We start from the raw sequence: 57,671 nt of genomic DNA, 5'->3' as shown, positions 1-57,671 counted from the left end.
TGCTCGACCACCAGGATGGTGGTGCCGGCTTCGATCAGCGCCTGCAGCGAGTCGTAGACGCGCGCCACCGCCGCCGGAGACAGGCCGAGCGAAACCTCGTCGAGCAGCAGCACGTCCGGGTTGGTCATCAGCGCGCGGCCGATGGCCGTCGCCTGCTGTTCGCCGCCGGACAGATTGCCCGCCTTGCTCTTGAGGCGGTTCTTGAGGTTGGGGAACGTGTCCAGCACGGCGTCGAGGTCCCAGCGCCCGGAGCGGCCGGCCTCGCGGGCGAGGATGAGGTTTTCGTACACGGTCATCCGGCTGAACAGCCGGCGGCCTTCCGGCACCAGCGCCAGACCCTGCCTCACGCGTACGTGGTCCGGCAGCGCCGTCACGTCCGCGCCGTCCAGGCGGATCCGACCGGCAGTGGCCGGGTGGGCGCCGGCAATGGTGCGAAACAGCGTGGTCTTGCCGGCACCGTTGGCGCCGACGAATGCGACGATCTCGCCCTTCTCGACGCCGAAACTGACCTCGCGGACCGCTTGCAGCAGCCCGTGGCGCGCGTCGATGCGCTCGATTTCCAAGTAGCTCATCAAGCGCTGCCTCCCAGATACGCCTCGATGACCGCTTCGTCCGCCATGACCGTTTCCGGCGCTCCGTCGGCGATAACGGTACCCGCATCCATGCAGATCAGGCGGTCGGTGACCTGCAGCAGCAGGTGCACGATGTGCTCGATCCAGGCGATGGCGATGCCCCGGCGGCGAAGCTCCAGAATGATGTCCACCAACTCGGCCGCTTCCCCGTCGCTGAGGCCGCCGCCGATCTCGTCGAGCAGCAGCACCTTGGGCGATGTGGCCAGCGCGCGCGACAGCTCCAGGCGCTTGCGGTCGAGCAGGCCCAGGGCTTCGGCCCGGCGGTTGGCCGTCGCCATCATGCCGGTGAGCTGCAGCGCGTCCAGCGAGCGTTCGTAGGCCTCCTCGCGATTCGCGCTGCCGCTGTTGGCGGCGGCCACGTACACGTTCTCGAACACCGTCATGTTGGAGAACGGCCGGGGGATCTGGTGCGTTCGCACCAGCCCCCCACGGCAGCGCTCGGCTGCCGGTGCCGTGGTGACGTCCTTGCCCATGAACGTCACCGTGCCCGCGCTCGGGCGGTGTGCGCCCACCAGGATGCTCAGAAATGTGGTCTTGCCGGCGCCGTTGGGGCCGACGATGCCGACCGCCTCGTTTTCGCGTATGCCGAAGTTCACATCCTCGAGTACGCTGAGCGCACCGAAACGCTTCTGGATGCCGCTGGCAGCCTCGAACTGGAACTTGGAACCCGCGGGAGCCTTGATCCACTGCGCTCCGACCAGCGGAGTGATCGACACGTTCGGGAACGGCCCGGTGTTGAAATTGATCCTGCCGACCATGGTCGTGGTATCGAGTTTCGCCAGCGCTTCGCGCACGGTGCTCTTGCTCTTGGGATCACGAGAAGCCTTGAGCGCGGCAAATCCCGCGTCCAGCAACGCCATCGACGCGCCGAGCTGCTGTTCCCACTGCCGGCCGGTGGAGGCCTCGTAGCCGTCGGCCAGCTGCATGCCCGAAACCCCGGTCAGGGTCGATTTGTACGGGAAGACCTTGTGCCAATAGGCTGCGCCGCTCAGGTTGTAGGCCAGCGGTCCGAGCGGATTGACCTGTGCCGGGAAAATTCCGGTCTTTGCCGGTTCGACGATTTTCACCTGCCGCGCGAATCCCTGCTGCGCCGCCTGCCGCCAGAAGGAGGCGAAGTCCGGCGGGATCGGGGCCGTGTTGAATATCTCGCAACGCTCGCGCTTGAACAGTGCGATCTGGGTCGAATAGTCGGTGGTGCCGTCCTGATACGGGCCGGGGTCGACGATGGTGTAGCCGCCCTTTTCCAGCAACGGCACCAGGTGTTCACGAATCGCCGTGCCGTCGGCGTCGTTGGGGTACATGACCGCCACGCGCTTGTTGGTCTCCAGTTTCCCCCATGTGGAGAGATAGGTGGTAGCGAACATATTCGTGCCGAAGCAGAAGACGTAGCTCCACTTGAACGGCGAGGGCTTGCCGGGCTTGCCGCCGCGGCCGAAATAGAACGACTCCCAGGGCACCGTGGTCGACAGGCTCGGTACGCCCGCCGCCTCGCAGGCGTCGGCCACCGGATTGGTGACCTCGGGCGTCGAGGTGGAAAGCATCAGGTCGACGTTGTGATTGTTGATCAGGTCGTTGGCCAACTGGCTGGCCCGCGAGGGATCGGATTGCGTGTCACGGTCGAGAATCTCCACCTTGTATGTGGTACCGCCCAGGGACAAACCGTTGGCCAGCGCCTTGCGTGCCAGGCCGAGCACGTAGGGATCGCCCTGGCCGAAACCGGCCAGGGGGCCCGAACGGGGGCTGATGAAGCCGATTCTGAGAACCTTTTCGGGGTCTGCGGCAAATGCGCGCGGACCTCCGAAAGCCAGGGCGACTGCGCCGGCCGCGGCGCCGACGATGACTTTGCGCCTCGAACCCGAGATGGGGTTTCCGGCGAGGTCCTTGATTTCGCGGTGCTTTGCCATGATCCACTCTCTCCTGCTGCGTCGGTCGGGGCGTTATCGCCTCTTTAATTGGTAGTTCTGGCTTTATAGATGAGGAGGCGCTTCAGTTAACTACTTGCGTCGGTTTTTGAATGATGTGACGTTGATTATTTATAAGCGGCATGTTGTCGGAGAAGAAGCGATTTGGAGGTGTTTTGTGTTTTTTTAGTCCTTTTAAAATAGATTGTTGATTGAATTTTTGCGTTGGGTTCCAGGAGCTTTGGGGTTTCGTTGTCTGGTCGCGGGTACGTCGGGAAAGGTCGCATCTTCCTATAAGAACTTATGCATTTTCGGAGCGCTTTTGAAAATGGACTGCCAAATACGAGGTCGATGTTCCCTGCGACGCAGGCCTGCTTGCCGTCTCAGAGCGGCGTACACCGTGGGCTTGGTTTAAGATCTTAAGTCTTTCCGTCCTAAGGACTATTACCCATGTTCCCGAATCCCCTGACCTCCTTGCTCGGCGTTGATCTCCCCGTCATTCAGGCACCCATGGCAGGTGGCCCGACCACGCCCGAATTGGTCGCCGCGGTGAGTGATGCCGGCGGGTTGGGGTCCTATGCCGCAGCCATGTTGTCCCCTGAGGCAATGGCGGAAGGAGTGGCCCGGGTGCGCGAACTGACGAGCCGTCCGTTCAACGTCAATCTGTTCGTGCTCGAGACGCCCCAGCCGACGGCGGTGGAACTGGAGCAGGCTCAGGCGCGGCTGGCACCTTACCGTGCTGCCCTGGGACAGGAGCCTACGGCGGCGGCACCCGAACGCTTCTGCGAGGACAATCGAGCGCAGATTGAGGCGCTGATCGCGCTGGCGCCGCCGGTGGCGAGCTTTACCTTCGGCGTGCTCGACGAGACTACGGTGAGCCATTTCCACGCTGCCGGAAGCGTCGTGTTGGGCACGGCCACGACAGTGGCCGAAGCCCTGGCCTGGGAGGCCGCGGGGGCGGATGCGGTGTGTATGCAGGGTGCGGAGGCCGGCGGACATCGTGGTACTTTTCTGGGCGACTTCGAGCAGTCGTCCATCGGGCTGATGGCCTTGCTGCCGCAGGCGGCGGCAGCGCTACGAGTGCCGGTGATCGCTGCCGGCGGGATCATGGACGGACGCGGCATCGCCGCGGCGCTGATGCTGGGGGCGCAGGCCGCGCAGCTCGGTACGGCCTTTCTCTGTTGTCCCGAGGCGGGGATTCATGCGGGATGGAAGACGGCGATTCGCACTGCACGCGACGATTCGACGCGCCTGACGCGGGTGTTTTCGGGGCGTTACGCGCGAGGTGTCGTCAATGCCTTCATGGACGATTTGCGCGGTTCGGAAGCCGATATCCCGGCTTATCCGGTGCAGAACGCGCTGACTGGTGGTATCCGCCGCGCTGCTGCGGCGCAGGGCCGTACGGAGTTCATGTCGCTGTGGGCCGGTCAGGGGGCGTCGCTGGCGCGTGAGTTGCCTGCTGGGGAGTTGGTTGGTGTGTTGGAGGGGGAGTTGCGGGCTGCGATGCGGTGAGACTTTTTCTCATTAGAGTTGGCGCTGAGGTTTGTTTCGGACGTGGATCATCGGTTGTGGTTTGGGTCTTACGTCGATTGAAGGCGACATGGTTGTTAGCCGTGGCAGCTCGTTTCGGGCGCGATTTGAGGTTTGGGGATTCGCTTTGAATCGGTGACGCGCCCGAGCCGATTTCTTTGAAATGCGCAAAGAAACCGGCGAAAGAAACGCACCCCCGGGATCGCTTGTCCCTACGGGCAACCTCGCGAACGCACGCCTGAACAGGGCCCGCAGCTATTGGCCATCCAGGCCAAGAGCTGCTTGGCTGACCTCCCTGTCAGCCATCCCCGCTCAGGCGCACGTTCGCGAGGCAAGCGATCAGGAGGGGACCGAACGTCAAAACAAGGCGAGTCTGAAGCGAAGTACTTCGGACAAGCAGATTTAGATGCTCAGATGTTTGGGGTGCGCTCGAGGTTTGCCCGTAGGGTCAAGGCACAGCACTCTGCACCTGTGCCATTGGCGGCTGCAGCGACTCCAGGCTGTTTCGCCACAAGGCGCGCCGTTGGCTTGTGTGCGCCCATGGCCGCGTTGCGGCGCTTGCCAAGGGCAATGGCCATTGCCTGCGCACCGCGCCTTGCCCTGAACGCACACCAGCCAACTGCAGCCGCCAATGGCACAGGCGCAGAGTGCTTGGGGTGCCTTTCTTTCGCCTCTTTCTTTGGGCATGCAAAGAAAGAGGCTCGGGCGCGTCACCCAAGCAGGATCAATACTGGAAACGCTGATTCGCGCCCGAAACGAGCCCCAGCGCCAACAATTGGGAATAGGTTCCACTCTATAGCCAACAGGAACCACACGCCCCGAGCCGTGCCCGAAAGAGTCTCCTCACGAATAGTTGGAAACTTCGATCAGGTTGCCGTCGGGGTCTCGGAAATAAACCGACACGATCGGCCCACGAGCGCCGGTGCGCGGCGCCGGCCCGGCTTCCGCTTCGACGCCGTGCGTGGCCAGATGTTCGGCGACTTCCCCAATCGGGGTTTGCGTGATGAAACACAGGTCGGCGGAACCCGGGGTCGGTTGTGCGGCGTGCGGCGCGATGGGCGCATCCGCGGGATGCAGGTTGATCTTCTGTTCGCCGAAGACGAGCGCCCGGCGATTGTCTCCGAAGCTCAGCGCACGCATTCCCAGGACGTCCACATAGGAGGCGATGCTGCGCTCGATGTCGCGGACGGTCAGGACGAGGTGATCGAGTTGTTCGATGTGCATGGGGTGTCTCCGGCCGCGCGCCGAACGGCCCGGCAACCCGCCTAGCCGGCTTGTACGCCGTCCAGAGGGCAGGGATGGGCGGCGTCGCCGCGTTCGAGCTGAATGGTTACGTGCTGTATGCCGAAACGGCTTTTGAGTTCGGCGGCCAGATCGCCGAGCAGCGCGTCGTCCAGAGAACCGTCGGCCTTGACGAGGTGTACGGTGAGCGCGATTTCCGTGGTGCTGGTGGCCCAGATGTGCAGGTCGTGCAGCGCGGTGATGCCCGGCGTCTTTTCCAGGTAGTCACGTACTTCGGCCGCGTCGATGCCGTCCGGCACGGCGTCCAGCATGAGGTCCAGCGATTCGCGGAACAACCCCCAGGTGCCGTAAACGATGACGGCCACGATGAGCAGGCCGATCAGCGGGTCGAGCCAGTACCAGCGGGTCAGCAGCACGGCGATGCCGCCGATCACCACGCCCAGCGAGATGCCGGCATCGGCGGCCATGTGCAGGAAGGCTCCGCGTACGTTGAGGTCGTGACGCTGGCCGGCCATGAACAGCAGGGCGGTGGCGGTGTTGATTGCCACGCCGATGGCGGCGACCCAGATAACGGTGTTCTCGGCCACGGGGCTGGGTTGCAGGAAACGATTGAACGCTTCCCAGGCGATGATGCCGCTGACCATCAGCAGTATCACGGCATTGGTCAGCGAGGCGAGCTGGCTGCTGCGGCGCAGGCCGTAGGTGCGCCGCTCCGTGGGGCGGGTCTGGGTCAGGCTCAGTGCGCCCCAGGCGAGCAACAGGGCGAACACGTCGCTGAGGTTGTGGCCGGCGTCGGCCAGCAGGGCCAGGGAGTCGGCGTACAGGCCGAAAGCCGCTTCGATGACCACGAATGCCGTGTTCAGGGCGATGCCGATGGCGAAGGCTCGCGAGTACGACTCCGGGGCGTGGTGATGGTGGTGATGCCCGTGGCCGTGATCCGAATGGTGGTGATGCGCGGCGGACATGGGGGCTCCGTATGCGGGATTCAGTTGATCAGCGAGGAAACATCGTTGTCTTTGGCAACGATGGATTTGACGTCGATGCCATAGTCGGCGGGCGACAGCACGCGGCGTATGCCCCAGCGGCGCCAGCTCTCGTTGTCGTGGCCGGACAGCTCCGCCAGATCGATGAGTTCGCCATCGGCGCAGGGGCTGCCGTCGGGCTCCCGCACCAGCCGCACCAGCGGCTTGAGACGGTGCAGCGGATCGGCCGAGAGCACGACGCCGAGCGCGCCGGTGGTCAGCTCGACCAGGCTGCCGACGGGATAGATGCCTATGCAGCGAATGAACTCCTCGATCAGTTCGCGGCCGAAGTTGTTCGGGGCGATGTCGTAGAGCAGCTGCAGGCCCTGATGGGCGGGAACGCCGTCGTGGTAGCAGCGGTCGCTGGTGATGGCGTCGTAGACGTCGACTACCGAGGTGACCAACACCGGCAAGGGGATCTGGTCGCCCTGCCAGCCGTCGGGGTAGCCGTTGCCGGCGATGCGCTCGTGATGGTGGCGGATGATCTGCAGCGACTGGGGCGGGACGCCGCCGCCGTCGCAGAGCATTTCGTAGCCGTCGACCGGGTGTTTCCTCATCACCTCGAATTCGTCGCTGGTCAGGCGGGCCGGCTTGTTGAGGATTTCCGGCGGCGTCTTGATCTTGCCGAGATCGTGCAGCAGCGCGCCCAGCCCGATGATTTTGAGTTCCTCTTCGCCGTACCCCAGATGGCGGGCAAAGGCGATGCTCAGTACGCAGACGTTGAGGCAGTGGATCGAGGTGTATTCGTCGCGCTTTTTCAGGTTGGTCAGCCATAGCGCAGCGTTCACGTTGGTGGTGATGGAGTCGATCAGGCTGGATACCGCCTGCTTGGCTTCGTCGGTATCGATGCTGGAACCCAGGCGAACATCATTGAACGCGCGGTTGAGGTAGCGATGGGCCTGGGTCTGGGTCCTCACGGCGCATGGCAGGCTCTCGCGGAAGGCCTCAGGTTCGGACAGGCCCTTGAGGTCCGGCGGCGGACCGCGGCGGATACGGTTCGTTTTCTTGGCCGGCGTCGGCGCAGAGGATCGGCGATGGGGGAGCAGGGGGCCGGCAGCGCTGTCCAGGGCCTTCATCTCGACCGAGGAACGGGTCGGGTCGACGTAGACGATGCGGCACAGCCCGCGCAGTTGGGTCAGTTCCTCTTCGGTGTTGATTAGAAAGCCTTGCAGCAGGAACGGAGTGCCTTCCCAGGGGCGATCGAGTCCGGCTACGAACATCCCTGCCCGGAGTTTGTCGGTTTCGACCTTGATGTGCAGCTTTTCATTGAGGAAAGGCATTGTTGAAAGAACCTCACGCCGTTGTGCGTAGCGCTCAGGCAGACGCGTTCCAATACTGCCTTAATCCCTTATCGTAGATAAACGTTGTCGTGAGTGTGGATTTGGGTGCTTGTGAACAGGTCCTAACCGGCATCCACCGCCAGACGCGCCACCATCGGTGCGAGTTCGCCCAACGTGGGATTGGCAGGCCATGACGCGGCGAGCTGCTGCAGCGTCGCCTGGGCGGCGATGGCGGCGGCGACCGGTGCGAGGGCGTCCGCGGCGTGCACGCCGACGACCCAGCCGCCGGTGATGCGCTGCTCGGCGTCCCAGCTCAAAGAGAAGCGACCGTCTGGCGAACGCAGGTAGGCTTTGAGCGCCGTGTCCAACGGCAGTTCCAGGCCGCGTATGCCGTCGCCCTCGACGCAGCCGACCTGGGCCACTTCCGGTTGCGAATAGACCGCCTGCACCACGGCCTCGGCGGTGTAGCCCGCACAGGGCAGATCGAGGGCATGGCGCGTGGCGATGCGCGCCTGGGCCAGCGCGCGATTGGCGAGGAAGGGGCCGCCGGCCGCATCGCCGACCAGATAGAGATTCTGTGCTGCGTAGCCGAAGGTATCGGTCGCGGGAGGCAGGTCGAGGCCGAGGGAGTCCAAACCCTGGCCGTCCAGATCGGCGCGGCGGCCGGTGGCAACGAACACGAGTTCGGCTTCGATGCGGGAGTCGGTATCGGTGACCACGCAGGCTTGATCTTCTCCGCGTTCGATGTCGACCGCATCGGCGTCGGCGAGGATTTCGACGCCGCGTTGCGCGAAGGAGGCGCACAGTATCTGCACGGCAGGGCGGGCGAAGCCGGCGAGTGCGCCGGGGCGGCCCGGAAGCCAGGTGACGGCGGCGCCCAGCGCGTTGAACAGATGTACGGCCTCGCAGCCTGTTGGGCCGCCGCCGATGACCACCACGCGAGGCGGTAGCCAGTCGAGCTTGGCCAGCAGGCGGGGGGCGATGACGCGCTTGCCGTCGGGTTTGAGAGCGGGGGGGAAGGTGGGTTCCGAACCGCTGGCGAGAATGACGGCATCGGCTTGGAGAGAGTCGGACTGGCCGTCGATTTCGACCACGCCGGCGCCGGTAATCCGTGCGCGGCCCTGCACGCACTCGACGCCGGCTCCGGTCAACAGGCGCTGTTGCGTTGCCACCCAGGCGGATTTCACCTTGCCCAGTCGCTCAAGAATCCTGGCCGGTGTGGCGCCGGGGCGGGCGGCGGCGAGCCAGACCTTGCTGGGCAGCAAGCTGCCGTGGGTCGAGCGTCCGCCCAGTGGGCCTTCGTGGATCAGCGTGACGCGCGCGCCGCAGCGGGCAGCGGTAAGCGAGGCTTCGATACCGGCCGGGCCGGCGCCGATGACGATCAGTGACTTATCCATGGAGGTCTCCATCAAACTGCTAATGAGTGTACAAGACGTCAACCGCGGCTGGCGTAGTTAAACTGTTCCAGCCTCGACGACGCCGGGATCCTCCAGGCTGAGCACTTCGGCATCGTCGTCGTACGCGAAAATCTCGGCGTAGCGTGCCCAGTTGATCACGGATTCCAGTACGCGGTCGGATTCGCTCTCGCTGAGGCTGTCCTCAAGCTCGTTGAGAAAACGTCCGGCCGGGGCGCGGTGGTTGGGCCGCTCATCCAGGACGCTGCGGATGTGTGCAGCCAGCGGGACGTGCTTGAGCAGCTGGCGGGCGAAGATCTGCTTGCGCGTCTGCGTGTCGCCGTCGGCATAGCGCAGTCCGGCGTAGCTGAGCGCGATCAGGCCCTCGCGCACCGCCGCCAGGTCCAGAATTTCCAGCGCCTCGACCAGCGGAAACAGATCGTCCACGGAAAGCTGCATGTCGTCGGCCAGTTCGGGCAGGCTGACGTAGCGGTCGCCGCCATCCTTGGTTTCCATGTCGATGGCCTCGATGAGGCCGGCCAGTCGGTTGATCGAGGCGCTGGGCATGCGGTAGGCCACGCCTTCTGCGCGGCGTCCCGTCTGCGCATCCTGGCGACGGGTCATGATTGCATAGATCTGTTCGACCAGACGGCGGAACTCGGGCGCCTGGCGGTTGCGCGGCTGGGGCAGACGCACCGGGATCTCGGCCGCCACGCGGCCCGGATTGGAGGCGAAGATGACGATGCGATCTGCCATCAGCACCGCTTCCTCGATGTTGTGTGAGACCAGTAGGATGCCGCGCAGCGAGGTCGAGCCTTCGGCCCAAAGGTCTAGTAGGTCGGTACGCAGGTTCTCCGCGGTGAGCACGTCCAGCGCGGAGAAGGCCTCGTCCATGAACAGCACGTCGGGGTCGACCACCAGCGCGCGGGCGAAGCCGACGCGCTGGCGCATGCCGCCGGAAAGCTCGCGTGGATAGGCTGACTCGAAGCCGTCCAGCCCGATCAGGTCGATCGCGGCCAGGGCGCGGCGCCGGCGCTCGGCCTTCGATACGCCGCGCGCCTCCAGGCCGAGTTCGACGTTCTCCAGGACCGTAAGCCAGGGGAACAGGGCGAAGCTCTGAAACACCATGGACAGTCCGGGTACGGGGCCCCGCACCGGTTCACCGCGATAACTCACTTCGCCCGCGCTCTGCTCGACCAGTCCGGACATGATGCGCAGCAGCGTCGACTTGCCCGAGCCCGAGCGCCCCAGCATGACCAGTATCTCGCCCTCGCGCAGGCTGAGGTCGACGCCGTCGATGATCTTGAGGTCCTCGCCGTCGGGCGTCTTGAAGGTCTTCTGCACGTTGCGCAGGCGCAGGATTTCGCTGGTTTGGGTGGGTGCGTTCATGGTTGTGCTCATTGTCGCTGTGGTTCAGTCGAGGCGCCAGTGGGTCTCGGCGAAGCGGTACAGCCGGTGCCAGACGAAGCGGTTGAGAGCGATGACGAAAAGCGCCATCACGCCGGTGCCCAGCGCGACCTTGTGCATGTCGCCGGCGGCGGTGGCCTGAGCGATGTAGGCGCCGAGGCCGGTGGCGACCAGCGTGTGGCTGCCCCAGCTCACCACCTCCGCGACGATGCTGGCGTTCCAGGCGCCGCCCGAGGCGGTGAGCGCGCCGGTCACGTAGGACTGGAAAACCCCCGGCAGCAACAGGCGGCGAAAACGCAGCCAGCCGCGCAGCCCGAGGTTGCGCGAGGCTTCCTTGAGTTCGCCAGGCAGTGCCGCGGCACCGCCGATGACGTTGAACAGGATGTACCACTGGCTGCCGAGGATCATCAGCGGGCTGGTCCACACGTTCACGTTCAGATGGAAATGAACGATAAACACCACCACCAGCGGAAACAGCAGGTTGGCCGGAAAGGCGGCGAGGAACTGCGCCAGCGGCTGCACGCGGCGGGCGAGCTTCGGCCGCAAGCCGATCCAGATGCCCACCGGCACCCATACGAGGCTCGCGAGGATGACCAGAACGAATACCCTGGCCGCGGTCGCCAGTCCGAGCAGGACTACGTGGCCGACCTCGGTCCAGCCGAAGTCGCGCGGGACGATGAACCATACCGCGCCGATCACGGCCGCGACCAGCAGCCCTAGCAGAAGGTTAAACGCAAGCTCCAGGCCACGGTTCAAGTTTCCTTCCGCTTTGCCTTGCGGCGGCGCCGGACGGGTGGAAAACCGCAGACTGAGCTGCCACAGCAGACTCGGCACCACGGCCGCTCGGCGCAGCAGGCGGGTGCGCTGCAGAAAATCGAGCACGCGGGATTCAGGGGCGGGCTCGGCCGAGGCGGTATCGAACTTGAACTTGTCGGCCCAGGCGATCACTGGACGGAACAGCAGTGCGTCGTACAGCAGAATGACCAGCAACATGGTCAGGATGGCCCAGCCGATGGCGCCCAGATTGCGTTCCTGGATCGCCAGCGCGATGTAGGAACCCACCCCCGGCACCATCACTTGATGCCCGCCCACGGTGATGGCTTCGGCCGCGACCACGAAGAACCAGCCGCCGGAGACCGACATCATGGCGTTCCAGACCAGTCCGGGCATGGCGAAGGGCAGCTCCAGGCGCCAGAAGCGCTGCCAGGCCGGAAGTTGGTAGGTGGCCGCCGCTTCCGACAGATCGCGCGGTACCGTCTTCAGCGACTGGTACAGGCTGAAGGTCATGTTCCAGGCCTGCGAAGTGAACACCGCGAAGATCACGGCCATCTGCACGCCCCACAGACTGCCGGGGAATAGCGCCACGAAACCGGCCACGGTGATCGATAGGTAGCCCAGGATCGGTACTGACTGCAGTACGTCCAGCATCGGAATGAGGATGCGCTCGGCGTAGCGGTTCTTGGCTGCGAGCGTGGCATAGAGCAGCGTGAACAGCAGCGACAGAACCAGTGCTGCGGCCATGCGCAGCAGGCGTACGGACAGCGTGGGCAGTTGTGCCATGGGCGGAGCAGCTCGTTGCTGGGAAGCAGGGCACGTTATAAGCGCGCTGTTATGACAGGGGCAAGCGTGGGAAGTTTCAGGGGGGGCATTGCGTCGGTTGAGCATTCGTTTGGACGTTGGGGGCTGTGGTGCCCTGTTTCGGGCGCGTCATCCAAGTAGGATGGAAACTGGAAACGCTGGTTCGCGCCCGAAACCAGCGTTGACGCCAACAATGGGAACAGAATCCAGCGCAGAGCCAACAGAAACCACACGCACGAATCACGAGGCCTGATCTTGCCTTTTGCCCAGGAATTGCGGATCAGGTGGCCGGAGACGGCCGAGGCTGTGTCAAAACGCGAACCAAGTAGCCCCTGGTTGATCTAATTATTAAGCCAATACGCAGCGGCATCATGAAGCGATTCATTGAGGGGCAGAGCCGTACGCAAAGCGTGTTGTTTCCAGAGACTCTGGACGATTACGTGACCGATGCCAAGCCGGTTCGCGTGGTCGATGTGTTCGTTGATGAACTGGATCTGGGTGCTCTGGGCTTTGCCGGCGTTGATCCAGCCGTGACGGGGCGCCCGGTCTATCATCTGGCCGTTCCTCTCAAGCTTTACATCTATGGGTATCTCAATCGGGTGCAATCCTCGCGTCGTCTTGAGCGTGAGGCACAGCGTAACGTCGAGCTGATGTGGCTGACGGGCTGTCTGATGCCCGATCACAAGACCATTGCCCGGTTCCGCCAGGAGCATGGGCAGGCCATCGGCAACGTCTGCCGTCAGTTCGTGTACCTGTGCCGACAGCTGGGTTTTTTCTCCGAGGCCCTGGTGGCCATTGGTGGGAGCAAGTTCAAGGCTAGTGAACAACGGGGATAAGAACTTCACCCGGGTCAAGCTCAAGCGCCGGATGGAAGCGATCGAGCGGAGCATCCAGCGCTACTGGTGGATCTGGGCACGGCCGACCGTCAGTAAGATGAGGTTGCCAAAGCGCAGTCCAGTCGCCTTCAGGACACGATCTCGGCGCTCAAGTCACAGATGAAACAGTTGCAGGCCATCGAGACCGAACTTAATGAAAGCCCCTATGGCCAGCTCTCGCAGGCCGATCCCGATGCCTGCTAGATGAAGAGTCGTGGTACAGGGATCGTCGGTTACAACGTCCAGACGGGGGGCGATACCCAACACCACCTGATCGTCGCCCATGAGGTGACCACCCAGGGCACGGTCCTAAATCTATCGTCAAGTCCCGAGCCGGATGGACGACCAAGATTCACTTGGTTGCCGCCGGAGCCGATCGAGCTGTAGCGTTTCGGCTATCGCCCGGACAGGCTGGGGATGCACCTGAAGACAGAAAGCTGCTCAAAAGCCTGGAACACTGCAGCTGGGAAGAAGCCTCGGTCATCATGGGCTGGGCCGATGAGGGCGACGAGACCTGCCAACTCGCCCTTGAGCTTGGTGTGCAACCCGTGGTGCCACCCAAACGAAATCGCCTCACGCCCTGGGAATACGATCTCGAGCTCTACAAAAAACGCAAAGAAGTCGAGCGGTTATTCCGACGACTCAAAGGCTTCCGACGCATTTTCTCGCGGTTCGACAAGCTCGACGTCGTTTTCACCTTCTTCATCCACTTCGCACGCATCGTCGATACTCTCGTGTGAACAGGCCCTAGGACGAATCCACATACCTATCGCCACGGCCTGATCATCAAGAACCCATCTTGGGTTCAGCCAAAAAATTCGAATCGCCATGTCGCCATATTTCGTCTCACAGACGAACTACTAGCGCCAGGATATCGGTAGAGTCTCACCGCAATGGCTGTAATCTCGGCGCCCGTAAAATTCCAAGTAGTTCACACAACCGTCGGTACGATTAACACCCGGAGACAGTGATGGAAGAACGTACAGCAAAGCAGCGATATCCGACAACGAGCGAATTTTTCGCGATTGGCATGATGCGGTCATTTCCCGCGATTTAGATAGGCTCATGTCGCTTTACAGCAACGACGCGGTTTTGGAAAGTCCGCTGGTCCTGTTTGCCAACGCAGGGGTCCATTCAGGAATATTGCGCGGACGCTCGGCAATACGATCATTCTTCGCCCAGGGGGGCAATTTTACCGGCGGTGACAATTACCGGGCAATCATCGCATGGCATAAGCGGCTGCCAGCGGAATTGCCGGCTTGGCGCGAAACCGAGAACTTACTAGAGGCCCGCATTTCCGAAATCGAGGCCCTCTATATCGCTTCAAACGGCAAGGTTGGAAGTTAGACGATGAAGCAAAAGACTCAAACCGGAATCCTGCTCGCAACACTACCCAGTTATGTGATCGTCATTCTCGATATCTCAATCGTTAATGTCGCGCTTGAAGCGCTTTCACGTGCATTCCCCAGCGAAATTGGCAGCCTCCAATGGATCATTAGTGCCTATACCCTGGTCTTCGGTAGTCTGCTTCTGTTTGGAGGGTATCTCGGTGACCGATACAGTCCTCGCCGCAGTTATTCCATTGGTTTAACGCTCTTCGGTCTGGGTTCTCTGCTGTGCGGCCTGGCGCCCTCCATCAGTGCTCTCATCGCGTTTCGTGCGATACAAGGCGTTGGTGCCGCACTTCTTGTACCCAATTCACTCGCACTGATTTCGCTTGGTTTCCCTGAACCCGCAGAGCGATCCCGGGCGATCGGTCTATGGGCGGGATTCGGCGGAATCGCCATGGCATCAGGGCCACTTCTTGGAGGATTGTTAATCCACTATTTCGGCTGGAGGAGTGTCTTCATCGTCAATTTGCCCTTCATTCTGGCGGGGCTTGTATTGATCCAACGCATCGATTCGCCTGCCAAAATCAGCTCGCACGTACCCTTCGATCTCATTGGGCTGATCATCACTGTCGTGGCGGTCGGATCTACCATCGTATTACTCATAGACGCCCCGTCCTTTGGGTGGGTTTCATGGCGGAGTCTGGCTCTCCTGACGACCGCGGTTGTGTTTTGGATCCTGCTGCCCTTCGTGGAAAAGAGTCGTCATACCCCTATGTTCCCTCCACAACTATTCGTGAAGCGGCATTTTCTGGGGGGTGTCTACGTTACATTCATTTCGGCGCTCACTTTCTACGGTCTCTTTTTCCTGCTCAGTTTGATACTGCAGCGCTCCTTCGACTATTCGCCGTTGGAAACCGGCTTCGCCTTGCTCCCTCTAACAATCGCTGTAGGTGTCGGCAGCCTTATGGCAAGCCGAACCATCGCGTGGCTTGGCGAGCGGAACACGGTGCTGTTCTGTCTTCTTCTTTACGGCGCCGGCTTCTTCTACATACAGGGATTAGGAGCCGGGACTGACTATTTCAGCCTCGCTGTGGCCTTTCCCGTGATCGGCTTGGCTGCCGGCGCGATCACCCCTGCGACAACCGTCGTGCTGATGAGCAGCGTAGAGCCCCGGCAGACCGGGGTCACCGCCAGTATCCAGAATGCGAGTCGGCAAGTCGGGGCCGCGCTTGGCGTCGCGATTTTCGGCACATTCTTGATTAGCGGATACTCGTCGAGCCTTTCTTTGCGGCATGCGTCGTGGCTCATTTTGTCTTTCGTCGGCTCCGCTCTTTATCTGTGGCTCTTCGCTTTTCCATCGAAGCAACTCCCAAAGTCGCCAGAAGAGCGCTGAATCATCTTGAAGTCCGGGGCCAGACGCCCCGTCAGCCACATCAGGAAGAGTCCTGATAGGTATTTCACAACAACATCGCCGCCATGTCGTTCAACAGGCTGTTGTTGTCGCTCATGCGGCGCGATAGCGCGTCAGAATCGGGCTCTTGTGCTCATTTGCACTCTGTAAACTGCGCTTTTTGGCAGGCACGTCCTTATGCCTGCCCGCTGCGCGGCTACCGCGAAAATACTTTCCGGAAGGATTTTTCGACCGATTCTTCCTTCTCTCGCACTCGCCTGAGCGACAACAACAGCCTGCTAACTCACCAATTCCATAAGCTCTGATAGCGAAATGTTCTGAAGGCTGGGAAGCCGCTCCATTCCCTTTTCGAGGGTCTGGTAGAACTTCTTATGATAATTTTTTGCCGCCTCAAGTGCCGAGATCAGGTCCCCTGGCCTATCCTCGGCCAACACCTGGATAATCTGTGCGGCTTGATCAATATCCTTGCGTGCTTTGGTGGCCCATGTTGTCGGGCGCCGTTCGGCTACCACAAGTTTGTGTAAGGCATATCTAGCGGGACTGGGAACATGCACCAGGATGCCTGATCTTGCCAAGAGCACGCACTGCTGATTGTCCTCAAGAAGATAGTCGAGGAAGCGCAGGGGTTCTGCATGGACTCCTAATCGCTTTAAAAAAATAGGGCGGCTAGATTCTTTACCTCGCATCGGAGTCAGCACGTCCACGTGGATCCCGCCGGGTCCGCTTGAAAAACCGGTGTTGGGAGCCTCTGGCGTTAGCGCTGGAATCGGGGTGAATTTCAAATCTGATTTGGCTAACACTTCCTCCAGGAGGATGCCATCAGGTTGTACCGCAACGGCTACATGATCCGTAGCTGTGTCGATATCCTGGGTTTGCATGGAACCGTGGGTCCATTGCACTCCAAGCATGTTCGCATATGCCGCGAATGCAATGGATCCGATTACGACGCCACCGGCGAGGAAGACTCCTCCGTCCGCGAGCAACGAGAGGATCGACGTAACGCCTGGCGGCGTTGGTGTGGCGCCCGACTTGATCAGATGTGCTACGAGAAGTGCTCTTGCTCGCAGAGGTTTCTCTGCTTGAGACCATTTCTCCCGGTGTAGCTTGATCTGTTCCTGCAATTCATCGCTGTCCGGACCAAGATACGTCTGGATTCTGCGCTTGCCGATTGCAACGCTGAGATACCAATACCTGCGATCATTGATCGTCTTATGCGTGAAGCTCATTCCGACGCCAGCCGGCAAGGTGTCGGCAACGGCTTCCTGCAGGAGATCGGCGTAAAGCGTTTGGTTGCGGAATGATTGTCGTTCGATCATCTTTATACTCACGTTTGCGAATTCGTGAGTATAGCTGCACTTGAGCGTTTATACTCAAATTTTCATTTTTGTGAGTATAATTTGAGGCGGGCAGGTGAGATTGGGATCTACAGCGGTTCCACCGGCACATCTACTAGACGGTCGCCTGCATCCCACCTGGTAACGTGTTCGAGGCATGCGGTTTCATCGAGCCTTTCCCAACCGCAGGGCGCCGGGTTCTACCCCGACAAGGGACATTGCAAATTATTCTCGCGAGTGGCGGCTTGGGGGCGACAGCGGAAGAGTGGCTCAACAGATATCCGTCATTCCACGCCGGCCGCTAGCGGTTTTTGCCATTGGATCGGAAATCGAGCGCTTGAAGTCCCGCAGGCAGGCGCATTAATGGCCAGCCAGGTACAGGCAAAATCCGGATGCCTGAGTAATAGGCAGCCTAGCCCTTCAGCTTCGCAATCGCTCCTACCCGTTCGCGCCGTAACGCTTCCGCCAGCGCCTTGCCCTTCAACCCGCGCTCAAGCAGTGGTTGCACCTCCACTTCGCGCGCCGACTGCAGGGCGCGTTGCAGGTATTCAGCCTGCGGGTAGGCGTCTTCCTCGTGGCCGAGGCGTCCGCGTGCATCGGCCGTGCAGGCGACCAGCGCGGCGGCGAAGCGTTCCGGGCGGCGGAAGGCGTCGGTGCCCTCCAGCAGCTTGAGGACGGTGGCAGGGCGCAGCTCCAGCGCGCGATGGATGTTGCCGTGTTCGCGCGCGACCAGGCGCGCCAGGTCGCGGAATTCGTTGGGTGCCTTGAAACGCGCGCAGACTTCGAGCACGAGCTTCTCGCTGCGTGCTTCGTGCCCATGGTGGCTGGGCAGCAGGTCGGTCGGGGTGGTGCCCTTGCCGAGATCGTGCAGCAGCGCGGCGAAACGGATGCTGGGCTCCGGGGAGAGGCGGGTGGCCTGGTCGAGCACGCGCATGACGTGGTCGCCGGTGTCGATTTCCGGGTGGTACTTGGCGACCTGGGGTACGCCCCACAGGCGGTCGAGTTCGGGAATCAGGCGGGCCAGCGCGCCGCAGGCGCGCAATGTCTCGATGAACGTGCGCGGCGCGGGGCCGGCCAGTGCCCGCACCAGTTCCTGCCATACGCGCTCGGGAACCAGCGCGTCGACTTCGCCCGCCTCGACCATGTTGCGCATCAGCGTCAGGGTCTCGTCGGCGACGCGGAAGCCGAGCGGCGTCAGGCGTGCGGCGAAGCGCGCCACGCGCAGGATGCGTACCGGGTCCTCGGCGAACGAGGGGGAGACGTGGCGAAGTAGGCGTTGATCAAGGTCGGCTTGCCCGCCGTAAGGGTCGATGAGCGTGCCGTCGGCGGCTTCGGCCATGGCGTTGACGGTTAGGTCGCGGCGGCGCAGGTCGTCTTCGAGGCTTACGTCGGGCGCGGTGTGGAAGGCGAAGCCGTGGTAGCCGGGCGCGGTTTTGCGCTCGGTGCGGGCGAGCGCGTATTCCTCGTTGGTCTGCGGGTGCAGGAACACGGGGAAGTCCTTGCCGACGGGGCGAAAGCCGCGTGCGCGCATTTCCTCGGGCGTGCTGCCGACGACGACCCAGTCGCGTTCCGTGACGGGCAGGCCGAGCAGGCGGTCGCGCACCGCGCCGCCGACCAGATAGGTGGACGGCGGCGGCTGTGCGGTGTCGCGGTCGTGCGGCATGTCGCTCATCTCAGCGCTCCGATTCGCGTAGGCGCTGCATCCGGCTTTGATGTTCGGCGTCGCCGAGGTAGGCGGGGGCGATCGCTTCCAGCGATGTCGGGCAGCTTGGAGTGCCTTCGGTGCATACGCTGTCGCGCTGGAGGGAGCGGTAGTTGTCACGCGAGAACGGTTTGCCGGGAGCGTATTCGAGGACGTTGGCCTGCAGCCGTGCCGCCCAGTCGGGCAGGCCGAGGATCAGTCGCCGCAATCCGAGCAGGCGGGCGGTATAACTGACCAGCTCGCGCAGGGTGTAGATGCGCGGACCGCACAGTTCGTAGCGTCGGCCATGCGTTTCGGGAGCGTTCAGCGCTTCGACGAAGGCGTCGGCGACGTCGCCGACATAGATCGGTTGGAAGCGTGCTTCGGGGCAGGCCAGGGGGAATACGCCGGGCACGGAGCGAAGCAGGCCGGCGAAGCGGTTGAGGAAGCTGTCTTCCGGGCCGAAGATGACGGAGGGACGGAAGCTGGTGACGGCGAGTTCGGGGCCCGAGAGCGTATGTGCCAGGGTCTCGGCCTCGGCCTTGCTGCGCAGATAGAAGCTGGTGTCGGCCGTGGCGTCGGCGCCCAGTGCGCTCATGTGCAGAAGGCGGTGCACGCCGTTCGCCTGGCAGGCATCGACGACCTTGCGTGCCAGCTCGACGTGCGCATGCTGGAAACCGAGGCCGCGGTGGCCGCGCTCGTTGAGGATGCCGATCAGGTTGACGACGGCCTGGGAGCCGGAGAAGGTCTGCGCCAGTGCTTGCGGGTCGTGCACGTCGGCTTCGATCAGTTCGAGGCCAGGCAGCACCAGCAGGTCGCGGTGGCGTTCGCGGCGGCGGGCGGGAATGCGCACGCGGTAGCCCGTGCGGATCAGCCGGGCGCAGAGATGGCGGCCGACGAAGCCGGTGCCGCCCAGCACGCAGACCGTGGTGATTTTCATGCCCGTGTTCCTTTGAGTTCGCGTCGACGACCGTTGCAGCTTGTTCGATGTGTCGGGCGGTGGGGCCCGGCTTCGGCGAGAATCGACGAAGAGTCCCAGTTTACAATGAATGCGTATTGCTCCGGTGCCCCGCTCAAGCTCCGAACAGGCCGTATTCAAGAGGCCGGCCGACACATACCGGCTGAAGTGGGCGATACTAGGCTACCGAAGCAGTGGGTATGCTGAGACGATTCCCAGCCGCGGATGACATAAGACCAATGAGTCGAGCGGGTATCCTTTCCGTCGTTCGGTTTGGCGTTGCGACGGAGACAATCGTGTGAATGCGGCTGGCGGACCGGTTCGCGCCGGGCGGCTCGCGCTGGGCCTCGTGCTGCTGGCCTGCATGATGGGGGCCGCCGTCGCGCAGGCGGCTGAGGTGCGCATCGCGGCAATCCGATTCGCCGGTAATGTGGTGACACGCGATTCGGTGCTCCGTCAGCAGCTCACGATCCGTGTCGGCGAACCGCTCGATCCGGCGGCGGTGGAAGCGTCGCGCCAGGCGATCATGAACCTGGGGTTGTTTGCCAAGGTGACCGACAGCGTGGAGAAGACCCCGGAGGGAGCCGTCGTGACCTTCACGGTGCGCGAGAAACTCTATACCTGGCTGCTGCCCAGGCTGGGGCGCAACACCGACGGCGATATCAGTCTCGGCGGAGAGCTGCGCTTCGACAACCTGAATGGTTTGAATCAGCGTTTGAAGTTCATCGTCGAGAAGAAGGATATCGCCGGCGGCGGTACGGAGTTGCGCAAGGCGGTGGAATTCTCCGCCCCGCGTCTGCTCGGCACGCCCTACGGCCTGGGGGCGAGTTTCGGCGAGACCAAGCATAAGGAGACCCTGTACTCGGGCGACCAGCAGGGGGAATACGATCTGCGAACGCGCTCGCTCGGGCTGGACTTGAGCCGCTGGCTGAACCGCGACGGCCCGAACAGCGGTTGGCACGGCGATGCCGGCTTGAGCGTCTCGCGACAGTACTATACCTATCGATCGGGCACGCCCGGCCTGGAACAGAACAGCCAGGACGTCAGCGTTTCCCTGGGGCTTGGCTACACGCGGGTGAACTTGCGCCGCTACGACTACCGCGACGGCCTGGAATACGGCGGCGGAGCGAGCGTCGGCGGTCCGCAGATCGGCGCCGACAACTATCATTTCAATCTGACGGGCTATCTGCGCCGCTATATGCTCTTGTCCACGCCGAACACGAATCTCAACTATCAGCTGCGTACCGGCTACTCCAATCACTCGGCGGCCGGAGGCGATGGTTTTTCCCTGGGTGGGGCGGACAGTCTGCGCGGCTACGAGCGCGGATCGGTGACCGGCGACGTCTACATGTTGGCCAACGTAGAATATCTGCGTCCGCTGTTCGGCCGGAAACGTCTGCGCGGGGTCTTGTTTACCGATATCGGCAATGCCTGGTCGCACCGCGACTTCGCACCCTGGAATCTACAGCCGTCGGTGGGTGTCGGTATACGCTGGCACATCTCCTGGCTGGTGAATGTGGACCTGCGGGTGGACGGCGCCTACGCCCTGGGACAGCGCCGCTACCAGTTCTATTTCGGAACCAAGTCGACGTTCTGAGGTGCTTGAGTTTTTGCCGAACTGTGTGAAAATCGAAACGTCCAAGGTCTTTCATCTTGTTCCGACCATGCGCTGAGGAGGATCCATGCCGGAGATGACGAGTCTGCTCGCGTTCGCAGCCGTGGCGCTGGGCGTTGTGCTGACGCCCGGTCCGAACATGGTATATCTGGTGTCGCGCTCGATCTGCCAGGGGCGCAAGGCCGGTTTGTTTTCGCTGGGCGGCGTGGCGCTGGGATTCCTGTTCTACATGCTTTGCGCCGCCTTCGGCATCACGGCGCTGCTGCTGACGGTGCCGTTCGCGTATGACACGCTGCGTTTCGCCGGCGCCGCCTACCTGCTGTATCTGGCCTGGCAGGCAATCAAGCCGGGCGGGCGTTCTCCGTTCCAGGTCAGGGTCCTGCCGGCGGACAGTAATCGCAAGCTGTTTCTGATGGGCTTCCTCACCAGTGTCCTGAATCCCAAGATCGCGGTGCTGTATCTCTCGCTGCTGCCGCAGTTCATCGATCCGCACGCCGGCAGTGTGTTGATGCAGTCGCTGGTGCTGGGTTTCGAGCAGATCGTGATCAGCCTGACCGTCAATGCGGCCATCGTGATCATGGCGGGCAGCGTCGCGGCATTCCTGGCCGCGCGGCCGGTCTGGCTGACCGTGCAGCGCTGGCTGATGGGCGGGGTGCTCACCGCCTTGGCGGCGCGGCTGGCGTTCGAGGGCGGGCGGCGGCAGGCCTAGATGTTTAACAGGCTTTCGTTGTCGCTCAGGCGAGTGCGAGAGAAGGAAAGATTAGTCGAGACAGTGCAGTTTACAAATCATAAATGAGCATTTTGAGGCTGATTCTGATGCCCTATCGTGCCGCATGAGTAGGCAACAGATAGTCTGTTAACCGCCGGTCATCGACATGAAGCGCACTATCTTGCCGGGCTCTTCGCGGAATTCGTGGCGCTCGGGCTTGAGCGTAATGGCTTCGCGCACGGCAGCTTCGAGTTCCGCGTCGCTGGCGCCCGCGCGCAGCAGCGGGCGCAGTTCGAAGCGCTCTTCCTGGCCCAGACACATGTAGAGCGTGCCGTCCACGGACAGGCGCACACGGTTGCAGGTTTCGCAGAAGTGCTGCGATATCGGTGTGATGAAGCCGATGCGCAGCGGCGTGCCGGCCACCTGCACGTAACGCGCGGGTCCGCCCCCGGGCATGACGCCGGGCAGGAGTTCGTAGCGCTCGCCCAGGCGGGCGCGCACGGTCTGCAGGTCGAGATAGCGGGAACTGGCGCTGCGGCCGGTTTTGCCCATGGGCATGGTTTCGATGAAGCGCAGCGTGAAGTCGTGTTCGAGGCAGAACGCGACCATGTCCTCCACTTCGTCGTCGTTGACGCCGCGCATGACCACCATGTTGATCTTGACCGGCGCGAATCCGGCTGCCTTTGCTGCCATCAGCCCGGCGAGCACCTTTTCGAGTTTGCCGCCAGTAATCTGCTTGAAGCGCTCGGCGCGCAGCGTGTCCAGGCTGACATTGAGCCGGCTCACGCCGGCCTCGCGCAGAGCCTGGGCGTGTTTGTTCAGGCGGGTTGCGTTGGTCGACAGGGACAGGTCGTCGACGCCCGGCAAGCGCGCCAGCCGGGCGGCAAGCTCGGGTAGGTCGCGGCGCACCAACGGTTCGCCGCCGGTGAGTCGTACGCGGCTGACGCCGAGGCGTGCGAAGGCGCCGATCACGCGTTCGATTTCGTCGAAGCGCAGCCAGTCGTCCGGTTCCTGGAAGTCCCGGAAGCCTTTGGGCATGCAGTAATCGCAGCGCAGATCGCAGCGGTCCGTCACCGATAGGCGGACATATTCGATGCGGCGGCCGAAAGGGTCGATGAGTGCGTTCATGCGTCGGAGTATACGCTTCGGTCGAATGCGGGTTAATCCCAAGCAGCTAGCTAAGGTATAGCGCTTCCCGATCTGGCGATAAGATTTTTTTGGCTTTGATTGATTGAAATTATCGCGAAATAAAAAACTCTACTTTGAGTCCGCCATGCAGGGAGAGCACACTTTGCCGTCTTAGCATCGGATACCTGCCTCTAGAGGTGTAGCATGAGCGCTTTGCCCGAATTCGAAAACCACGCGAAACAGGAAATCAAATACACGACCTGTTACATGTGTGCCTGTCGCTGCGGCATCAAGGTCACGGTCGAGGACAATGAAGTCCGCTTTATTCAGGGCAATCGCAACCACCCGATCAACAAGGGTGTGCTCTGTGCCAAGGGCAACGCGGGCATCATGAAGCAGAATTCGCCGGCCAAGCTGCGCTCGCCGCTGCTGCGCAAGCAGGGCTCGGAGCGCGGCAGCGGCGAATTCGAGGAAATCTCGATGGAGCGCGCGCTCGATATCCTCACCGAGCGCCTGCAGAAGATCCGCGAGACAGACCCCAAGAAGCTGGCCTACTTCACCGGCCGTGACCAGATGCAGGCGCTGACCGGCATGTGGGCGACGCAGTTCGGCACCATCAACTGGGCGGCGCACGGCGGTTTCTGCTCGGTGAACATGGCGGCCGGCGGCCTCTACACCATGGGCCATGCGTTCTGGGAATTCGGCGATCCGGACTGGGACCGTACCAAGTACTTCATGATGTGGGGCGTGGCCGAAGATCATGCCTCGAACCCGATCAAGATAGGCCTCGAAAAGCTCAAGCGCCGCGGCGCCAAGTTCGTCGGCGTCAATCCGGTGCGCACCGGCTACCAGGCCATCGCCGACGAGTGGATCGCGATCCGCCCCGGCACCGATGCGATGTTCGCCCTGTCCATGGCCCATGTGCTGCTCAAGCATGAGCAGTTCGACTGGGACTTCCTGGTGCGCTACACCAACACGCCCTGGCTGGTGATCAATACCCCCGGCGAGAAGGGCGACGGCCTGTTCGTGCGCGATGCCGAAGGCAAGCCGATGGCCTGGGACATGGAAAAGGAGGCTTTCGTCGACGCGATGCAGGCCGAGATCACGCCGGCGCTGTTCTGGGAAGGCAAGGGTCCCGACGGCCGCCCGGTGCGTACGGTCATGGCGATGATGGCGGAGAAGTACCTCTCCGACGAGTATTCGCCGGAGAACGCCGAGAAGGTGACCGGCATTCCGGCCGAGACCATCGAGCGCTTGGCGCTGGAGATGGCGCATGTCGCCTTCAAGGAGACCATCGAGGTCGAGACGGAGTGGACCGACTGGGCCGGCCGCAAGCACGACAAGTTCATCGGCCGTCCGGTATCCATGCATGCCATGCGCGGTATTTCCGCGCATTCCAACGGCTTCCAGGCCTGCCGCGCACTTCATCTGGTGCAGGTGCTGCTGGGCTCGATCGACTGCCCCGGCGGTCACCTGGCCAAGCCGCCGTATCCCAAGCACATCCCGCCGTCCATCAAGCCGGCCAAGGAGATGGCGCCGAACACGCCGCTCAAGAGCCCGCCGCTGGGTTTCCCGAAGGCACCCGAAGACCTCGTCATCGATGCGGACGGCAATCCGCTGCGCATCGACAAGGCGTTTTCCTGGGATGCGCCGATCTCCAACCACGGCCTGATGCATATGGTCATCACCAATGCCGTGAAGGGTGATCCCTACCCGATCGACACGCTGATGCTCTTCATGGCGAACATGGCGTGGAATTCCACCATGAACACCAAGGACGTGCAGGACATGCTGCGCTCCAAGGACGAGAACGGGGAATACAAGATCCCCTTCCTGGTGGTGAGCGACGCCTATCACTCGGAGATGGTCAATTTCGCCGACCTGGTGATCCCGGATACCACCTATCTCGAGCGTTACGACACCATCTCGATGCTCGACCGCCCGATCTCCGAGCCCGACGTGGCCGCCGACTCGATCCGCCAGCCGGTGCTCGAGCCCAAGCGCGACGTCATGGCCTGGCAGGAAGTGCAGATCGAACTGGCCTCGCGGCTCAAGTTCCCGGCCTTCACCAACGAGGACGGTTCGCGCAAGTTCAAGGACTACAAGGACTTCATCATCAACTTCGAGAAGGAGCCGGGTATTGGCTTCCTGTCCGGCTGGCGCCTGGACGACGAAGGCAACGAAGTCCATCTGCGCGGCAAGCCCAATCCTAAGCAGTGGGACCGCTATATCGAGAACCAGTCGTTCTTCTCCTACCACTTGCCGGAGCACACGCGCTACTACCGCTTCGCCAACAAGGACTACCTCGAGCTGGCCAAGCATGCCGGCTGGGCCGGCTCCACCGATCCGATCGTCATCGAGCTGTATTCCGAGACGCTGCAGAAGTTCCGCCTCGCTGGCCAGGGCCTGTACGACGGCCCCCAGCCGAGCAAGCCCGAACACAAGGAGCGCCTGGTCAAGTACTTCTCGCCGCTGCCGGAGCACTACACGCCGCTGGAGCAGTGCCGCATCGACGAGAACGAGTACCCGTTCTATGCCGTCAACCAGCGGCCCATGTTCATGTACCACTCGTGGGATTCGCAGAATGCCTGGCTGCGTCAGATCATGGCGCAGAACTACCTGTTCATGAATCGCCAGCAGGCGACCGAGATGGGCATCGAGGACAAGTCCTGGGTGTGGGTCGAATCGCACAACGGCAAGATTCGCGTGCAGGTCAAGCTCATGGAGGGCGTCGAGAGCAATACCGTGTGGACCTGGAATGCCATCGGCAAGCAGTCCGGCGCATGGGGGCTCAAGCCCGAGGCCAACGAGGCTACCAAGGGCTTCCTGATGAACCACCTGATCCGTGAGCTGCTGCCGCGCAAGGGCGATGCTGTCGACAACATCACCAATTCCGATCCGGTGACCGGTCAGGCCGCCTGGTACGACCTGCGCGTGAAGATCACGCCAGCGGCGCCGGGCGAAGAGGGTACTTGGCCGACCTTCGATACCATCAAACGCTTGCCGAACGTGCCCGAGTCGCCCGATGTGCTGCGCTACCAGGCACATCAAGCGGTCAACCTGGAACGCGACATCATGGACGTGCTGACGCGCGGCGAGAAGTAAAGGATTCTCAGGAGGCTATCAACGATGCGACTCGGTCTCGTAATCGATCTGGACACCTGCGTGGGCTGTCACGCCTGTGCGGTGGCCTGTAAGCAGTGGAACACCTCGGGTACCACCGGCCCGCTGACGGACTATCGCCCCTACGGCGAGGATCCCAGCGGCGTGTGGTTCAATCGCATCCGCCACTACGAGGTGGGCGATTACCCCAACAACAAGACCATCAACTTTCCAATGTCGTGCATGCATTGCGAGGACGCCGACTGCGTCACGGTCTGTCCCACCGGCGCTTCCTACAAGCGCAAGGAAGACGGCGTGGTGCTGGTCGATCAGACCAAGTGCATGGGCTGTAACTACTGTTCCTGGGCCTGCCCCTATGGCGCCCGCGAACTGGATCGCGAATCGGGCACGATGAAGAAGTGCACCCTGTGCATCGACCGCATCTACGACGAAAGTCTGGCTGAGATCGATCGCCAGCCGGCCTGCGTGATCACCTGCCCGGCGCATGCGCGCTTCTTCGGCGACTTCGACGATCCGGATTCCGAGGTCAGCCGTCTGGTACGCGAGCGCGATGGTCGTCAGCTCATGCCTGAGGTTGGTTACAACCCGACCAACCGCTACCTGCCGCCGCGCCTGAGCACGCCGATCCCGACCGACGATGTGCGTCGTCCGGGTTTGGCCGGCAAGGTCAAGGAATGGGTCAACAAGGCGGTGGCGCGCTGAGGCGCGCGCTTCGCTCACTGTCGAGGATATCGCACCATGCATCCGGCACTTTCCGTCATCTTCTTCACCGTCGTTTCCGGCGCGGGTTTCGGCCTGTACTCGCTGACTTCGCTGCTGCAGGTCTTTCGTCTCGGCCCGGCGCTTGACCGCTCCGAACTGCTCACCATGCTGGTTACGGCTTTCGTACTGATCATCGCCGGCCTGCTCTCGTCTACTGGGCATCTGGCCAACCCGAAAAACGCTTGGCGATCGTTTTCCCGCTTCCGTACTTCCTGGCTGTCGCGTGAGGCGGTGTTCGCGGTGTTGTTCTTCCCTTTCGCCTTCCTATACCTGGTCGGAGTGTTCTTCTACGGCGCCGAGGTGCCTGGCTTCTTCGCCCTGATGGGCGCAATCGGTATCGTGCTGGGCTTCATCACTGTGTTCTCCACCGGCATGATCTACGCATGCCTGAAGACCATCCGGCAGTGGAATACGCCGATGGTGCCAGCCAACTACCTGTTGATGGGCCTGACTCTGGGCAGCCTGTTTTATTTTGCCATCGCCGCAGGTTTTGGCGTCGATCTCAATCTGATTGGTGGTGTCGCCGGTACCGCGCTGGTAGCCACCGGCGTGATGAAGGGTATCTACTATTTCTGGATCAACAAGGTTTCCGGTCCGACCATCAAGACCGCGACCGGCTTCACCCGGGCCGCCGTGCGTCTGCTCGACACCGGGCACACTGCCGGCACCTTTCTGACCGAGGAGTTCGGCTACGAGGTCGATCCCAGTCAGCGCCGTTTACTGCGTTCGATGGTGTTCAGTTTCGGTTTCATCCTGCCGTTGGGCCTGATCGGCTGGGCCATGGTAATGCCTCAGCCCACCGCGCTGGCGGTGCTGGCGGTGATTTCCTCGCTGATCGGCAAGGGCGTCGAACGCTGGCTGTTCTTCGCGGAGGCGCGACACGTGGTCAACTTGTATCACGGGGCGCAGAATACCTGAGCCTAGGATGGAATTGACGGACGCTTCGAGCGTCCGTCGTCCTTTGGGTACCGAGGTCAGTTTCTGGGCTGTGACTGAGATGAGGTGTTTCGGAGGGGCTTCATCTACATCATGTTTGGCCGTTCTGATGCGATTCCAAGTTTGTGAGTTCGCTTGGCAGTGCGGTGAAGTTCGCATTTTTCTGGGCGGTAGGGCTGGTTTCGGGCGCGATTCGATGCCTGGGGATTCGCTCCGAATTGGTGACGCGCCCGAGCCGATTTGTTCGGCGCATCTCTGCGCCTCACCCAAGGAGGGGTAATACTGGAAACGCTGATTCGCGCCCGAAACCGGCCTCAGCGCCAAAAACAGGAAAAGGTTTCACCGCATCGCCAACAGAAACCATATATCCCGGATTGCGCCCGACACCAATCACCCAGGCCAACATAATGGTCGCCTGCAGTCACGCAAGTGCCTCTGACGCGCACCCGAAAAGAACCCTAGCCGCCAGAAGAATGCGTTGCTCAGCGCGGCACGCCAAGTGCCGCTTCAGCTCTCCGGCTGCGGCGTGCTGCGCGGCCGCCGCCGACGCCGCCGGCGCTTGTTGGCCTGACCTTCACCGCCTTCCGAAGATGCCGGCGCAGAAGACGCCTGCGGGGCGGCCTTGTCGCCGTGCAGGCGAGGCTTGCCGCCACGCGTCGGGTGGCGCGGCGCGCGTTCCTGGCGGACCGGCGGTTCTGGCTTGACCAGCAGTTCGGCGTCGACGCCTTCGACAGGCAGTTTGTGGCCGATGTACTCCTCGATTTCCGGCAGGTAGAACGCCGTGTCCTCGCAGGCGAAGCTTACCGCGTCGCCTTTGGCGCCGGCGCGGGCGGTACGCCCGATGCGGTGCACGTAGTCCTCTGCCGACTGTGGCAGGTCGAAATTGAAGACGTGCGTGACGTCCGGGATGTGCAGGCCGCGGGCGGCGACGTCGGTGGCGACCATGACCGTGCATTCGCCGTTTTCGAAAGCCTTGAGCAGGCTCTGGCGTTTCTTTTGCGGCACGTCGCCGGACAGCAGGGCAACCGTGTATCCGTTGCCCTCCAGATAACCGGCGACGAGTTCGGTGCCGCGCTTGGTGTTGCTGAACACGATGCTTCGCTCGGGCTGTTCCTTCCGCAGGATGCCGAGCAGCAACGGGATCTTGTCGGCATTGGCGGGGAAGAACACCTGTTCGCGCACGCGCTCGGCGGTGACCTGATCCGGCTCGATCTGCACACGCTGCGGATTGTTCATGTGTTCGTAGGCCAGCTCCATGACGCGATAGGACAGCGTGGCGGAGAACAGCATGGACAGACGCTTTTCCGGTGCCGGCATGCGCCGCAGCAGGAAGCGGATGTCCTTGATGAAGCCGAGGTCGAACATGCGGTCGGCTTCGTCGAGCACCATGACCTGCGTGGCGCGCAGATCGAAGACATGTTGCTTGAAGTAGTCGATGATGCGCCCGGGAGTGCCGATCAGCACGTCGACGCCGTCGGCGAGCTGCTGCCGCTGTTTCTCGTAGTCCACGCCGCCGTAGACTAGGCCGAGGATGAGTCCGGTATGCGAGCCGAGGGCGACGGCATCCTTGTGAATCTGGATGGCCAGTTCGCGCGTCGGCGCGAGAACCACTGCGCGCGGCTGATTCGCGCGCCGTTCGGCGGCGGGCGGATGGCGTAGGAGATGGTTGAAGATGACGATGAGAAAGGCGGCGGTTTTGCCGGTGCCGGTCTGGGCCTGCCCGGCGACGTCGTGCCCGGCCAGGGCGATGGGCAGCGTTGCTGCCTGCACCGGCGTGGCCTGAGAGAATCCGCAGTCGCCAATGCCTGTGAGTATGGTTTCGGCCAGCTCGAAATGATCGAAATGGACGTCTGAAAGATGTGTGTCGCTCATGCGGATGTCAAAGTCCTGCGTGATGGCAGTTTTCGTGCAACCGCCTGTGTCGTATGGGCAAGGCGCTGATGCGCTGCCGCAACAATGCGCGTTTTTACTTGGCTTGATCGCGCCAAGCGCGCCTGCCGCTGGCGGTATGGCTCGGAACGAACGAGGGCCGCTGGCGGTGTCGTTTGGGCCGGTATGGGGGCGTGGGGTTGTTCGCGCTAGGGTTGAAATGGTGCGCGCAATAGCCCCACAATCGCCTGACCCCTATTATATTAGGGCACACGGCGGCCGCAGAAGTCTGCACCATAGCCATAACCTGCCGCCTTGCCAAGTATGTGTTCCCGGAGGCTAAAGTGAGCGACAAGATTGTCCATGTATCCGATAGCGAGTTCGAGGCGGAGGTCCTGCAGTCCGAGCAGCCTGTGCTGGTCGACTATTGGGCGGAATGGTGCGGCCCGTGCAAGATGATTGCGCCGGTGCTCGACGAGATCGCCGATGAGTACGAGGGCAGGCTCAAGATCGCGAAGCTCAACATCGACGACAATCCCGGCACTCCACCGAAATACGGCATTCGAGGCATTCCGACGCTGATGCTGTTCAAAGGCGGCAGTGTCGAGGCGACCAAGGTCGGAGCGGTGTCCAAGTCGCAATTGACCGCCTTCATCGACCAGAATATCTGAAAACAAGGCGTCCAGCCCCGTGCGGGGCTAGACGCCTTTGTATAGGCGTGGTAAATTTCCGGGAGTTGAAGGTCCGTAAACAATCCTGGACCGCATTCGAGCATCTCTTCTCCCTTTCGTAGAACCCGCCTGTCATGGGCTGCGGTTTACGTAATTCTTAAAATCAGACAACCCCTCCTTCTGAATACCCATGAATCTGACCGAACTGAAACTTAAGCCGGCTGCCGAGCTGGTCGAAATCGCGCGCAACATGAAACTCGAGGGCATGGCGCGAGCCCGCAAACAGGACATTATTTTCGCCATCCTCAAGGCGCATGCGAAAAGCGGCGAGGACATCTACGGCGACGGTGTGCTAGAGATTCTGCAGGACGGTTTCGGTTTCTTGCGCGGAGGGGACAGTTCCTATCTCGCCGGGCCGGACGATATCTACGTTTCGCCCAGTCAGATCCGGCGCTTCAATCTGCGCACCGGCGATACGATTTCCGGCAAGATCCGTCCGCCCAAGGAGGGTGAGCGCTATTTCGCCCTGCTCAAGGTCGACAACATCAACTTCGAGCCGCCGGAGAACGCCAAGAACAAGGTGTTGTTCGAGAACCTGACGCCGCTGCACGCGCAGTCTCGCATGCGAATGGAGCTTGGCAACGGCAGCACCGAGGACATCACCGCCCGCGTCATCGACATCGTGTCGCCGTTTGGCAAGGGCCAGCGCGGCCTGATTGTTTCCCCGCCCAAGGCGGGCAAGACCATGATGCTGCAGAACATCGCACAGAGTATCGCTGCCAACTATCCCGACTGCTATCTCATCGTGCTGCTCATCGACGAGCGCCCTGAGGAAGTGACCGAGATGTCGCGCATGGTGCGCGGCGAAGTGATCGCTTCGACCTTCGACGAGCCGGCCGCGCGCCACGTGCAGGTTGCCGAGATGGTGATCGAGAAGGCCAAGCGCCTGGTCGAGCACAAGCGCGACGTGGTGATCCTGCTCGACTCGATCACCCGCCTGGCGCGCGCCTACAACACCGTGGTGCCTTCATCCGGCAAGGTGCTCACCGGCGGTGTCGACGCCAATGCCCTGCACCGGCCGAAGCGTTTTTTCGGTGCCGCGCGCAATCTGGAGGAGGGCGGTTCGCTGACCATCCTCGCCACCGCCCTGATCGACACCGGTTCGAAGATGGATGAAGTCATCTACGAGGAATTCAAGGGTACCGGCAACATGGAGGTCCACCTCGACCGCCGCATCGCCGAGAAGCGGGTTTATCCCGCGATCAACATCAACCGTTCAGGTACCCGCCGCGAGGAACTGCTCACCGATCCGGAAGAGCTTCAGAAGCTCTGGATCCTGCGCAAGTTCCTGCATGCTATGGATGACCTCGAGGCGATGGAATTCCTGCTTGGCCGTCTGCAGCAGACCAAGACCAACAACGAGTTCTTCGATGCGATGAAGCGCTCCTGAGGCGCTTTACGACGCTCGTTCCCTCCGCGTTTACGATGCGCTGGGAACGATGCAGTAGGGATTGGCTCCCCAGACTTGCGAGGCGTATTCGCTGACCGTACGGTCGATCGAAAACTTTCCCATGCGGGCGGTATTGAGCATCGCCTTATGCGTCCAGCTCTCCGGTTCGTGGTAGAGACGGTCGACCTCCTCCTGTGCCGCGATATAGGCAGCGTAGTCGGCAAGCACGAGGAAATGATCCACGTTCAGCAGATTGCGTACGATCGCTTCATGCCGGTGCGGGTCGTCGGGAGCGAAGAAGTCGCTGTCGATCATGTCCAGCGCGCGTTTGAGTTCGGGATTGGACTCGTAGTAGTACCTCGGCCGGTAACCTTCGGCGCGTAGCTGCGAGACGCCGTCCGTACGCAGGCCGAAGATGAAGATGTTCTCCTCGCCTACCTCCTCGCGGATTTCCACGTTGGCGCCGTCCAGGGTGCCGATGGTCAGCGCTCCGTTGAGCGCGAGTTTCATATTGCCGGTGCCCGAGGCCTCGGTGCCGGCCGTCGATATCTGTTCGGACAGATCGGCCGCGGGGATGATCCGCGAGGCGCAGCTGACCTCGTAGTTCGGGATGAACACGCACTTGAGCTGGTCGCCGATGGCGGGGTCGTTGTTGACCACGTCGGCAACGTCGTTGATCAGTCGGATGATGCGCTTGGCCATGACGTAGGCCGGCGCCGCCTTGCCCGCGAAGATCACCACGCGCGGCACGCGCATGTCGGACATTCCGTCGCGTATGCGATTGTAGAGCGTGACGACGTGCAGCAGGTTGAGCAGCTGCCGCTTGTACTCGTGGATGCGCTTGATCTGTACGTCGAACAGCGCATGCGGATCGACGGCAATGTCCAGCGTGTGGCGGATGTAATCCGACAGCGCGTGCTTGTTGGCGAGCTTGACCGTGCGGAATTCTTCCCGGCAACCGGCGTCCTCGGCGAAGTTCTGCAGGCGCCGGATGTCCGAGAGGTCGTGTATCCAGTCGATGCCGATATGTTCGCTGATCAGGCCGGCCAGCCTCGGGTTCGCCTGATGCAGCCACAGACGCGGGGTGATGCCGTTGGTCACGTTGATGAAACGTCCCGGCATGATGCGATAGAAGTCGGCGAACAGCGTGTCCTTGAGCAGGCTGCTGTGCAGCTCGGCCACGCCGTTGACGCGGTGGCTGCCGACCACGGCCAGATTGGCCATGCGCACGCGGCGCTCGCCGTCCTCGCCGATCAGCGAAACGCTCGCCAGCAGGTCGTTGTCGCCCGGGAAGCGGTGGCGTACGTCGGTCAGGAGCGCATGATTGATGTCGTAGATGATCTGCATGTGCCGCGGCAATACGCGCGTCATCAGTTCGACCGGCCAGGTCTCCAGCGCTTCCGGCATCAGCGTGTGGTTGGTGTAGCCGAAGGTGCCTACGGTGATTTCCCAGGCCTCCTTCCAGCTCAGGGCGTGCTTGTCGACCAGCAGGCGCATCAGTTCGGCCACGGCGATGGCGGGATGCGTGTCGTTGAGCTGAATGGCGGTCTGTACGTGTAGCTGGCGGATGTCGTAGCCGCGCTGCAGATGGTAGGCGAGAATGTCCTGCAGCGATGCCGAGACGAAGAAATACTCCTGTTTCAGACGCAGTTCACGACCGGCCTGGCTGGAGTCGTTGGGATAGAGTACGCGGGAGATGTTCTCGGACAGGATTTTCTGTTCGACCGCGCCCATGTAGTCGCCCTCGTTGAAGGAGCCGAGTTCGAACTCGCGCGATGCCCTGGCCGACCACAGGCGTAGGTCGTTGACGTTGCCGCCGCCGACTTTGGCACCATAGCCGGCGACGGGAATGTCGTAGGCCAGTGCGAGTACGCTGTCGCCGCCTTCCCAGTGGTGGCGCGGGGCGCCGTCGGGGGCGGTGTGACTGATCAGGTATCCGTTGAAACGTACGACGTAGCTGTGCTCAGGCCGTGGAATCTCCCAGGGGTTGCCATAGCGCAGCCAAGCGTCGGGGTGTTCGACCTGCACGCCGTTTTCGATCACCTGGCGGAACATGCCGTAGTCGTAGCGGATGCCGTAGCCGTAACCCGGCAGGCAGAGGGTCGCCATGGAGTCGAGGATGCAGGCGGCCAGACGGCCGAGGCCGCCGTTGCCGAGCGCCGCATCGGGTTCCAGCTCGGCGATTTCCGCGAGGTCGACGCCGAAGTCGGCCAGGGCATCGCGTGTGACGTCGTAAATGCCCATGTTCATCAGCGCATTGATCAGCAGGCGCCCGATGAGGAATTCCATCGACAGATAGAACACCCGCTTGGAGCCTGTTTCGGTGTAGTGCCGGCGCGTCAGCATCCAGCGTTCGAGCATGCGTTCGCGTGTGGCCATGGCGATGGCATTGAGCCAGTCACGCGCCGTGGCGTGTTCCGGGTCGGTGCCGAGTTCGTGCAGCAGGCGGCTGCAGATGGAGAGCTTGAGTCCCTCCTTGTCCATCCCCAGCGGCAAATCGCAAGTCTTTGAGTCCATGTCCATGGTGCGAGCTCCAGCGCTGATGTGGTCATTCGGTACGCAATCCGCATGCCAGCGGGGTGTAACATCGGTACTTCGGTGCGGCGTCGGAAGAGCCTGTCAGGCGTCCCGTTTCAGGGCGCGGTGCCCGATATCGGTGCGGTAGTACTTGCCGGGCCAGACGACCGCATCCGCCAGGACGTAGGCCATGCGCTGGGCGTCGGCGAAGTTTTCGCCCAGCGCGGTCGCGCACAGAACCCGCCCGCCGTCGCTCAAAATCTGTCCGTCGTCTAGGCGTGTGCCAGCATGGAAGAGTTTGCGTTCTCCGCCGTCTTCGGGCAATAGGCCGAGATCATCGCCCTTGGCATACGCGCCGGGGTAACCGCGTGCGGCGAGCACCACGCCCAGTGCGACGCGCCGGTCCCATCGCGCGGTGACGTCGTCGAGATGGCCGTTCAGCGCCGCTTCGATCAGTTCGACCAGATCGGACTCCAGGCGCATCATGATCGGCTGGGTTTCCGGGTCGCCGAAGCGGCAGTTGAATTCGACCACGCGCGGATTGCCCTGCGGGTCGATCATCAGGCCGGCATAGAGAAAGCCACTAAACGGCGTGCCTTCGCTGGCCAGGCCCGCCACGGTCGGTGCCATGATTTCGTGCATCACGCGCTCATGCACTTCGGGGGTGACGATGGGAGCGGGCGAGTAGGCGCCCATGCCGCCGGTGTTGGGGCCGCAGTCGCCGTCGTCGCGGGCCTTGTGGTCCTGCGAACTGGCCATGGGCAGGATGTGCTCACCGTCGACCATGCAGATGAAGCTGGCTTCCTCGCCCTGCAGGAATTCCTCGATGACCACGCGGTGGCCGGCCTCGCCGAAGGCGTTGCCGGCGAGCATGTCGTGTACCGCAGCCACGGCCTCGTCGATGCCCTGGGCAACGACCACGCCCTTGCCAGCGGCAAGGCCGTCGGCCTTGACCACGATCGGTGCGCCGCGGTCGTGGATGAAGTCGACCGCGGCTGCGACTTCGGTGAACACGCCATAGGCGGCGGTGGGGATGCCGTGGCGCTGCAGAAAGTCCTTGGTGAATGCCTTGGAGCCCTCCAGGCGCGCGGCGTCGCGAGTCGGGCCGAAGATGCGCAGGCCGGCATCGCGGAAAGTGTCGACCACGCCGTCGACCAGAGGCGCTTCGGGACCCACTACGGTAAGGTCGATGACGTGTTCCTCGGCGAAGCGCAGCAGCGTCGGGATGTCGCTGGCGGCGATGGCGACGTTTTCGATGCCCGGTTCATGGGCGGTGCCCGCGTTGCCGGGACAGACGTAGACGGTTTCCGCGCGCGGCGACTGCGCGAGTTTCCAGGCGAGGGCGTGTTCGCGCCCGCCGCCGCCGATGACCATTATCTTCATGCGTATTAGCGCCTCAGGTGAGCTTCGGTTGTCGGGGCGTTCAAGTGTTACTTTGCACCAGTTCGACGGCCATGGGATCCTTTTTGTCCTCGGTCGCCGGCGGGCGCAGCGTGAATTCGAAAATGTGTTCGCGCGAGGGCAGGTGCCGCGTGTCGAAGCCCGTGGGCAGCTGTGAGGCGTGGAAGAATGCTGTGCCGTAGGGCGATTGCGAATCGCGGGTGTCGGTCACGTGCAGTTCGGGGCAGATGCGGCGCAGATAGCGCAGGAAGCCGAAGCCCTTGTCCTGGTCGTAGTGGTAGCAGACGCCGCGCATGCGCGAATCGTAAGCGCCCCATTCGTGCTCGCCCTTGATCGGCAGCAGTCCGGGTACGAGGTAGCCGGACATGTACATGTCGGCCTCGCGCTTGAGATCGGCGGACACGTTGTTGAAGGCGATGACCTCGGCACGGCAGCCCTGGTTCTGCAGGGCGCGCACCAGATAGGCGAAGTCGCCGTCGCCGCTGGCGATGACGATGCGGTCCAGCCGTCCGCACTGCGTCAGCGCATCGACGGCGAGTTCCAGATCCATGTTGGCCTTGCCGTAGCGGTCGCCGTTGTCGTCGGTGTACCAGCGTACGTTCTTGACGATGACCTTGTAGCCGAGGTCGCGCAGCGCGGCGTGGAACTGGCGCTGTCCGTGACGATAGCTGAAGTCGTCGGCCGCCTTGTCGGCGTCGTAGGCGAGGTAGGCGTTGAGCCTGACAGGGTGGGCGCCGTCACGGCAGGCGAAATCGCGCAGCGCATCGAACTGCATGCGGTAGCCGCCGTTGAGGTGGATGTTGCTGACGTCGACGTAGACGCCGACGCGCAGTGAGGAGTTCATCGGTTGGATCTCCGGCGTGTATGTTTTGCGCCGCCGTTGCGGCCGCGCGGTGTTTTGAAAAAGCCCGGCTTATTCTACACGGGTTAGCGGAAGGCTCTGCCACGCGGATGGTGTTCGAATGGCGCATAATGCCGGCTTGCCAATTTCATACTCGGGGGATGCATGGATAGGCTGAAAGCGGAATCCACGGGCGGCGTGGTCACCGCGCCGCATGCGCTGGCGGCGCAGGCCGGGCGCGGCGTGCTCAGGCGAGGCGGCAATGCGCTGGAGGCGGCGGTAGCCGTGGCATCGTCCATCGCCGTGGTCTATCCGCATATGAACAGCCTCGGCGGCGATGCCTTCTGGCTCATCGCCGATGCCGACGGCGGATTGCACGGCCTGGATGCGGCCGGCCCCTCAGGACAGGCTTACGGCCCCGCGATCTATGACGGGGAAAGCGCATTGCCCGAGCGCGGCGGTTTGGCTGCGATCACTGTGGCCGGTGCGGTCGGTGCCTGGCAGGAGGCTTACGATTTCAGCCGCAGCCGATGGGGCGGTGCCCTGCCCTGGGCGGATCTGTTGGCCGATGCGCGCCGCTGGGCCGAGGACGGCAGTCCGGTCAGCGACAGCCATGCCGCGACTCTGGCCGCGCTGCCGGAGGCGGTGCGCGCCCTGCCGGGTTTTGCGCAGACCTTTTTGCCGGATGGTCGGGCGCCTGCGGTGGGCGAATTGTTCCATCAGCCTTCGCTGGGCCGGACGCTTGCCGAGCTGCAGGCCGAAGGCGCCGAAACTTTCTACCGCGGCGCGCTCGCCGAACGCCTAGCCGAAGGTCTGCGGGCCGGCGGGAGCCTGCTGCGGGGCGAGGACCTGGCGGCCTATCGCCCGCGCTGGGTGGAGCCGCTGCGACTGCCCTACGCGCGCGGCGAGCTGGTCAACATGCCGCCGCCCAGCCAGGGCTTCGCTTCGATGATGATCGCCGGGGTGCTGGAGCGCTTTGGCCTGAGTGGCATGGACCCGCTCGGCGCCGATTACGTGCATGCGGCAGTCGAGGCGACCAAGAGCGTGTTCGCATTGCGCGACCGCTATTTGTGCGACGCCGATTTTTCGCCGGTACCCTTGGGCCAGCTGCTCGATCCGATCATGCTCGAACGCCTCGCTCTTGCCGTCGATCCCGCGCGCGCGGCTGCGCCCGGACGAGCGCCGGCGCCCGGCGATACGGTTTGGTTCGGCGTGGTGGACGCTCAGGGGCGTGCGGTGAGCGTGATCCAGAGCATCTATCACGAGTTCGGCTGTGGTGTGGTCGCGGGCGACACCGGTGTCGTGTGGAACAATCGCGGTTGCGCGTTCTCGCTGGATAGGCAGCATCCGAACGCACTCGCGCCCGGCAAGCGCCCGTTCCACACGCTCAACCCGGCGATGTACCGTGAGGATGAGCGCGTGAGGCTGGTGTACGGCACGATGGGGGGCGACGGTCAACCGCAGACGCAGGCGGCGATACTCACCCGAGTGCTGGATTTCGGCATGTCGCCGGCCGAGGCGGTGGCGGCGCCGCGCTGGCTGTACGGGCGTACCTGGGGCGAAAGCAGCGCCGGATTGCGTTTGGAGCGGCGTTTCGCTCCGGAGGTGTTCGAGGAGTTGGAACGCCGCGGACACGAGGTCAATCGGGTGCCGGAGTACAGCGACGTGATGGGGCATGCGGGCATGATTCGCGTCAACCGCGGAGAGCTGGGTTTGCAGCTGGAGGCTGCAACGGATCCGCGCAGCGATGGTGCGGCGCTCGGGATCTGAGTTATAGCCTATCCTTCGTTCGGTTTATTGCCGGAGCAACTGACTGTTTGGGAGTAATGGATGACTCTGATTCTGTTCCTCGGTGTGGGTGTGGTCGCGGGCTTGCTGGCGGGAATGCTGGGGGTCGGCGGGGGCATCGTGATCGTGCCGGTGCTGCTTACCGCATTCCACTACCTTGACGTTGCACCTGGTGTGACGGCGCATCTGGCGATCGGAACCTCGCTGGCGACGATCGTGTTCACCTCTCTGTCGGCGATTCGCGCGCAGCAGCGCAAGCGTGCGATCGACTGGCCGCTGGTGTTCGCCCTGGTGCCTTCGGTGATTATCGGTAGTTTTCTCAGTGGTTATGTGGCGGGCTCGATTCCCGGCAATCTGCTGCGCACGCTGTTCGGTGGATTCCTGGTGTTGGCCGGCGTGCAGTTGCTGCTCAACTGGCGCCCGGGTGGACACCGGGGATTGCCGGGGCGCGTCGGACTTTGGGTGTCCGGAGGCGTGATCGGCATGGTTTCCGCCCTGGTCGGCATTGGTGGCGGCACGCTGACGGTGCCTTTCCTCAGTTGGTGCAACGTGGAGATGAAGCGTGCTGTGGCGGCTTCTTCGACGCTGGGTTTCGGCCTGGCGCTGTTCGGCGCGACGGGTTTCGTGCTTGCCGGCTGGGGCCATCCAGAACTGCCGTCCTGGAGTCTGGGTTACGTCTATTTGCCGGCCTGGCTGGGTATCAGTGCCACGGCGGTGCTATTCGCCCCCTTGGGTGTGCGATTGTCGCACGCCTTGCCGGTGGCGACGCTCAAGCGGGTCTTTGGCGTGCTGCTGCTGCTCGTCGCGGTGCGAATGTTGTTGTTTCGCTAGTCGTCGGAAGGTGGCTGCTTTTATGAGGCCAGCATGATGCAGTCGCGTCCGGCCGCCTTGGCATTGTAGAGGGCGCGGTCCGCCGCTCTCACCAGGGAGCGGATGTCTGCGGTGGCGGGCTGTATGCAGGCGATACCGAAACTCGCGGTGACCGCCTCTACGGGCCATGATGTTTCATGAAACTGTCGATGCAGGCGTTCGGCCAGCGTTTCTGCCTGTTCGAGGGGCGTATCCGGCAGGACTATGGTGAATTCCTCGCCGCCTGGGCGTGTGGCGATGTCGGTTTCACGTACGCTTTCCCGGAGCACCTGCCCGCACTGGGCCAGGACTTCGTCGCCCACCGGATGGCCGTAGCGGTCGTTGATGCGCTTGAAATGATCGATGTCGAGCGCAATCAGCGATAGCGGGGACTGGTTGCGCCGAGCCCGGGCGAATTCCCGACGCAGGGTCTGGTCCAGGGCGCGTCGGTTGCTCAAGCCGGTCAGACTGTCGGTAGTAGAGAGCTGCGTGAGCGCATTGTTCGCCGTGAGGAGTTCGCGTTGGGCACGATTGCGTTCGCTGACGTCGATGAGCTGTATGACCGTGTAAAGCGGCTCGCCGCGGGCGCCGCGAACGAGAGCTACGCCGATCTCCGCTTCGATGATGTGTCCCCGGGAGTCGAAATAGCGCTTTTCGGCCTGGAAGTGGTCGCGTTTCCCCGCGTAGAGTTCCTCGTACAGCCGGTCGGTCAGGTGTAGATCCTCGGGGATGACGAAGCCCGCCGCGCTGTGGCCGATGAACTGTTCGGGGCCATAGCCGAAGATGTGACACATGGCAGGGTTGACGTCGATCATTTCGCCGCCGGGTTTGGCGATGGCCTTGCCGACAATGGCATGGCGGAAGCTCTGCTCGAACATGCGTTCGCGTTCGCGCAGCGCCTGGTCGGCCCACTCCCGTTCGACGAAGCGCCCGATCAGGGCGGCCATCGATTCCACGGTCCGGATTTCGCGTGCTGCGAAGGGTTCGGGGCGCGATTCGCCGTCGCTGAAATTGAGTGTCCCGTAGAGTTGGCCGCCGACCATGACGGCTGCGCCGAGGTAAGAGCGCAACTGCAGTTTGGTGCAGGCCGGGTGGTTGCGCAGTTCGGCGTGTGTTTCCACGCGGTGGTAGGCGGTGGTGACGCCGTTCTTGGCGACGGCCCTGCAGTAGGTGTCGCTCAGATCGAAATGATTGCCGGCCTGCAGCGTTTCGATCGGGCTCAGTACCTGGAAGACTTCATAGTCTTCGTCGACGATGCGGCTGAGGATGCCGGTAGACAGATCGAGCATGTGACGCCCGATGTCGATGCAGGCGAGGGCGAATGCGTCGAGATCGTCGAAGTGCTCGACGAGGAGATGGTGCAGTCCGAACAGCCAGTCTTCCCCTTTGGCTGTTCTGCCGGCCGGAACGCGCATATCCATGAAGGGCAACTATATGCCACAAAAAGCCTGGCTGCGATACCGTAAGCCAGGCTCCGACCGGCGTCGCTCAGTGGCGGAAATGCCGCATGCCCGTGAAGACCATGGCCATGCCGTGTTCGTCGGCTGCGGCTATGACTTCCTCGTCGCGTATCGATCCGCCCGGTTGGATGACGGCGGTGATGCCGGCCTCGAAGGCGGCGTCGATGCTGTCGCGGAACGGGAAGAAGGCGTCCGAGGCCATCACCGAGCCCGCCACGGCGAGGCCTTCGTCGGCGGCCTTGATGCCGGCGATGCGGGCGGAATAGACGCGGCTCATCTGCCCAGCGCCGACGCCCACGGTCTGAGCGTCGCGGACGTAGACGATGGCGTTTGATTTGACGAACTTGGCTACCTGCCAGGCGAACAGCAAATCCTTCCGCTCCTGCGCGCTGGGTGCGCGTTTGGAGACGGTCTTGAGGTCGTCAGGCCCGATCATGCCGATGTCGCGATCCTGCACCAGCAGGCCACCGTTGACACGCTTGAAGTCCAGCGAGGCCTCGGGTGCGCCCCATTCGCCCCATTCGCCGCATTCGAGCAGGCGCACGTTCTTCTTGCCGGCTACCGCGCGGGCAGCTTCGGGCGTGATGCTCGGCGCGACGATCACTTCGACGAACTGCCGGCTGACGATGGCATGGGCGGTGTCGCCGTCGAGTGGGCGGTTGAAGGCGATGATGCCGCCGAAGGCCGAGGTCGGGTCGGTCTGGTAGGCGCGCTCGTAGGCGGCCAGCAGGTTGGGCGCGACGGACACGCCGCAGGGGTTGGCGTGCTTGACGATCACGCAGGCGGGGGCGTCGAACTGCTTGACGCATTCCAGCGCGGCGTCGGTATCGGCGATGTTGTTGTAGGACAGTTCCTTGCCCTGGATCTGGCGTGCGGTGGCGACGCCCGCCTCGCGCGGCGCGTGTTCGCGGTAGAAGGCGGCGCGCTGGTGCGGATTCTCGCCGTAACGCAGGTCCTGGACTTTGGCGAACTGCCGGCTCAGCGTGCCGGGAAAGGCCTCTTGCGTGCCGTCTTCGGTGGTGGCGCAGAGATAGTCGGCGATCATGCCGTCGTATTGCGCTGTGTGGGCGAAGGCCTTGGCCGCCAGCGCGAAGCGCGTCGCGAGCCTGGTGCCGCCGTCGGCCTGGAGTTGGTCGAGGATTGGCGCATAGTCCGCGGGTTCGACCAGCACGGCCACGTCGGCGTGGTTCTTGGCCGCGGCGCGCACCATGGCCGGACCGCCGATGTCGATGTTCTCGATGGCCTCATTCAGCGAACAGTCGGAGCGCGCAACCGTCGCTTCGAAGGGGTAGAGATTGACCGCCACCAGGTCGATGGGGGCGATGTCGTGTTCCTGCATGACCGCGTCGTCGGTACCGCGGCGGCCGAGGATGCCGCCGTGGATCCTGGGGTGCAGCGTCTTGACGCGGCCGTCCATCATTTCCGGCAGGCCGGTATGCGCGGAAACGTCCTTGACCGGGATGCCCGCCTCGGCGAGCAGGCGGGCGGTACCGCCGGTGGAGAGGATTTCGACGCCCATATCCGCGAGACCGCGGGCGAAAGCTTCGATGCCGGTTTTGTCCGAGACGCTGAGCAGCGCGCGGGTGACGGGACGATGGTCGGTCATGGTGTAGTTCCGGGTTGCTTCGAATGGGCGGCATTATAGCGGGTGAGCGGTGCCGGCACGATCGAGCGTATTCGATTCGAGTGCGCCCGTTTTTACGGCATTTGGCGGAGCATGAACACGTGCTCGTCGAATCGGCTGAGCTGTGCGCGGTCATCCTCGCCACGCAGGTCGCGGCAGGCGAGTTCGTCGATCTGCCAGCGCCCGGTGTAGAGCTTGTGGACTTCGGCTGTGCTTACCGCGAATGGCGGACCCTGACGTTCGTCCTGCGGGTAGTCCAGCGTAATGAGCAGGATCGGCAGTCCACCCGGCAGAAGTGCGTGCAGTTTGGCCGCGTATTGCATGCGCATCTCGGGAGGCAGGGCGATCAGTGAAGCGCGGTCGTAGACGGCGGCGACCTCGGCGAGGTCATCGCTCTGCAGGTCGAAAAAGTCGCCGCAGAAAATTCCGATTTCGCCGCAGCGGTAGCGCCGGAAGGTGCGCGACTGCTCGATCTCGGGCGTCAGGCCGTTCTCTTCGAAGAATCCCTCCACGGCGAGCGGACTCAGTTCGACGCCGAGTACGCGATAGCCCTGTCCGGCCAGCCACAGCATGTCCAGGCTCTTGCCGCACAGCGGTACGAATACGGTCGTTCCAGGGGCAATGCTGAGTGACGGCCAGTAGGCCTCGAGATGCATGTTGATCTGGGACTGGTGGAAGCCGATGCGGTTCTCGCGCCAGCGCTGTAGCCAGAATTCCGACGTCATGGATGTGTCGTCTCCCGATGGGGGCGTCGTGGAAGGTGGCGGGAGAGGATACCGCATGGCCGGGGCCGGCCTCACGTTTGCGAAGCCGGCAGGCGAAACCAGCGCTTGCGCCCGCTATCTCTTGCCGAAGCGGGCGACGAGAGAGGCCAGTTCGTCGGATAGCCCGTTGAGATCGTTCGACATGCCGAGGGTGTGGTGTGCGGCATTGACGGTCTGGTCCGAGGCATCGCGTATCGTCACGATGCTGCGGTTGATTTCCTCGGCGACATGTCTCTGCTCCTCGGTGGACGTGGCGATCTGCGTGTTCATGTCGTTGATGACGCCCACCGAATTGCCGATGGAGGCGAGAGCGGAGGTGACCTTGGAGAAGCTCTCAACACTGCGGTCGGAGAGTTCGTGGCTGGCCTGCATGCGATCCGAACTCTTGCCGATGGTGCCTTGCAGTTCGCCCACTATGCCTTGGATGTCGCTGGTGGCCTGCTGGGTGCGATGGGCGAGTTCGCCTACCTCTGAGGCGACCACTGCGAAGCCGCGTCCAGCGTCGCCCGCCCGAGCTGCCTCGATGGCGGCATTGAGCGCCAGCAGCCGCGTTTGGTCGGCGATGCCGCGGATCAGGTCCGAAACCTGCGTGATCTTTTCGCTGTCGGCGCGCAACTGCTGCATGATTTCCGTGCCGGCGCGGATCTGCTCGGCCAGATTTTCCACGACGCCGGAGGTCTCGCCGGCGACCTCGATGCCGGTTTTTGTTTCGCGGTCGGCGTTGTGGGCGGCGCCTGCGCTTGCGGTCGAGTTCTGCGCGACCTCGTGGACGGTGGTCGCCATTTCGTTCATGGCCGTGGCGACTTGCTCGATCTGGTTCAATTGCTGTTCGATCGCGTCGACCGCGCTTGACAGCACGGCGGTGGAGTCGGCGGTGCTGGTGCTGAGTTTCTGCGAGTGTTCGCCGATGCGCCCTAGCACCGTGCGCTGGCTCGCTTCGAGCATCAGGGTGGCCAGTTCTATTTGGCCGGCGGTGCCCTTGTAGGGCGAGTACACGGCCTGCATGATCGGATTGTCGACGATCGCTCTCATTTTGCCAGCGACGGCGTGGATGGGCTGCATGAATCCGTAAACTGCGGCGACCCCGGCGGCGCTGAACAGAATCGACAGCGCCAGCAACCAGGTACTGGGCAGGCCCAGCGAGATGGCGAGCGCGAGCAGTACAAACAAGCCTCCGGTGCTGAGCGCGATGCGGGCCGATTCCTGGTGCCACCAGCGCTGGTGTGCCAGCCGTGCAGCGGTGCGCGCGGCCTCGCTCTCGGACGCGGCTCGGCCATGTTCGCTGGCCGCCGGGCCGAGCTTGCCGTACAGCGCGTTCGCTCTGGCGACGTCCTCGGCCTTGGGTTTGACGCGTACGGACTCGTAACCGGCCACTTTTCCGTCCACGTACACCGGCGTGATATAGGCATCGACCCAGTAGTAGTCGCCGTTCTTGCAGCGGTTCTTGACGATGCCCATCCAGGCCTTGCCGTTCTGGACGGTTTGCCACAAGTCGGAAAAAGCCGCCTGCGGCATGTCGGGATGGCGCACGATGTTGTGGCTCTTGCCGACGAGTTCTTCCTGCGAAAAACCGGCGACTTCGGCGAAGATGGGATTGCTGTAGGTGATGACGCCGGCAAGATCAGTAGCAGAAATTAGTTGTTCGCCGCTGTCGTACGTCCGCTCATGTTGTGTGATGGGGAAATTCTTTTTCATGACTTGGTAGCCTGCCCGCTGACTATGAATTTCAAGGATCATCTCCGATGACCATCAGGGTTACCCGCGTCTTGTCTTATGAATTGTGCTGCGCATCCCCTAAAGGTATCGGCAAGCATCCATATTAGTTTAGGACGGCGCTGAGCAAGTGCCCGAGGGTGTCGGCGACTGACTGAGAACTCAGCCCGCGCGGATGTGATCGCCTTGCAGCCAGGCGAGTAGGGTGTCCTCGAGCATGGGACGAGCATGTCGGGTATCCCTGCAGCCGGTCGACGCCTTCGGCGATGAGTTTCAGGTCCAGCGCGTGGGCCATGGCGATGATGCGGTGTACCAGCTCATGGATGTTCGGCTGTTCGAGGATACTCGCCGCTGTCGATGATGTAGAACGGCCACAGCTGCTGGTTCAGTGCGTCGGCCGGTTGGTGGTCGGCGGCGTGGCGTTTGTTGCCGCCGACCTGGCGGACGCAGTTAGCATGGCGCCCGAGCATGTTTTTCCTCGGCTGCAGACGATAGGTCGATATCGAAGCGTTCGGCGAGCTGGCGTCTTCGTCGCGCTGCAGCTCAGGCAGCTGTCCTTTGAAGCCCATGAGCAGTATTGTCGTTATGGTTCATATGCAAGTATAGGCGCCAGCCAGCGCTCGGCGGTCTGCAGGTCCCAACCCTTGCGCCGGGCATAGTCCTCGACCTGATCGCGGCCGATCTTGCCCACGCCGAAGTAATGTGCGTCGGGGTGGGAGAAATACCACCCGGAAACGGCCGCCGCCGGCCACATGGCGTAGCTCTCGGTCAACTGGAGGTGTGCGTTGGCTTGTGGATCGAGTAGCTCCCACATCGAACCCTTCTCCGTGTGTTCGGGGCAGGCCGGGTAGCCGGGAGCGGGACGGATGCCGGCGTAGGCTTCCTTGATCAGCGCTTCGTTGTCGAGATGCTCGCCGGGCGCGTAGCCCCAGAACTCCTTGCGCACGCGCTCGTGCATCAGTTCGGCAAAGGCTTCGGCGAAACGATCGGCCAGCGCCTTGGCCATGATCGCGTGGTAGTCGTCGTGTTCGGCCTCGAAGCGCGTCACGTGTTCGTCCAGTCCTTCGCCCGTCTGCACGGCGAAGGCGCCGAGGTAGTCGGCCAGGCCGCTGTCGGCAGGCGCCACGAAGTCGGCCAGACTGCGGTTGGGCCGCCCTGCGGGGCGCTCGGTCTGCTGGCGCAGGTGATGCAGGCGCATGAGCACTTCGCCGCGCGCGTCGTCGGTGTAGAGTTCGATGTCGTCGTCCCTGACCTGATTGGCGGGGAAGAAACCGATCACCGCGCGCGGGTGCAGCCATTTCTCTTCGATGATCCGCTTGAGCATGGCCTGGGCGTCGGCGAATAGCTTGCGCGCTTCTTCGCCGACGATCTCGTCCTCCAGGATGCGCGGGTAGCTGGCGTGCAGCTCCCAGGCGTGGAAGAACGGCGTCCAGTCGATGTAGCGCGCGATGTCCTCTAGCGGGTAGTCCTCGAACACCTTGATGCCGAGGAAGCTCGGTTTGGGCGGAACGTAGCCGGACCAGTCGATGGGCGTCCCGTTGGCGCGCGCAGCGGCCAGCGGGAGGAGCTTGTCCTTGCGCTTGCGCGAGGCGAGCTGTTCGCGCACCTGCGTGTATTCCTCTCGGATCTTTTCGGCATAGGGGCCGCGCAGTTCGGGGCTGAGCAGGCTTTGCGCCACGCCGACCGCGCGCGAGGCGTCCTTGACCCACACGGTCGGCGCGCGCGCGTAGCCCGGCTCGATGCGCGAGGCGGTGTGCGCGCGCGAGGTGGTGGCGCCGCCGATCAGCAGCGGGACGTTGAAGCCCTGGCGCTCCATTTCCTTGGCCATATGCGCCATCTCGTCCAGCGAGGGGGTGATCAGGCCGGACAGGCCGATGATGTCCACGTCCCGTTCGCGTGCGGTGTCGAGAATCTTTTGCGCCGGCACCATCACGCCGAGATCGATGACCTCGAAGTTGTTGCACTGCAGGACCACGCCGACGATGTTCTTGCCGATGTCGTGCACGTCGCCCTTGACCGTGGCCATGAGGATGCGGCCCTGGGCGCGGGCGCCCTCGGCTTTGCCGGCTTCGATGAAGGGAATCAGGTGCGCCACGGCTTTTTTCATCACGCGCGCGCTCTTGACCACTTGCGGCAGGAACATCTTGCCGTCGCCGAACAGGTCGCCGACCACGTTCATGCCGTCCATCAACGGACCCTCGATGACCTCGATCGGGCGCTCGAAGGACAGGCGCGCCTCTTCGGTGTCCTCGATCACCCAGGTGTCGATGCCTTTGACCAGAGCGTGTTCCAGGCGTTGGCGTACCGGCCATTCGCGCCAACCGAGGTCCTCCTTCTTGGCCTGAACGCCGTCACCCTTGTAGCGCTCGGCGATGTCCAGTAGACGTTCGGTGGCGTCCGGTCGGCGGTTGAGCACCACGTCCTCGACGTGCTCGCGCAGCTCGGCGGGCAGATCGTCGTATACGGCGAGTTGGCCGGCGTTGACGATGCCCATGTCCATGCCGGCCTTGATCGCGTGATACAGGAATACGGCGTGAATCGCTTCGCGCACCGGGTTGTTGCCGCGGAACGAGAACGACACGTTGGACACGCCGCCGGAGATCATCGCGTGCGGCAGGCGCTGCTTGATCTCGCGGGTGGCCTCGATGAAGTCCACGGCGTAGTTGTCGTGCTCCTCGATGCCGGTGGCGATGGCGAAGATGTTGGGGTCGAAGATGATGTCTTCGGGCGGAAAGCCGACCTGTTCGGTGAGAATGCGATACGATCGGGCGCAGATTTCGATCTTGCGCTCGCGGGTGTCGGCCTGGCCGGTTTCGTCAAAGGCCATGACGATCACCGCGGCGCCGTAGCGGCGCACCAGCGTGGCCTGTTCGAGGAATTTCTCCTCGCCTTCCTTGAGCGAGATGGAGTTGACGATGCCCTTGCCCTGCAGGCATTTGAGCCCGGCTTCGATGATCGGCCACTTGCTCGAATCGAGCATCACCGGTACGCGTGAGATCTCCGGCTCGGCGGCGATCAGGTTGAGGAAGCGGTGCATCGCCGCTTCGCCGTCGAGCATGGCTTCGTCCATGTTGACGTCGACGACCTGGGCGCCGTTCTCGACCTGCTCCTGCGCCACGGCCAGCGCCTCGTCGTAGCGCTCGTCGAGGATCAGGCGCTTGAACTTGGCCGAGCCGGTGACGTTGGTGCGTTCGCCGACGTTGACGAACAGCGACTCGGCGTCGATGGTCAGCGGCTCCAGGCCGGACAGGCGGCAGGCGGTTTCCTGTTCGGGGCGGCGGCGCGGCGGCTTGCCTTCGACGGCCTCGGCGATGGCGCGGATGTGTGCGGGGCCGGTGCCGCAGCAGCCGCCGACGATGTTGAGAAATCCGGCATCCGCCCACTCGGCGATTTCCTGCGCCATCTCGGCGGCTTCGAGGTCGTAGCCACCCATCTCGTTGGGCAGGCCGGCATTGGGGTGGGCGGAGACGAGGCATTCGGAGACGCGCGACATCTCTTCCACGTACTGGCGCAGCTCGTAGGGGCCGAGCGCGCAGTTCAGGCCGATGGACAGCGGTTCGGCGTGGCGCAGCGAATTGTAGAACGCCTCGGTGGTCTGGCCGGTCAGGGTGCGACCGGACTGGTCGGTGATGGTGCCGGAGATCATGATCGGCAGCTTGGTGCCGAGCTTGTCGAAGGCGGCTTTGATCGCGAACACCGCGGCCTTGGCGTTCAGCGTGTCAAAAATGGTTTCGATCAGCAGCAGGTCGGCGCCGCCCTCGATCAGGGCTTCGGCGGCCTCCTGGTAGGCGCTGGCCAGCGTGTCGAAGTCGATGTTGCGAAAGCCGGGGTCGTTGACGTCGGGCGACAGCGAGGCGGTGCGGTTGGTCGGCCCCAGCACGCCGGCGACGAAGCGCGGCTTGTCCGGCGTTTTGGCGGTGTAGGCGTCGGCGGCCTCGCGCGCCAGGCGCGCCGCGGCCAGATTGATTTCGCCAGCCAGCGACTCCATGCCGTAGTCGGCCATGGATACCGTATTGGCGTTGAAGGTGTTGGTTTCAAGGATATCCGCGCCGGCGTCCAGATAGGCCTCGTGAATGGCGCGGATGATCTCCGGCCGGGTGATCGCCAACAGGTCGTTATTGCCCTTGAGGTCGCTTTCCCAGTCGACGAAGCGCTCGCCGCGATAGTCATTTTCCTCCAGTTTGTAGGACTGGATCATGGTCCCCATGGCGCCATCCAGAATGAGGATGCGGCGGGCGAGGGCGTCGTGCAGGGCTTCGAGGCGCTTGGACATGGACGGCGGCGGTTCACTTGTGTGGATGGGCGATTCTACCAGTTGCCGGCACTGATGCCCGAGGCCGTAGCGTCGGGCATCAGTGCTGGCAAATGATCGCTTGATGGCTGCCGTTCGGTTCTGGGCTGCGCCGGGTGCGGGGAGTATGCTTATCGGCAGTGCGCCGCAACGATCGTTTCCCGTGGGCAGCGCCTGGGCCAAGCTACCTACAGAGACCTCGTGAAGCCGAAGCGACAATCGTCATGACGCACATATTTCAACGGACTCCCGGTGCCAAACTGTCCGTCGCCTCGGGTGGAGAAGGCTGTTATCTCATTGACGCCGACGGCAAACGCTATCTGGACGCTTCGGGCGGTGCGGCGGTGTCCTGTCTTGGGCACGGACACCCGAGAGTGGTGCAGGCGATCAAGCGTCAGGCTGATACCCTCGCTTTCGCGCATAGTGCTTTTCTGACCTCGGAGCCGGCCGAACAACTGGCCGAGTATCTGGCACGCAAGGCGCCTGGCGATCTCGACTGGGTGTATTTCGTCAGTGGCGGCTCCGAAGCGGTGGAAGCGGCGCTCAAGCTCGCGCGCCAGTACTTCCTGGAGATCGGGCAGCCGCAACGCAGCCGCTTCATCGCGCGCCGCCAGAGCTATCACGGCAACACTCTCGGCGCCCTGAGCATCGGCGGTAACGTCTGGCGTCGTGAACCCTATCAGCCGTTGCTGATGGAATCGCACCACGTTTCGCCTTGCTATCCCTATCGTGAGCGTCGCGCCGACGAGACCCCCGAGGCCTACGGCGAACGCCTGGCCGCCGAGCTGGAGGACATGCTGCAGGGGTTGGGACCGGAGACCGTGATCGCCTTCGTGGCCGAGACCGTGGTCGGCGCCACAGCGGGCGCGCTTGCGCCGGTGCCTGGGTATTTCAAGCGCGTGCGCGAGGTGTGTGATCGTTATGGCGTGTTGCTCATCCTCGATGAGGTCATGTGCGGGATGGGCCGCACCGGCACGCTCTTCGCCTGCGAGCAGGATGGGGTGGTGCCTGACATCCTGGCTACCGCGAAGGGGCTCGGTGGAGGTTATGTGCCGATTGGCGCCATGTTCGCCTCGGACCGGATTTATCAGGCGATCCGCGCCGGCTCCGGCGCGTTCCAGCATGGCCACACCTACATGGGACATGCGCTGGCCTGCGCCGCGTCGCTGGCCGTGCAGCAGACGATCGAGGACGACGATCTGTTGTCGGCGGTGCATGCGCGTGGGGAGGAACTGCAGGCGGCTCTGGCGGAGCGCTTCGGAGAGCATCCGAACATTGGCGATATTCGCGGACGCGGCCTGTTCCGCGGCCTCGAGCTGGTGGCCGACCGCGATACCAAGAAGCCATTCGATGCGGGTACCAAGCTGCATGCGCGGATCAAGGCGGAGGCGATGGAGCGCGGACTGATCTGCTATCCGGGGCACGGCACTATCGACGGTCAGCGCGGTCATCATGTGCTGCTGGCGCCTCCCTTCATCCTCGCCAGTGCGCAGGTTGGTGAACTGATCGACAAGCTTTCCGGCGCTGTCGAGGCGGCGCTGGCCGCGGTGCGCTGATGGACAGGCGTCTCGTGATGCTTTGTTGTGCACCGAACGGCGCGCGGCGGGGAACGGCCGATCATGCGGCGATCCCGGTGACCCCGAAGCAGATGGCCCATACTGCCAGGCGTTGCCTGGATGCTGGTATTTCCATTCTGCATTGCCATGCGCGCGATGCGGACGGAAAACACAGTTTGGATCCGGAACTCAACAGTTCGTATCTCGACGCGGTGCGCCGTGCGGTCGGCGACGAGCTGATCGTGCAGTTGACCACGGAAGCGGCCGGAATTTATACGCGCGATGTCCAGTCAGCTCTGCTGCGGGCAGTACATCCCGAATCGTTTTCGATCGCCATGCGTGAGCTGTGTCCGGATGAGGCGTCGCAAGACGACTATGCGGCTTTGCTGGCCGAGACGCAGGCAGACGGAGTGCGTGTGCAGCACATCGTCTATAGCGCGGAGGAGCTTGAGCGTTTCATCGGGCTGCACGACAGCGGGGTGGTAGCGGAATCACGGCCGTTCATGCTGTTCGTGTTGGGAAAATACAGCGGCACTCAAGCTGGCGCGGGAGACCTGCTGCCTTTCCTGCAGGCTCTGCAGGGTCGCGACTGGCCCTGGATGGTGTGTGCCTTCGGGCCCCAGGAAAGTGCTTGTGCATTGACCGCGGCCGCATTGGGCGGACACGCCCGCATCGGTTTCGAAAATAATCTTCAGGCTCCGGATGGGCGCGGATACGCGGATAACGCGGAAAGTGTTGCGACAGTCAGAAAGTTGATCGAGGCCTTGGATGGTAATGTCGCCGATGTGCACGTAGCTAGGCAGTTGCTGTCGCCGGGTTGATGCAGGATTTTATTGGGTTTTATTTTTTCGAAGCGGCCCCTCACTCGGGTATTAAATCCGAGCGAGGGGGTAGTATTGATAAGCTAAATCTATCGCCGAATTTTGTGAATTTATACCTGCGGTATTCCCATGGTTATTGCCGCTGAATTCGGGTTTTCCGGGTCAACAACCGGTGTCGGGCTGTACGGCCGATTGCTCGCCGGCGTCGGGGTGTCGAATCGCCCTGCGACGCGCAACTGGACCGAATGAGGGTTCTCGGGGCTCACGGCCAGCGGCGGAATCGGGTCGAGCGAGTGATCGGTGCCGGACTGATACGGGCCCGGGGTGCCGAATCGCCCTGCAACGAGCAGTTGCACCGAATGGGGGTTCTCCGGGCTGACTGCATATCCGTTGCCGTCGCGGGCGTGGGCGGCGGGCGCGAACGCCAGCGCACCGGCCAGGGCCGCGATGCTGACGGTTGTACCGAAATAACGGGAATTCATGAGGTTGATTATCCGTGACTCCTTGCGTTTCCATTTCTTTGAGGGAGTGCACACCTTTCGACTGCCAGGAAAGCCGTCGAGAAAGAGCGCGGTTGGTGTGTTACTTCAGGAGGCTCGGCGGAGGTCGCGAACGGACCTTGTCGAGCGTTTTATTAGTGTATTACTCGGGTATTCGGTGTGGCTTCAGAAATTATGTTCGGTTTGAACATGTTTTTTGAAATTCATCATGATTTGTGTTTTTTCTGGATTTTTATTCCGTATTTTCTGTCTATGTATTTGCCTATTTTTCGCGAGTTTTTTCCTAAAACTATTTGCACGAGGCTGTTTTCAATATGGACGCGACGCCATTCGAATTGAAGTTTCCGGTGGAGCCCGGTGATATCGATTTATTGGGGCACGTTAATAACGTGGTGTACCTGCGCTGGGTTCAGGACATCGCCATTGCGCACTGGCGTGAACTGGCTACGGCGCAGGAACAGGCGATGCTGCTGTGGGTCGTGGTGCGGCACGAGATCGACTACAAGCGCCAGACTTTTCTGGGTGATGTGGTGCTCGCCCGTACCTGGGTGGGAGAGGCATTGCGGCGTAGCTTCGAGCGGCATACCGAACTGCTGCGCGAGGCGGACGGTCGGTTGCTGGCCAGGGCGCGTACGCTCTGGTGCCCCATCGATAAGGCAACGCACAAGGCGATCTCGGTGAATGAAGCGCTTCGAGCCCGTTTCTCGGTAGTGCATCGCTCAATAGTGTAAATAGGCCCTAAGCTTTTGGAACGGTCCTGTCGCCGGGGAGGTGATCATGCTGCTCGAAGGATCCTGTCATTGCGGCCGCGTGCGTTTCAGCGTGGAGTCCGCTGAGCCCTATCCCTTCAATCGCTGTTATTGCTCGATCTGCCGCAAGACGGCTGGTGGCGGGGGCTATGCGATCAATCTCGGGGCGGACAATTCCACTCTGAGCACGGAGGGGCGCGAACATGTGCGCGAGTATCAGCCGGTGATCGTCGATTCGGCGACCGGCGTTGCCGAACTGAGTCCCGGGAGACGCTATTTCTGCGGATATTGCGGAAGCGCCCTATGGGGCTGGGACCCACGTTGGCCGGAACTCGTGCATCCGCATGCTTCCGCAATCGACAGCGAGTTGCCGGTGCCGCCGGATTATACGCATATGATGCTGGGCAAAACTTGCCGTGCGGTAGGGAACGATCCTGTTCGACGACGGACAAACGGTACGGTCCCTGCGATTCGAAGGGATTCTGAGTAAAGATGGAAAGGCGGTGATTTGACAGTTATTCGATGAAAGCGGGACGGGGGAACGGCCTGCTGTATCAGGAGGAGATATGAACAAGATCCGGATTGGCACGATCGCGGCAGGTCTCGTCCTGTCGCTGGGGATTCTTTTGGGTTTTGCCGGCCCTGCCGACGCAGGGGTGACGGTGTCCATTGCCTGCGGTTCGGTAGGCGCCCCCAACCACATTACGTGCGTCAAAGCGGCCAAGCAGTGGGCCGCCAAGACCGGAAACCGCGTGCGTTTCGTGACCACGCCGTACAGCAGCACCGCGCGCTTGTCGCTGTACGAGCAGTGGATAGCCGCGCATGCCGACATCGACGTGCTGATGACCGACGTGTATTACCCCGGCATCCTCAAGAACGATCTGGTCGACCTGATGCCGTATTTCAAGAACGACCGCGACAAGTTCTTCCCCGCCTATATGAAGGTCGATACCATCGACGGCAAGTTGCTCGCGGTGCCGTGGTTCGCGGCGGTCGGCGTGATGTACTACCGTAAGGATTTGCTGGAGAAGTATGGCCTGCAGCCGCCCAAGACCTGGGCGGAACTGCAGAAGGACGCCAAGCTGGTGCAGGCCAAGGAACGTGCGGCTGGTCATCCCAACTTCTGGGGCTTCGTGTGGCAGGGCAAGGCCTATGAAGGGTTGACCTGCGACGCGGTGGAGTGGCTGGCAAGCTACGGCGGCGGTTCCATCGTCGGTGCCGACGGCAAGGTCACTATCGACAATCCGCGCGCCATAGCCGCGCTGACCATGGCCAAGAACTGGGTCGGGACGATTTCGCCGCGCGGCGTGCTCAGCTCGAAGGAGCCGGAGACGCTGCAGGTGTTCTACTCCGGCAATGCCCTGTTCATGCGCAACTGGCCCTACGTCTGGTCGATCGTGCAAAAGCCGAATAGCCCGCTCAAGGGCAAGGTCGGCGTGATGCCGATTCCCAAGGGGCCGGGTGCCGAGGGCCGCAATGCCGGCACCATCGGCGGTTGGGCGCTGGCGCTGTCCAAGTATGGCAAGCATCGCAAGCAGGCGATCAGCCTGATTAAGTATCTGACGTCCTACGAGGTCGAGCGTATGCGTTTCCTCGATGGCGCGCTGATGCCGACGCGCATGGCGCTTTACAAGGATCAGGCCGTGCTCGACAAGGCGCCGGTGATGAAGGTGTTCTACAAGGCGATCAGCCATGCCTCGCCGCGCCCCAGCGCTCAGACCGGCGCCAAGTACAACCGCGTCAGCTCCGTGTTCTATACCGATCTACACCAGATGCTGCTCGGTGAGTCCAGTCCGCAAACGACGGTCAAGGCGATAGCCGCCAAGCTCAATGACATCAGCAGTAACGGCAAGAACTGGTAGGGAGGCGGCGATGGCTGCGTACGAACATAGCCCTGCGGCGGCGCATCCGCAGGGCATGACCCTGCAGCGGCGCCGAGTCATCTGGGCATGGGTATTCATCTCCCCCGTGCTGTTGGCATTGTTGGCGGTGGCGCTGTGGCCGCTGGTCAACACTTTCATGACCAGTTTGACTAACGCCAGTATCAGCGGCGGCGCTGGTCACTTCGTCGGTTTGAGCAATTTCCTGCAGCACACCGACAGCGGCTGGGCCGGCGTGCTGGCCAGTCACGAGTGGTGGAATTCTGTGGGCAACACAGCCCTGTTCACCGTGGCCACCGTCGGTTCCGAGACGGTCATCGGCATGCTGCTTGCGCTGGTGTTGGACGCCAATCTGCGCGGCAGCCGTCCGCTGCGGGCGGCGGTGCTGATTCCGTGGGCGATTCCGACCGTCGTCTCTTCCGAGATCTGGACCTGGATGCTGCAGCAGCAGGGTGGCATCTTGAACACCTTGATGCAGCAGATGCATCTGATCAGCCAGCCCATCGATTGGCTGTCCAACCCGGCGCTGATGCTGCCGGCGGTCATGATGGTCGACATCTGGAAGACCACGCCGTTCATGGCGTTGCTGATCTTGGCCGGCCTGCAGACCATCCCGCGCGACGTCTACGAGGCGGCGAGTGTCGACGGCGTGGGGCCGCTGAAGACCTTCTTCCGCATTACCCTGCCGCTGGTGTGGCCGGCGATGCTGGTGGCGGTGATCTTCCGCATGCTCGATGCGCTGCGCGTGTTCGACGTGATCTACGTCATGACCGGAGCCGTGCCGCAGACCGAGACCATGGCGGTCTACATCCAGAATCACCTGGTCAGCTTCGGCGAGATCGGCTACGCCTCCGCCGCTTCGGTGGTGATGTTCCTGTTCATGGCGCTGCTGCTGGCGGTGATTATCTGGAGCGGGCGCAAGCGCCTGCTGGGAGAATCGCGATGAAGACGCTGCGCAGGATCGGCTTCTACGTGATCGCCCTGGTGTTCTTCGTGTGGGCGGTGTTTCCTTTCTACTACGCCGTTGTCACCTCGTTGAAGACCGGCTTCGCAGTGATGACACCCAGCCTGTGGCCGCACGCGCCGTCGCTGGACAACTATCGCCTATGCGCTGTCGCGGGTCAGCTTTCGCGGACGCTCGGCACTGCTGGTGACGATGCTCGGCGCGACCATGTTCCCGCAGGCGGCGGTGCTCAGCGGATTGTTTGCGGTGATCCGCGAGCTGGGTCTGTACAACACCTGGTGGGGACTGATTTTCTCCTACCTGCTGTTCACCGTGCCGTTCACCGTATGGGTGCTCACCGCCTTCATGCGTGAACTGCCGCAGGAACTGGAGGAGGCCGCCATCATCGACGGCGCCAGTCCGTGGACCGTGGTTACGCGCATCTTCCTGCCGCTGCTCGCGCCGGCCATGGTCGCGACCGGGCTGCTTGCCTTCATCGCGGCATGGAACGAGTTTCTGTTCGCCCTCACCTTCACGCTCGACAACGCCGCACGCACCGTGCCCGTCGCGGTCACCGTGTTCGGCGGTTCAAGCTCATTCATGCCGCCCTACGGTAACATCATGGCCGCCTCGGTGGTGGTCAGCGCCCCTCTGGTGGTGCTGGTTCTGGTCTTCCAGCGCTGGATCACTTCCGGCCTGACCATGGGCGCGGTGAAAGGCTAATGGCCGGGAACGTCGCAGAAGCGCCGGCGCGGGTGCGATTCGAGGCATGGGCGGAGACGGAAACCGGAGTGCGGCTGCACGGGCCAGGTTTCGGTGGACGTATCGAGGTGCCCGCCGAGGGCGTGTTCCGCGTGCTGCTATGGCACCGCCCGCAGGACGCTGGCAAGGGCAGCTGGGTGGTCGGGGCGAACGCGCCGCAGGCGCTGCAGGTCTCGGAGGAGGCCGGTACGCTGGAATTGCGCAGCGGCGAACACGAACTGCATTTGCAACTCGATCCCTTCGCTCTGGAGTTTGCGGGCGTGCGCCTGCCCGGCGCGGCGCTGACCGGCGGGCTGTCCAGCCATCTCACGCGCTGGTGGGAGGAAGGCGAGCTGCCGGAAGTGTTCGCCGACGACGGCCGCCCGGCCGGTTCCGGGATGGCGCTGCGTCTCGCCGAGAGCGATTCGCGCGCCTACTACGGCCTGGGCGGGCGTACCGGCTGGCTCGATCGCCGCGGGCGCAACCTCGAAGTCTGGGCCACCGATCCGGCGCCACCGTTTACCCACGACCAGGATCCCCTGTACCAGGCCCATCCGTTTCTGCTGCTGCGCGAAAGCGGTCGGTTCCTCGGCCTGTATCTGGACGAGACCTGGCGCAGCAGTTTCAGCCTTGCCCCGCCAGGGGCCGAGGAAAGCCTGATCGGCAGCGACGGTCCGACGCTGGATTTCTACCTCATCGCAGGCCCGGATCCGAAGCGGGTGCTGCAGCGCTATTCCGCGCTGGTCGGGCGTGCACCGATGCCGCCGTTGTGGGCGCTGGGCTACCACCAGTGCCGCTGGGGCTATGCGGACGCGGCAGCCGTGCGCGAGGTGGCCGCCGAGCATCGTCGTCGTGACATCCCGTTGGACGCCATGTGGCTCGATATCGACCACATGGAGCGCTACAAGTCCTTCACCTTCGATCCGCACCGTTTCCCCGAACCTGCCGCGCTCAGCGCGGAACTGGCGGAGCAGGGCGTGCAATTGGTGACCATCATCGATCCCGGCCTCAAGGCCGAACCGGGCTATCACGCCTACGATCAGGCGCTGGCCGGGGACTACGCCGTCCGCGCCCCGCGCGGCGAAGTGCTGCGCGGTACGGTGTGGCCGGGCGAGGTGATCTGGCCGGACTTCACCCGCCCCGAGGTGCGCCAATGGTGGGGAGAGCTGCATCGCAGCCTGACCGACGCCGGCGTGGCGGGCGTGTGGAACGACATGAACGAGCCCTCGACCTTTGCGGTCATGGGCCACCAAACCTACGCCAAGGCCATGCCGCCGGGCGCGCGTCATGCCGCGCACACGCACGCTGAGGTGCACAACCTGTATGCCTTGCTGGAGTGCCGCAGCGCGTTCGAGGCTCTGGCGGCTCAGCGGCCGGGGCATCGCCCCTTCGTG

General features: G+C 63.0%; 44 protein-coding genes and 2 pseudogenes (2 of these 46 cut by a window edge). 22 read left to right on the top strand and 24 right to left on the bottom strand.

The annotated features are described in order from the left end of the window. Both P8014_RS06350 and P8014_RS06345 read right to left on the bottom strand, forming a co-directional pair. Positions 1 to 572: the 5' portion of an ABC transporter ATP-binding protein gene (locus tag P8014_RS06350; protein ID WP_337816465.1), read on the bottom strand. Its footprint begins 154 nt before the window's first position; only the first 572 of its 726 coding nucleotides appear in the window; its start codon is at positions 570 to 572; the stop codon falls past the left edge of the window. Continuing rightward, positions 572 to 2,536, bottom strand: coding sequence for an ABC transporter substrate-binding protein (locus P8014_RS06345; RefSeq protein ID WP_337816464.1), 1,965 nt, complete (start codon positions 2,534 to 2,536; stop codon positions 572 to 574). Before P8014_RS06345 ends, P8014_RS06350 begins: the two co-directional genes overlap by 1 nt. A gap of 447 nt (positions 2,537 to 2,983) precedes the next feature. Here P8014_RS06345 and P8014_RS06340 point away from each other — a divergent pair, with 447 nt between their 5' ends. Next, the gene (locus P8014_RS06340) at positions 2,984 to 4,045 is read left to right on the top strand and encodes a nitronate monooxygenase (protein ID WP_337816463.1); all 1,062 of its coding nucleotides are present in this window, start codon (positions 2,984 to 2,986) and stop codon (positions 4,043 to 4,045) included. 861 nt (positions 4,046 to 4,906) lie between these two features. On the opposite strand, the gene P8014_RS06335 is transcribed toward P8014_RS06340, so the two are convergent. The 6 genes from P8014_RS06335 to P8014_RS06310 all read right to left on the bottom strand — a co-directional run bounded on the left by P8014_RS06335 (position 4,907) and on the right by P8014_RS06310 (position 11,968). Beyond that, positions 4,907 to 5,287 (bottom strand): VOC family protein, encoded by a 381-nt coding sequence (locus P8014_RS06335; RefSeq protein ID WP_337816462.1) that lies wholly within the window; start codon positions 5,285 to 5,287, stop codon positions 4,907 to 4,909. A gap of 41 nt (positions 5,288 to 5,328) precedes the next feature. Next, positions 5,329 to 6,270: a cation diffusion facilitator family transporter gene (locus P8014_RS06330; protein ID WP_337816461.1), complete on the bottom strand. Its 942-nt coding sequence runs from the start codon at positions 6,268 to 6,270 to the stop codon at positions 5,329 to 5,331. Positions 6,271 to 6,290: 20 nt separating this feature from the next. Beyond that, positions 6,291 to 7,607 (bottom strand): HD-GYP domain-containing protein, encoded by a 1,317-nt coding sequence (locus P8014_RS06325; RefSeq protein ID WP_337816460.1) that lies wholly within the window; start codon positions 7,605 to 7,607, stop codon positions 6,291 to 6,293. 122 nt (positions 7,608 to 7,729) lie between these two features. Next, complete coding sequence (locus tag P8014_RS06320) at positions 7,730 to 9,004, bottom strand: FAD-dependent oxidoreductase (protein WP_337816459.1); 1,275 nt, start codon at positions 9,002 to 9,004, stop codon at positions 7,730 to 7,732. A 57-nt stretch (positions 9,005 to 9,061) separates the two neighbouring features. Beyond that, a complete protein-coding gene (locus tag P8014_RS06315; protein WP_337816458.1) occupies positions 9,062 to 10,390 on the bottom strand; it encodes a nitrate/sulfonate/bicarbonate ABC transporter ATP-binding protein in 1,329 nt (442 codons plus the stop codon). Between the two features lie 24 nt (positions 10,391 to 10,414). Further along, positions 10,415 to 11,968 (bottom strand): ABC transporter permease subunit, encoded by a 1,554-nt coding sequence (locus tag P8014_RS06310; RefSeq protein WP_337816457.1) that lies wholly within the window; start codon positions 11,966 to 11,968, stop codon positions 10,415 to 10,417. Positions 11,969 to 12,357: 389 nt separating this feature from the next. Between P8014_RS06310 and P8014_RS06305 the strand changes: the two are divergent. From P8014_RS06305 to P8014_RS06290, 4 genes and pseudogenes are all read left to right on the top strand, one after another. Then, positions 12,358 to 13,155 (top strand): annotated as a pseudogene (locus P8014_RS06305) (transposase); the annotation flags it as partial. Positions 13,156 to 13,163: 8 nt separating this feature from the next. Next, positions 13,164 to 13,601 (top strand): annotated as a pseudogene (locus P8014_RS06300) (IS5/IS1182 family transposase); the annotation flags it as partial. Positions 13,602 to 13,926: 325 nt separating this feature from the next. Next, on the top strand, positions 13,927 to 14,208 hold the full coding sequence (locus tag P8014_RS06295; protein WP_337816456.1) for a hypothetical protein: 282 nt from the start codon (positions 13,927 to 13,929) through the stop codon (positions 14,206 to 14,208). A 3-nt stretch (positions 14,209 to 14,211) separates the two neighbouring features. Beyond that, positions 14,212 to 15,585: an MFS transporter gene (locus P8014_RS06290; RefSeq protein ID WP_337816455.1), complete on the top strand. Its 1,374-nt coding sequence runs from the start codon at positions 14,212 to 14,214 to the stop codon at positions 15,583 to 15,585. Between the two features lie 296 nt (positions 15,586 to 15,881). On the opposite strand, the gene P8014_RS06285 is transcribed toward P8014_RS06290, so the two are convergent. From P8014_RS06285 to P8014_RS06275, 3 genes are all read right to left on the bottom strand, one after another. Further along, positions 15,882 to 16,919, bottom strand: coding sequence for a GSU2403 family nucleotidyltransferase fold protein (locus P8014_RS06285; protein WP_337816454.1), 1,038 nt, complete (start codon positions 16,917 to 16,919; stop codon positions 15,882 to 15,884). Positions 16,920 to 17,349: 430 nt separating this feature from the next. Then, positions 17,350 to 18,609, bottom strand: a complete 1,260-nt coding sequence (locus tag P8014_RS06280) for a multifunctional CCA addition/repair protein (RefSeq protein ID WP_337816453.1) — start codon at positions 18,607 to 18,609, stop codon at positions 17,350 to 17,352. A 1-nt stretch (position 18,610) separates the two neighbouring features. Beyond that, complete coding sequence (locus P8014_RS06275; protein WP_337816452.1) at positions 18,611 to 19,558, bottom strand: complex I NDUFA9 subunit family protein; 948 nt, start codon at positions 19,556 to 19,558, stop codon at positions 18,611 to 18,613. 316 nt (positions 19,559 to 19,874) lie between these two features. On the opposite strand from P8014_RS06275, the gene P8014_RS06270 reads away from it, so the two are divergent. Both P8014_RS06270 and P8014_RS06265 read left to right on the top strand, forming a co-directional pair. Next, positions 19,875 to 21,173, top strand: a complete 1,299-nt coding sequence (locus tag P8014_RS06270; RefSeq protein WP_337816451.1) for a BamA/TamA family outer membrane protein — start codon at positions 19,875 to 19,877, stop codon at positions 21,171 to 21,173. Positions 21,174 to 21,258: 85 nt separating this feature from the next. Beyond that, the gene (locus tag P8014_RS06265; RefSeq protein ID WP_337816450.1) at positions 21,259 to 21,900 is read left to right on the top strand and encodes a LysE family translocator; all 642 of its coding nucleotides are present in this window, start codon (positions 21,259 to 21,261) and stop codon (positions 21,898 to 21,900) included. 147 nt (positions 21,901 to 22,047) lie between these two features. Here P8014_RS06265 and moaA read toward each other — a convergent pair whose 3' ends face one another. Further along, on the bottom strand, positions 22,048 to 23,028 hold the full coding sequence (moaA, locus tag P8014_RS06260; RefSeq protein ID WP_337816449.1) for a GTP 3',8-cyclase MoaA: 981 nt from the start codon (positions 23,026 to 23,028) through the stop codon (positions 22,048 to 22,050). 204 nt (positions 23,029 to 23,232) lie between these two features. Between moaA and P8014_RS06255 the strand changes: the two genes are divergently transcribed. From P8014_RS06255 to P8014_RS06245, 3 genes are read left to right on the top strand one after another with little or no spacing between them, the layout of a single operon-like run. Then, the gene (locus tag P8014_RS06255) at positions 23,233 to 26,133 is read left to right on the top strand and encodes a molybdopterin oxidoreductase family protein (RefSeq protein ID WP_337816448.1); all 2,901 of its coding nucleotides are present in this window, start codon (positions 23,233 to 23,235) and stop codon (positions 26,131 to 26,133) included. 24 nt (positions 26,134 to 26,157) lie between these two features. Next, positions 26,158 to 26,853 carry a 4Fe-4S dicluster domain-containing protein gene (locus P8014_RS06250; protein ID WP_337816447.1) on the top strand — a complete coding sequence of 232 codons (696 nt, stop codon included), beginning with the start codon at positions 26,158 to 26,160 and terminating at the stop codon, positions 26,851 to 26,853. A 36-nt stretch (positions 26,854 to 26,889) separates the two neighbouring features. Further along, entirely contained in the window at positions 26,890 to 27,831 is a 942-nt protein-coding gene (locus tag P8014_RS06245) for a DmsC/YnfH family molybdoenzyme membrane anchor subunit (protein WP_337816446.1), read from the top strand. A 280-nt stretch (positions 27,832 to 28,111) separates the two neighbouring features. On the opposite strand, the gene P8014_RS06240 is transcribed toward P8014_RS06245, so the two are convergent. Then, a complete protein-coding gene (locus tag P8014_RS06240; protein ID WP_337816445.1) occupies positions 28,112 to 28,255 on the bottom strand; it encodes a hypothetical protein in 144 nt (47 codons plus the stop codon). Positions 28,256 to 28,356: 101 nt separating this feature from the next. After that, entirely contained in the window at positions 28,357 to 29,721 is a 1,365-nt protein-coding gene (gene rhlB, locus P8014_RS06235; RefSeq protein WP_337816444.1) for an ATP-dependent RNA helicase RhlB, read from the bottom strand. A gap of 341 nt (positions 29,722 to 30,062) precedes the next feature. Here rhlB and trxA point away from each other — a divergent pair, with 341 nt between their 5' ends. Further along, a complete protein-coding gene (gene trxA, locus P8014_RS06230; RefSeq protein ID WP_337816443.1) occupies positions 30,063 to 30,389 on the top strand; it encodes a thioredoxin TrxA in 327 nt (108 codons plus the stop codon). A gap of 190 nt (positions 30,390 to 30,579) precedes the next feature. After that, the gene (rho, locus tag P8014_RS06225; RefSeq protein ID WP_337816442.1) at positions 30,580 to 31,839 is read left to right on the top strand and encodes a transcription termination factor Rho; all 1,260 of its coding nucleotides are present in this window, start codon (positions 30,580 to 30,582) and stop codon (positions 31,837 to 31,839) included. Between the two features lie 30 nt (positions 31,840 to 31,869). On the opposite strand, the gene P8014_RS06220 is transcribed toward rho, so the two are convergent. The 3 genes from P8014_RS06220 to P8014_RS06210 form a co-directional block, all read right to left on the bottom strand. Continuing rightward, entirely contained in the window at positions 31,870 to 34,362 is a 2,493-nt protein-coding gene (locus P8014_RS06220) for a glycogen/starch/alpha-glucan phosphorylase (protein WP_337816441.1), read from the bottom strand. Between the two features lie 96 nt (positions 34,363 to 34,458). Then, positions 34,459 to 35,739 carry a phosphoribosylamine--glycine ligase gene (purD, locus tag P8014_RS06215; protein WP_337816440.1) on the bottom strand — a complete coding sequence of 427 codons (1,281 nt, stop codon included), beginning with the start codon at positions 35,737 to 35,739 and terminating at the stop codon, positions 34,459 to 34,461. Between the two features lie 40 nt (positions 35,740 to 35,779). Beyond that, positions 35,780 to 36,601 (bottom strand): NYN domain-containing protein, encoded by an 822-nt coding sequence (locus P8014_RS06210; RefSeq protein ID WP_337816439.1) that lies wholly within the window; start codon positions 36,599 to 36,601, stop codon positions 35,780 to 35,782. Between the two features lie 162 nt (positions 36,602 to 36,763). On the opposite strand from P8014_RS06210, the gene ggt reads away from it, so the two are divergent. Together ggt and P8014_RS06200 are read left to right on the top strand one after the other, a co-directional pair. After that, positions 36,764 to 38,368 (top strand): gamma-glutamyltransferase, encoded by a 1,605-nt coding sequence (ggt, locus tag P8014_RS06205; protein ID WP_337816438.1) that lies wholly within the window; start codon positions 36,764 to 36,766, stop codon positions 38,366 to 38,368. Positions 38,369 to 38,428: 60 nt separating this feature from the next. Further along, on the top strand, positions 38,429 to 39,217 hold the full coding sequence (locus P8014_RS06200; protein ID WP_337816437.1) for a sulfite exporter TauE/SafE family protein: 789 nt from the start codon (positions 38,429 to 38,431) through the stop codon (positions 39,215 to 39,217). Between the two features lie 20 nt (positions 39,218 to 39,237). On the opposite strand, the gene P8014_RS06195 is transcribed toward P8014_RS06200, so the two are convergent. From P8014_RS06195 to metH, 6 genes are all read right to left on the bottom strand, one after another. Continuing rightward, positions 39,238 to 40,656, bottom strand: coding sequence for a diguanylate cyclase (locus tag P8014_RS06195; RefSeq protein ID WP_337816436.1), 1,419 nt, complete (start codon positions 40,654 to 40,656; stop codon positions 39,238 to 39,240). Positions 40,657 to 40,723: 67 nt separating this feature from the next. Continuing rightward, positions 40,724 to 42,301, bottom strand: a complete 1,578-nt coding sequence (gene purH, locus P8014_RS06190; RefSeq protein ID WP_337816435.1) for a bifunctional phosphoribosylaminoimidazolecarboxamide formyltransferase/IMP cyclohydrolase — start codon at positions 42,299 to 42,301, stop codon at positions 40,724 to 40,726. Positions 42,302 to 42,393: 92 nt separating this feature from the next. Next, positions 42,394 to 43,044, bottom strand: a complete 651-nt coding sequence (locus tag P8014_RS06185; protein ID WP_337816434.1) for a thiopurine S-methyltransferase — start codon at positions 43,042 to 43,044, stop codon at positions 42,394 to 42,396. A 114-nt stretch (positions 43,045 to 43,158) separates the two neighbouring features. Continuing rightward, a complete protein-coding gene (locus P8014_RS06180; RefSeq protein WP_337816433.1) occupies positions 43,159 to 44,778 on the bottom strand; it encodes a PAS domain-containing methyl-accepting chemotaxis protein in 1,620 nt (539 codons plus the stop codon). A 335-nt stretch (positions 44,779 to 45,113) separates the two neighbouring features. Continuing rightward, positions 45,114 to 45,365, bottom strand: coding sequence for a hypothetical protein (locus P8014_RS06175; protein WP_337816432.1), 252 nt, complete (start codon positions 45,363 to 45,365; stop codon positions 45,114 to 45,116). Between the two features lie 14 nt (positions 45,366 to 45,379). Beyond that, entirely contained in the window at positions 45,380 to 49,069 is a 3,690-nt protein-coding gene (metH, locus tag P8014_RS06170; RefSeq protein WP_337816431.1) for a methionine synthase, read from the bottom strand. Positions 49,070 to 49,311: 242 nt separating this feature from the next. Here metH and P8014_RS06165 point away from each other — a divergent pair, with 242 nt between their 5' ends. Both P8014_RS06165 and P8014_RS06160 read left to right on the top strand, forming a co-directional pair. Further along, positions 49,312 to 50,643 (top strand): aspartate aminotransferase family protein, encoded by a 1,332-nt coding sequence (locus P8014_RS06165; protein WP_337816430.1) that lies wholly within the window; start codon positions 49,312 to 49,314, stop codon positions 50,641 to 50,643. Continuing rightward, entirely contained in the window at positions 50,643 to 51,464 is an 822-nt protein-coding gene (locus P8014_RS06160) for a 3-keto-5-aminohexanoate cleavage protein (RefSeq protein ID WP_337816429.1), read from the top strand. Before P8014_RS06165 ends, P8014_RS06160 begins: the two co-directional genes overlap by 1 nt. A gap of 110 nt (positions 51,465 to 51,574) precedes the next feature. Here the strand turns inward: P8014_RS06160 and P8014_RS06155 are convergent, their stop codons facing one another. Next, entirely contained in the window at positions 51,575 to 51,946 is a 372-nt protein-coding gene (locus P8014_RS06155; RefSeq protein WP_337816428.1) for a hypothetical protein, read from the bottom strand. Positions 51,947 to 52,278: 332 nt separating this feature from the next. On the opposite strand from P8014_RS06155, the gene P8014_RS06150 reads away from it, so the two are divergent. From P8014_RS06150 to P8014_RS06125, 6 genes are all read left to right on the top strand, one after another. Beyond that, entirely contained in the window at positions 52,279 to 52,695 is a 417-nt protein-coding gene (locus P8014_RS06150) for a thioesterase family protein (protein WP_337816427.1), read from the top strand. Positions 52,696 to 52,741: 46 nt separating this feature from the next. After that, on the top strand, positions 52,742 to 53,203 hold the full coding sequence (locus tag P8014_RS06145; protein WP_337816426.1) for a GFA family protein: 462 nt from the start codon (positions 52,742 to 52,744) through the stop codon (positions 53,201 to 53,203). 76 nt (positions 53,204 to 53,279) lie between these two features. Next, positions 53,280 to 54,575 (top strand): ABC transporter substrate-binding protein, encoded by a 1,296-nt coding sequence (locus P8014_RS06140; RefSeq protein WP_337816425.1) that lies wholly within the window; start codon positions 53,280 to 53,282, stop codon positions 54,573 to 54,575. 10 nt (positions 54,576 to 54,585) lie between these two features. Then, positions 54,586 to 55,539 carry a sugar ABC transporter permease gene (locus P8014_RS06135; protein WP_337816424.1) on the top strand — a complete coding sequence of 318 codons (954 nt, stop codon included), beginning with the start codon at positions 54,586 to 54,588 and terminating at the stop codon, positions 55,537 to 55,539. 153 nt (positions 55,540 to 55,692) lie between these two features. Further along, positions 55,693 to 56,259, top strand: coding sequence for a carbohydrate ABC transporter permease (locus P8014_RS06130; RefSeq protein WP_337816502.1), 567 nt, complete (start codon positions 55,693 to 55,695; stop codon positions 56,257 to 56,259). Then, positions 56,259 to 57,671 carry the 5' portion of a glycoside hydrolase family 31 protein gene (locus P8014_RS06125; protein ID WP_337816423.1) on the top strand. 975 nt of this gene lie beyond the right edge of the window, so only the first 1,413 of its 2,388 coding nucleotides appear in the window; it begins with the start codon at positions 56,259 to 56,261; the stop codon falls past the right edge of the window. The genes P8014_RS06130 and P8014_RS06125 overlap by 1 nt, the downstream gene beginning before the upstream one ends.

Origin of the sequence: Acidihalobacter sp., from assembly GCF_037381185.1 — a bacterium.
GTDB lineage: Bacteria > Pseudomonadota > Gammaproteobacteria > DSM-5130 > Acidihalobacteraceae > Acidihalobacter_A.
Note: the sequence above shows the minus strand (reverse complement) of the source record. Positions and strands in the feature narration are given on the sequence as shown.

What these genes read in the sequence shown, in the direction of transcription:
- P8014_RS06345 (WP_337816464.1), bottom strand. Translation starts at nt 2,536, where the DNA reads ATGGCAAAGCACCGCGAAATCAAGGACCTCGCCGGAAACCCCATCTCG.
- P8014_RS06340 (WP_337816463.1), top strand. Translation starts at nt 2,984, where the DNA reads ATGTTCCCGAATCCCCTGACCTCCTTGCTCGGCGTTGATCTCCCCGTC.
- P8014_RS06335 (WP_337816462.1), bottom strand. Translation starts at nt 5,287, where the DNA reads ATGCACATCGAACAACTCGATCACCTCGTCCTGACCGTCCGCGACATC.
- P8014_RS06330 (WP_337816461.1), bottom strand. Translation starts at nt 6,270, where the DNA reads ATGTCCGCCGCGCATCACCACCATTCGGATCACGGCCACGGGCATCAC.
- P8014_RS06325 (WP_337816460.1), bottom strand. Translation starts at nt 7,607, where the DNA reads ATGCCTTTCCTCAATGAAAAGCTGCACATCAAGGTCGAAACCGACAAA.
- P8014_RS06320 (WP_337816459.1), bottom strand. Translation starts at nt 9,004, where the DNA reads ATGGATAAGTCACTGATCGTCATCGGCGCCGGCCCGGCCGGTATCGAA.
- P8014_RS06315 (WP_337816458.1), bottom strand. Translation starts at nt 10,390, where the DNA reads ATGAACGCACCCACCCAAACCAGCGAAATCCTGCGCCTGCGCAACGTG.
- P8014_RS06310 (WP_337816457.1), bottom strand. Translation starts at nt 11,968, where the DNA reads ATGGCACAACTGCCCACGCTGTCCGTACGCCTGCTGCGCATGGCCGCA.
- P8014_RS06295 (WP_337816456.1), top strand. Translation starts at nt 13,927, where the DNA reads ATGTCGCTTTACAGCAACGACGCGGTTTTGGAAAGTCCGCTGGTCCTG.
- P8014_RS06290 (WP_337816455.1), top strand. Translation starts at nt 14,212, where the DNA reads ATGAAGCAAAAGACTCAAACCGGAATCCTGCTCGCAACACTACCCAGT.
- P8014_RS06285 (WP_337816454.1), bottom strand. Translation starts at nt 16,919, where the DNA reads ATGATCGAACGACAATCATTCCGCAACCAAACGCTTTACGCCGATCTC.
- P8014_RS06280 (WP_337816453.1), bottom strand. Translation starts at nt 18,609, where the DNA reads ATGAGCGACATGCCGCACGACCGCGACACCGCACAGCCGCCGCCGTCC.
- P8014_RS06275 (WP_337816452.1), bottom strand. Translation starts at nt 19,558, where the DNA reads ATGAAAATCACCACGGTCTGCGTGCTGGGCGGCACCGGCTTCGTCGGC.
- P8014_RS06265 (WP_337816450.1), top strand. Translation starts at nt 21,259, where the DNA reads ATGCCGGAGATGACGAGTCTGCTCGCGTTCGCAGCCGTGGCGCTGGGC.
- moaA (WP_337816449.1), bottom strand. Translation starts at nt 23,028, where the DNA reads ATGAACGCACTCATCGACCCTTTCGGCCGCCGCATCGAATATGTCCGC.
- P8014_RS06255 (WP_337816448.1), top strand. Translation starts at nt 23,233, where the DNA reads ATGAGCGCTTTGCCCGAATTCGAAAACCACGCGAAACAGGAAATCAAA.
- P8014_RS06250 (WP_337816447.1), top strand. Translation starts at nt 26,158, where the DNA reads ATGCGACTCGGTCTCGTAATCGATCTGGACACCTGCGTGGGCTGTCAC.
- P8014_RS06245 (WP_337816446.1), top strand. Translation starts at nt 26,890, where the DNA reads ATGCATCCGGCACTTTCCGTCATCTTCTTCACCGTCGTTTCCGGCGCG.
- P8014_RS06240 (WP_337816445.1), bottom strand. Translation starts at nt 28,255, where the DNA reads ATGTTGGCCTGGGTGATTGGTGTCGGGCGCAATCCGGGATATATGGTT.
- rhlB (WP_337816444.1), bottom strand. Translation starts at nt 29,721, where the DNA reads ATGAGCGACACACATCTTTCAGACGTCCATTTCGATCATTTCGAGCTG.
- rho (WP_337816442.1), top strand. Translation starts at nt 30,580, where the DNA reads ATGAATCTGACCGAACTGAAACTTAAGCCGGCTGCCGAGCTGGTCGAA.
- P8014_RS06220 (WP_337816441.1), bottom strand. Translation starts at nt 34,362, where the DNA reads ATGGACATGGACTCAAAGACTTGCGATTTGCCGCTGGGGATGGACAAG.
- purD (WP_337816440.1), bottom strand. Translation starts at nt 35,739, where the DNA reads ATGAAGATAATGGTCATCGGCGGCGGCGGGCGCGAACACGCCCTCGCC.
- P8014_RS06210 (WP_337816439.1), bottom strand. Translation starts at nt 36,601, where the DNA reads ATGAACTCCTCACTGCGCGTCGGCGTCTACGTCGACGTCAGCAACATC.
- ggt (WP_337816438.1), top strand. Translation starts at nt 36,764, where the DNA reads ATGGATAGGCTGAAAGCGGAATCCACGGGCGGCGTGGTCACCGCGCCG.
- P8014_RS06200 (WP_337816437.1), top strand. Translation starts at nt 38,429, where the DNA reads ATGACTCTGATTCTGTTCCTCGGTGTGGGTGTGGTCGCGGGCTTGCTG.
- P8014_RS06195 (WP_337816436.1), bottom strand. Translation starts at nt 40,656, where the DNA reads ATGGATATGCGCGTTCCGGCCGGCAGAACAGCCAAAGGGGAAGACTGG.
- purH (WP_337816435.1), bottom strand. Translation starts at nt 42,301, where the DNA reads ATGACCGACCATCGTCCCGTCACCCGCGCGCTGCTCAGCGTCTCGGAC.
- P8014_RS06185 (WP_337816434.1), bottom strand. Translation starts at nt 43,044, where the DNA reads ATGACGTCGGAATTCTGGCTACAGCGCTGGCGCGAGAACCGCATCGGC.
- P8014_RS06180 (WP_337816433.1), bottom strand. Translation starts at nt 44,778, where the DNA reads ATGAAAAAGAATTTCCCCATCACACAACATGAGCGGACGTACGACAGC.
- P8014_RS06175 (WP_337816432.1), bottom strand. Translation starts at nt 45,365, where the DNA reads ATGGGCTTCAAAGGACAGCTGCCTGAGCTGCAGCGCGACGAAGACGCC.
- metH (WP_337816431.1), bottom strand. Translation starts at nt 49,069, where the DNA reads ATGTCCAAGCGCCTCGAAGCCCTGCACGACGCCCTCGCCCGCCGCATC.
- P8014_RS06165 (WP_337816430.1), top strand. Translation starts at nt 49,312, where the DNA reads ATGACGCACATATTTCAACGGACTCCCGGTGCCAAACTGTCCGTCGCC.
- P8014_RS06160 (WP_337816429.1), top strand. Translation starts at nt 50,643, where the DNA reads ATGGACAGGCGTCTCGTGATGCTTTGTTGTGCACCGAACGGCGCGCGG.
- P8014_RS06155 (WP_337816428.1), bottom strand. Translation starts at nt 51,946, where the DNA reads ATGAATTCCCGTTATTTCGGTACAACCGTCAGCATCGCGGCCCTGGCC.
- P8014_RS06150 (WP_337816427.1), top strand. Translation starts at nt 52,279, where the DNA reads ATGGACGCGACGCCATTCGAATTGAAGTTTCCGGTGGAGCCCGGTGAT.
- P8014_RS06145 (WP_337816426.1), top strand. Translation starts at nt 52,742, where the DNA reads ATGCTGCTCGAAGGATCCTGTCATTGCGGCCGCGTGCGTTTCAGCGTG.
- P8014_RS06140 (WP_337816425.1), top strand. Translation starts at nt 53,280, where the DNA reads ATGAACAAGATCCGGATTGGCACGATCGCGGCAGGTCTCGTCCTGTCG.
- P8014_RS06135 (WP_337816424.1), top strand. Translation starts at nt 54,586, where the DNA reads ATGGCTGCGTACGAACATAGCCCTGCGGCGGCGCATCCGCAGGGCATG.